This window comes from Amycolatopsis dongchuanensis, assembly GCF_039542405.1.
GTDB lineage: Bacteria > Actinomycetota > Actinomycetes > Mycobacteriales > Pseudonocardiaceae > Amycolatopsis_E > Amycolatopsis_E sacchari.
Map to the genome: position 1 here is coordinate 508,121 of NZ_BAABIB010000075.1, position 44,407 is coordinate 552,527.

The window sequence follows — 44,407 nt, forward strand, 5'->3', positions numbered from 1 at the left end:
AGCCTTTCGGTCCACTCGACACCCACGGTGCTGGCCTGGATCCACACCGGGACGTCGGTCAGCGCGGCCTCGGCCACCTCGTGCACGGCGGGCCCATCGGCGAGCATGGTGAGCGCGAAGTCGGCTCCGGCCACCGCTTCCTGAGGGGTGTCCGCGATCTCGATCCCGTGCTCCGCGAGCGGTTCCGCCTTCTCGCGGCTGCGGTTCCAGGCACGCACGCGCAGGCCGGCGGCGGCGAGGTTCGCCGCCATCGGCGCGCCCATGATCCCGGTTCCCAGCACGGCCACGGTGTCGGTCATCCAGCGCCTCCTCAAGTCCTCGCGTATAGGTCGTTATACGGGGATCACTCCCCGCGAACGGTCCGGCGCAGCCGGGGTACCCGTTCCGCGAGCGTTCGCTCGGCCCCGCGCTGGGTCGGGTGGTAGTAGTCACGGCCGACGAGCTCGTCCGGCGGGTACTGCTGCGGCAGCACGCCCTCCGGCACGTCGTGCGGGTAGCGGTACCCCTGGGCGTTGCCGAGCTTGGCGGCGCCCGCGTAGTGCCCGTCGCGCAGGTGCGGCGGCACGGTCCCGATCCGCCCGGCGCGCACGTCCGCCAGCGCCGCGTCGATCCCCGTCACCACCGCGTTCGACTTCGGCGCGGTGGCCAGGTGGATGGTGGCCTGCGCCAGCGCGAGACGCCCCTCGGGCATGCCGATGAACTGCACCGCGTGCGCGGCGGCGACGGCCGCCTGCAGCGCGGTCGGGTCGGCGAGGCCGATGTCCTCGCTGGCGTGCACGACGAGGCGGCGCGCGAGGAACCGCGGGTCCTCCCCGGCCTCGATCATCCGCGCCAGGTAGTGCAGCGCGGCGTCCACATCGGACCCGCGGATCGACTTGATGAACGCGCTGATCACGTCGTAGTGCTGGTCGCCGTCGCGGTCGTAGCGCACCGCGGCCTTGTCCACGGTCGCCTCGACGGTGGCGAGGTCGATCGTGCGGTGCTCCGTGGCCGCCGCCGCGTCCGCCGCGGCCTCCAGCGCGGTGAGCGCCCGGCGCGCGTCCCCGGAGGCCAGCCGCACCAGGTGTTCCTCGGCCTCCTCGGTCAGCTCCAGCTCACCGCCCAGGCCGCGTTCGTCGGCCAGCGCGCGGCGGATCAGCTCACGCACGTCGTCGTCGGTCAGCGGGCGCAGCTGCAGCACCAGCGAACGCGACAGCAGCGGCGAGACGACCGAGAACGACGGGTTCTCCGTGGTGGCGGCGACGAGCAGCACCGTGCGGTCCTCGACCGCACCCAGCAGCGCGTCCTGCTGGGTCTTGGAAAACCGGTGCACCTCGTCGATGAACAGCACGGTGTTCTCGGCGTTGTACATCCGGCGGCGCCGGGCCTCCTCGATGACCCCGCGCACCTCCTTGACCCCCGCCGACAACGCCGAGAGCGCCACGAACCGGCGGCCCGTGGCGGTGGAGACCAGGTTCGCCAGCGTCGTCTTGCCCGTGCCGGGCGGGCCGTAGAGCAGGACCGACGCCGGTGCGGCACCCTCGACGAGCCGCCGCAGCGGCGCGCCCTCGCGCAGCAGGTGCTGCTGGCCCACCACCTCGTCGAGCGTCCGCGGCCGCATGCGCACCGCGAGCGGGGAACCCGGCGGCACGACCGGCTCCGGTGGCGCCCCGACCGGATCGGGGCGCTCCAGATCCGGGTTCACAGTGAAGAGTTCGTCCTGCACTCCCTGAAGGTTACTGCGGCGCGCAGCGCCCCGATGGGGGGCGGCGGTCGGGCGAGGGGCCGGCCATGGGGAGCTCCGACACTGTTTGCGAACGCCAGGTCAGGTACGACTGCTTCGCCGAGGCGGCCATGATGCCCGCGGCGTACGGCAGCAGGTCCCGGCCTCGCCGCCACAGCCACGGCACCCCCTTCACCACGAGCCAGCCCACGTGGTCGATCGTGCGCGGCCGCACGCCGCCCGAGCACACCAGGCTGACCGGCTCCGGCACGGCGATCCCCGCGGCCGCCAGCAGCTCGGTGAGCCCGCGCGCGAGCAGGCGGTGCCCCAGCTCCGACGGGTGCAGGCGGTCCACGCTCCACGCCGACAGGTCGTAGGCGCCCGGCACGGCCCCCAGGTCGAGGCACGGCACCCCGTGCCGGCGCACGACCCCGTCCACGGCGGCGTTCAGCTCGTCGATGCGGGACTTCAGCGCCCGGTGCAGCGGGCCGGGCAGCCGGAACACGCGGCCGTGGTCGTGGAAGCGCACCGGCACCACCACCGCACCCACGGCGCTCAGCGTCGTCACGACGTGGTCGAGGTCGGCGGCGACCGAGGCGGCGTCGAAGTCCGAGCGCAGGGTGTCGTTCATGCCGGCGATCACCACCGCCACGTCGGGCCGGTGCGCGGCCGCCGCGGGCAGCTGGTCGTAGCGCACGCACCGCAGGCGCGCACCGGTGAAGGAGGTGTTGAGGTAGCCCTCGGGCGCCACGGCCAGCGCCTGCGCGACGAACGGGCCGACACCGCGCCAGCCGCGGCCGGGCACCGGATCGCCGAGCCCCACGGCGGTCGAGTCACCGAGCACGGCCAGGCGCCGCACCCGTCGGGGCATCGCTTCGGTCGGGAGGATCTGCTCGCTCAGCGCGGTCACGCCTACAGAGGCTCGGACACGCAGGCTCACCGCGGGTGAGCGCCGGGTAACGAGGCCGGGATGTTCTACCGAAATGCTGGGTACAGCGGCAGCTCGAGCCCCGGCCCGTGCCGCGCGTCGAGCGCCGCGGCGACGGCGGTGGCGTGCCCGGCGACCTCGTGCCGCCCCAGCCGCTCCGCGTCCACCGCCAGGTTGCGCCACCAGGTGACCAGCGCGGCGGGCTTGTCGCCGCCGCCCGCGAGCACCGTCCAGGTGCTGACCCAGACCAGCAGCAGCTGGTGGTCCAGCAGGTGCGCGAACAACACGTCGTTGTCGGCCAGCCCCGGCCAGACCGCGATGACCTCCGACCGCCACGCGGCGACCATCGCCTCGCTCATGCCCGCGGGCAGCGCGAGCGGCTCGGGGCAGGTCGCGAAGGGCACCCGCAGGTGCGCGGCGTCGATCAGCGCGTTGCGCACGCGTCCGCGTTCGAAGTCGAGGAACCGCACTCCACCGCTGGTCACGAGGTTGTTGTCCGGGCTGAGGTCGACCGGGCTGAACGCGCGGTAGGCCAGCGACCTCGCGCGCTCCAGCGCCGCCGCGGCGAACTCCCGCACCTCCTCCGGCGTGTCCACGCCCAGGTGCTCGGACAGCAGCGCGGAGAGCTGGGCGGACGCCGCGCCGGGGGTGCTGTCCTCGTGCTTGACCGGGCCGCCGAGCCTGCGCAGCAGCGCGTCGAAATCCGCCTCGCGCCCGGCGGTCGTGGCGTGCATCCGGCCGAGGGAGCGCGCCCACGACAGCAGCGCCCGCTCAGCGGCACGGGCGTCGCGCCCCCGCAGCTTGTCCCGCAACGTCGGTGCGGCGCCGAGGTCGTCGATCACCAGGACCCGGCGGGCACCGTCGTGCGCCAGCAGCTCCGGGCACATCCGCTCCTCGGGCGGCAGCGCCGTGAACAGCTGGTAGCTCACCGCCTCCTGGGCGAACGGGTCGGGCGCGGCCTCCGGCTTCGCCTCGGGGTAGTGCTTGATGACCAGGGTGCGCGGCAGGCCGAAGGGCGAGGACGCGATCTTCGCCCTGACCACCGTCGCCGGGCCGCTGCCCGGCAGTGCCTCGGGGTCCACGAGGGCGATGGCACTGCCGAAGCGGTGTTCGAGCACCGCCTCCCCGGCCGCGACCGCCGCCGCGACGGCCGGGTCCACGGGAGTACCTGCTGTGCCTGCGGTGTTGTCTTCGGAAGTCTCCACGGTCATCGTCTTCGACCCTACTAGCGGCCCGAGGGCCAACTCCACCACCATTTCAGCCCGCGGACAGCGGGCGGCCACCCGTGCGCACCCGCTGTCCCCTGCGGCGCAGTGCCAGCACGACGGCGGCGGCCGCCACGATGCCGATGAGGTTCACCACGAGCTGCGCCACCGACTCCAACGAGCGGCGCCAGTCCCCGGTGACGGCCGCGACCGCGGCGTACCCGGCGGCGGGCACCGTGGTCACCGAGATGAACACGCCCACCAGCGCGGCGGACTTGGCGGAGGTCATCGCGAGCATGCCCGCGGCACCGGCGAGCAGCGCGACGATCAGCGAGTACCAGCCGACCTCGTAGACGAAGTCGACCTGCGGGTGCTCCCCCGAACGGAACGCCGACACGTCCAGCAGCCCCACGAGCTCGCTCAGCAGCGTCACCCCCGCGGTGACCGCCATCGCGACCGGGAAGCCGATGCCGAGCGCGGCGCCCGCGCGGCGCATCAGGTCACCGCGCCGCAGCACGAGCCCCACGGCGAGGGCCGCGAGCGGCCCGAACTCCGGCCCCACGACCATCGCCCCGACGATCGTCACCGGCGAGTCGGTGATCACGCCCACCGACGCCAGCAGGCACGCGATGGCCAGGAACGCCAGGAACGTCACGTTGAGGCGGGACTCCTCGCCGGTGCGGCTGAGCAGCTCCTCCCACACCACCGCGTCGGCGCTCTCCCCCGGCGCGGCCTCCTCGGCCCGGTCGGCGGAGTCGGACAGCGCCGTGTCGAGCGACTCCAGCGTGATGCCGCCGTGGTGGTCGAGGTCCAGCCCGCACAGCAGGTCGAGGATCTCGTCCGCCGCCTCACGCGCGACGTCGGCCTCGATGAGGTCGCCCGCCGGCTCGAGCGCGGCGCCCCGGTGCACGACGATGTGTGCCGTGCCCGGGTGCGACCGCAGCCGCGCCAGCGCCTCGTCCGTGCTGCCCGCCGGGCTGATCACCCGCAGGTGCAGCACCGGCTCACGCCTTTTCGGCCGGCTTCACCGGTGGCTTGGCGTCGATGCCCGCCTCCTTGCGCTGCTGCGCGGTGATCGGCGCGGGCGCCCCGGTCAGCGGGTCGTAACCGCCGCCGGTCTTGGGGAACGCGATGACCTCGCGCAGCGACTCGGCCTTGGCCAGCAGCATCGTGATCCGGTCCCAGCCGAACGCGATCCCGCCGTGCGGCGGCGGGCCGAACTGGAAGGCGTCGAGCAGGAAGCCGAACTTCTCCTGCGCCTCCTCCTCGGACAGGCCCATCACCTCGAAGACGCGCTTCTGCACGTCGGCGCGGTGGATACGGATGGAGCCGCCGCCGATCTCGTTGCCGTTGCAGACGATGTCGTAGGCGTAGGCCAGCGCGTTGCCCGGGTCCTGCTCGAACTTGTCGATCCACTCCGGGGTGGGCGAGGTGAACGCGTGGTGCACCGCGGTCCACTTGCCGGAGCCGACCGCGACGTCGTCGCCGATCTCCTCGACCGGTGCGAACAGCGGCGCGTCGACGACCCACACGAACGACCACTCGTCCTCGTCGATCAGGCCGAGGCGGTGGCCGATCTCGACCCGCGCGGCGCCGAGCAGGGCGCGGGCGCCGTTCGGCGTGCCGGCGGCGAAGAACACGCAGTCACCGGGGTTGGCGCCGACCTTCTCGGCCAGGCCCTCGCGCTCGGCCTCGGAGATGTTCTTCGCGACCGGGCCGGACAGCGTGCCGTCCTCGCCGATGAGCACGTACGCGAGGCCCTTCGCGCCGCGCTGCTTGGCCCACTCCTGCCACGCGTCGAGCTGGCGGCGCGGCTGGCTGCCGCCGCCCGGCATCACCACGGCACCCACGTAGGGGGCCTGGAACACGCGGAACGGCGTGTCGGCGAAGTACTCGGTGAGGTCGGTGAGTTCGAGGCCGAAGCGCAGGTCGGGCTTGTCCGTGCCGTAGCGGGCCATGGCGTCGGCGTAGGTCATGCGCGTGATCGGCCGGGGCACGTCGTGCCCGATCAGCTTCCACAGCGCCGCGACGATGTCCTCGCCGACCTTGATCACGTCGTCCTGCTCGACGAAGCTCATCTCGATGTCGAGCTGGGTGAACTCGGGCTGCCGGTCGGCGCGGAAGTCCTCGTCGCGGTAGCAGCGGGCGATCTGGAAGTAGCGCTCCATGCCGCCGACCATCAGCAGCTGCTTGAACAGCTGGGGCGACTGCGGAAGGGCGTACCACGAGCCGGGCCTGAGCCGCGCCGGGACGACGAAGTCCCGCGCGCCCTCGGGCGTGGAGCGGGTCATCGTCGGGGTCTCGATCTCGACGAAGTTCTGCGCGTGCAGCACCTCGCGCGCGACGCGGTTGACCTCGCTGCGCAGGCGCAGGTTGAAGGCGGGGCCGCTGCGGCGCAGGTCCAGGTAGCGGTACTTGAGGCGCACCTCCTCGCCGACGTCCACGCGGTCGTCGATCGGGAAGGGCAGCACCGCCGACTCGGACAGCACGTCCAGCTCGGTGGCGAGCACCTCGATCGCGCCCGTGGCGATCTCGGCGTTCTCGTTGCCTTCGGGGCGGCGGGAGACCTCGCCGGTGACCTTGACGCAGTACTCGGAACGCAGCTGGTGCGCGCGCTCGGCCATCTCGCCCTCGCGGAAGACGACCTGGGCGACCCCGCTGGCGTCCCGCAGATCGATGAAGATCACCCCGCCGTGATCGCGCCGCCGGGCGACCCACCCGGTGAGCGTGACGATCTGGCCGGCGTGCTCGGCACGCAGGGTGCCGGCGTCGTGGGTGCGAAGCACTGCGGTTGCTCTCCTTGAAAAGGCACGGTGGCTAGCAGGGGATTTGCTGCCCGTCAAGGCTAACGAACGCACCCCGGGGTGGCGCGAGCAGGTTTCTCCTACCGGTTGGTGGGTGCGGGGTGGTGGCGCGGTGGGCGGGGGTGGCGCGGGGGTGGCGCGGTGGTCGGGGGGTGGCGTCCGCGGTGAGCGCGGCGGCAAGCGGGGCAGCGCGGGCTGAGCGCGGCAGCGCGGGCTGAGCGCGGCAGCGCGGGCTGAGCGCGGGGAGCCGAACCGGGCGGCGTGAGGACCGCAGGCCGAGGCGAGCCGAGTGCGGGGTGGGGTGAGCGCGGGCAGGGCGGCGCGAGCTGGAGCGGGTACGCAGCGGCAAGCGGGGCAGCGCGGGGAGCCGAATGGCGCCTGGGTGGCACCCGCGGCGCGGCGGTGCGACGGGACGGCGCGAGTGCACGCGGCGGAGCGGCGCGGCGCGAGCGTGCACGCGGCGGGGCGGGGTAGGGGTGAGCTGCGATGTGGGGCGGCTACGCGGCAGCGCGAGGCGGGAGTGCGGGCAGGGCGGCGATCGAGCGGCGGGAGCCGGGGCCGATGCCCGGCGGCAGTCGGGCGGCCCGGGGCTCCGCGCCCTAGTGAACGCACGCTTCCGGCGCCACAGCTGGACGCTTCCCGGCCCCACGTTGCAGGGGATACTCCGGGGCGGGTCTGCCCCGGAGTGCAGACCACCTCGCCGCCTCGCCACCGACCCCGGCCGTCACAGCAGCGTCATCTGCTCTGGGACCACCTCCGCTTCCCGGGGCGCGGGGATGCGGTGGGACGCCTCGCCGCGGTCGCGGGCGAAGCCGTGGCGGCGGAGCAGTGGGCCGACCCTCGCGGCGAGGACCCGGCGGTAGCCCGCCGCCGCGTAGGAGCCTCTGCCGTAGATCTTCCGGTAGCCGTCCACCAGCTCCGGGTGTTCCCGCGCCAGCCACTGCGCGTACCACTCGCGCGCGCCCGGCCGCAGGTGCAGGGCGAGCACGGTCGCGCTCGTGGCTCCCGCTTCCGCGACCTCGGCCAGCAGCGCGTCCAGCTGCTCGGTCGAGTCCGTGAGGCCCGGCAGCACCGGCGCGATCATCACCCCGCACGGCAGCCCCGCGTCCCGCAGGCGGCGGACCAGCTCCAGGCGCGCCTGCGGGCTCGGGGTGCCCGGCTCGACGCGCCGCTGCAGCTCACGGTCCAGCAGCGCGATCGACACCCCGAGCCCCACCTCGACATCGCCCGACACCGAGCGCAGCAACGGGATGTCCCTGCTCATCGTGGTGCCCTTGGTCAGGATCGAGAACGGCGTGCCCGACTCGGCGAACGCTCGGATGATGCCCGGCATCAGCCGGTACCGCCCCTCCGCCCGCTGGTACGGGTCGGTGTTGGTGCCCATCGCGACGTGCTCCCGCCGCCAGCTCGGCCGCTTCAGCTGCCGCGCCAGCACCTCCGGCGCGTTGATCTTGACCACGACCTGCGTGTCGAAATCCCGCCCCGCGTCGAACTCCAGGTACGTGTGCGTGTTGCGCGCGAAGCAGTAGGCACACGCGTGACTGCAGCCGCGGTACGGGTTGACGGTCCAGCTGAACGGCACGGCCGACTGGCCGGGCACGCGGTTGAGCACCGAGCGCGCCCGCACCTCGTGGAACGTCACCCCCGCGAACTCCGGCGACCGCACCGACCGCACGAGCCCGTCGAGCCCCAGCAGGGCCTGCTGCGGATCACTGTCCGCCCGTTGACTGTCCCACCTCATACCCTCAGTCGAACACGTGTTCGATCGACTGTCAACCCTCATCCGGCGCGCTTGACCAGCTCCCGCACCAGCTCGGCGACCTCGGCCGGGCTGAACTCCAGCGCGTTTTCCCCCACCGTGACCTCGAAACCGCACCTCGACAGGTCGGGCGAGGAGCGCACTCGGAGGAACAGCTGGATCCCCCGCTCCTCCACCATTCGCTCCCCCGCGAGCTGCGCCGCCGCGCGGGACACCGGCAGGTGGACGTGGAACAGCGGGGTCTGCGGCGGATCGGGGAACACGCGGGCGACGCCGTCGGCGTTCACGGCCGCCGCGATCGCCACGGCGTGGTCGCGGAACTCCGCCATCCGCGGGACCAGCCGGTCGAGCCCGGCGAGCGCGCCGAGCGCCAGCGGCCACGCGTCGGGGATCGCCCCGCCCAGCCGCCTCCGCCACACCCCGGCTTCGGCGACCACGTCCGCACCGCCCGCCAGCACCGCGCCGCGCGTGCCCTGGATCCCCTTGTACAGCGAGACGTACACCGAATCGAACAGCCCGGCGATCTCGGCGAACGGGCGGCCGTAGAACGGCTGCGCCTCCCACAGCCTGGCGCCGTCGAGGTGGGCCGCCGCCCCACGTGCGCGGGCCAGCCGCACCTGCTCGGTCAGCTCGTCCCACTCCGGCAGCACCCCGCCGAGATCACGCTGCGGCAGCTCCCAGACGACGGCCGCGAGCGGCTCGGCCACCGCCGCGAGGTCGTCCGTGCGCAGCAGCTCGTTGCGGTCACCCGCCGGGTGGAACCGCAGCCCGTGCACGGCGTTGTAGCCCTGCAGCTCCCACGCGTCCAGGTGCGACTGGGGGTGCGCGGCGAACGCGCGCCGCCCGCTGCGCTCGGCGTGCACGCGCAGCGCGGCCTGCTGAGCCATCGTGCCGCTCGGGAAGAACAGCGCGGCCTCGGCGCCCAGCAGCTCCGCGATCCGCTCCTCCAGGCGCGCCACCGGCTCCTCGGGCAGCGTGTCCTCGTCGACGAGTGCCGCCCACTCGCGCAGCAGGGCCGCGGGCCTGCGGCGGATCGGGGCGTGCAGGGCGAGCGAACGGCGGATGCGGGTGGGGTCCATACCGCGATCCTGCCAGTGCCGTCCGACGGCTTTCGGTCTCCCGCTCAGTGGAAGGCCCACTGGGCAGCGCCGCCCGCGGTTTCCCAGACTGTCCGCCGGACCGCACCCCCAGCCAGGAGAGACGACTTGAGCTTCCTCGACGACGAGAAGTGGACCGGCCGGATCTGGACCGGCAGCTGGACGCGCGCGGCCGGGGGTGACGCCCCCGTGGTCGAACCGGCCACCGGCGCCGAGCTGGGCCGCATCGGCGTCGCCACCCCCGAGGACCTGGCCGCGGCGGCCGCGCGGGCGGCGGTGGCGCAGCGAGAGTGGGCCGCGACGCCGTTCCAGGAACGCGCCGCGGTGCTGCGCCGCGCCGGGGACCTGTGGCGCAGGCACGCCGACGAGCTGCGGACCTGGCTGGTCCGCGAGGCCGGGAGCGTGCGCGGCAAGGCGGACTTCGAACTGCACGTCGCCGGGCAGGAGTGCTACGAGGCGGCGGCACTGCCCTCGCACTCGATGGGCGAGCTGCTGCCCAGCGAGGAGCCCCGGCTGAGCATGGTCCGGCGGGTGCCGGCGGGCGTGGTCGGGGTGATCTCGCCGTTCAACGCGCCGCTGATCCTGTCGATCCGCTCGGTGGCCCCCGCGCTCGCGCTGGGCAACGCCGTGATCCTCAAGCCGGACCCCCGTACCGCGGTGTGCGGCGGGGTGGCGCTGGCCCGCGTGTTCGAGGAGGCGGGGCTGCCCGCCGGGGTGCTGCAGGTCCTGCCCGGCGGGGCGGAGACGGGCGCGGCGCTGGTCACCGATCCGCACGTCCGGGTCATCTCGTTCACCGGGTCGACGGCCGCCGGCCGGTCGGTCGGCGAGCTCGCGGGGCGGCACCTGAAGCGGGCGCACCTGGAACTGGGCGGCAACTCGGCGCTGGTCGTGCTGGAGGACGCCGATCTGGAGGAGGCGATGAGCGCCGCCGCGTGGGGCTCGTTCTTCCACCAGGGCCAGATCTGCATGACGACCGGCAGGCACCTGGTGCACGCGTCGCTGTACGACGAGTACGTCGAGCGGCTCGCGGCGAAGGCGGGCTCACTGCGCGTGGGCGACCCGGCCACCGAGGACGTCGCGCTCGGCCCGATCATCGACGCCGGGCAGCGGGACAAGATCCACGCGCTGGTCACCGCCAGCGCCGAGGCGGGCGCGAAGGTCGTGGCCGGGGGCACGTACGAGAACCTGTTCTACCGCGCCACCGTGCTCGCCGACGCGGGCCCTTCGGTGCCCGCGTACGAGCAGGAGGTGTTCGGCCCGGTCGCCCCGGTGACGAAGTTCTCCACTTTGGACGAAGCCGCGAAACTGGCCTCCGACAGCGAGTACGGGCTGTCGCTGGGCATCCTGACCGCGGACGTGCACCGCGGCCTGCGGCTGGCCGAGCGCATCCCGACGGGGATCGCGCACATCAACGACCAGACCGTGAACGACGAGGCGCTGGCCCCGTTCGGCGGCGTGGCCGCCTCGGGCACGGGCTCCCGCTTCGGCGGCCCGGCGGCGAACATCGAGGCGTTCACCGAGGCCCGCTGGATCACCGCACGCGGCGACGTGGCGGCGTACCCGTTCTAACCCACCAGGCGGTCGACGTAGCACCAGCGCCAGTCCTCGCCGGGCTCGTAGCTGCGGATCACCGGGTGGGCGGTTTCGTGGTAGTGCCGGGTGGCGTGGCGCCGCGGTGAGGAGTCGCAGCAGGCGACGTGGCCGCACGTCAGGCACAGCCGCAGGTGCACCCACGTCGTCCCCTCGCGCAGGCAGTCCTCGCAACCCTCCACAGTGGACTCCGCGTCGCCCGGGTCGGCGAGGTGGGCGCACTGGCCCGCGGTGTTCGCGGGGGTCCGCAGGTCGGCCGCGGTGGCACGGGTGGGCTCGTCGTGGGGCTCCAGCATCGACTCCTCGATGTCGAGGGTGTCGAGCACGTGCCGCAGCACCTCGTCGTCGACCGTGCCGCGGTCGCGGGCCGTCAGCAGCACCTCACGCTCGGCCGCGAGCATCTCCGACCGCAGCCGCCGGTACGCCGCGCTCGGCGTCTCCTGCAGGCTGCTCGCGAACCCGAGCCGCTCCCACGCCGAATCCGACCGGTAGGCCTGCTTGTCCTCCAGGCGCGCGATGACGTCGGGCGGGTCGTCGTCGGTGCGGATCTCCTTGAGCCGCTCCAGCCCCGCCTGCGTCATGTCGTGCAGCAGCGCGGCCTGCTGCAGCGCGTCCTCGCCCGGATCGGGGGCGGGCAGGTCGAGGCGCCGCACGAGCCGCGGCAGCGTCGTGCCCTGCAGCGCCAGCGTCCCCGCCACGACGACGAACGCGGAGAGCACGAGCACCCCGCGTTCCGGGGTGTCGGCGGGCAGCACGAACGCGGCGGCCAGCGTGACCACCCCGCGCATCCCGGCCCACGCGATCGCGGCCGAAAACCGCCAGGGGTAGACCCAGGCGGGCAGCAGGTTGCGCGCCAGCGCCGAGGCGAACACCCACACGATGCGGCTGACGATCGTCGCGGCGAGCACCGCCGCGCAGATGCCCACGATCGCCCACGCGGAGAGGCTGCTGTCGGCGACCTCGCCGAGGATGCGGCGCAGCTGCAGGCCGATCAGCAGGAAGACCAGGTTCTCCAGCAGGAACTGCACGGTCCGCCAGTTGATGCGGCTCGCCAGCCGGGACGGGCCCGACAGCAGCCGCGGCGTCTGCTGCCCCAGCACGAGCCCGGAGACCACGACGGCGAGCACCCCGGAACCGTGGATCGCCTCGGCGGGCAGGTAGGCCACGAACGGCACGACGAACGACCAGGCGGTGTCGAGCACCGAGTCCAGCAGCCTCCGCCGCAGCAGGACCGCCGCCCAGCCGATGGCGAGCCCCACCGCGACGCCGCCGACCGCCGCGACGAGGAAGTCCAGCCCGACCTCCCACATCGCGACCGAACCGGCGATCGCCGCGATGGCGGTGCGCAGCGCGACCAGCGCGGCGGCGTCGTTGAGCAGGCTCTCGCCCTCCAGGACGCGCACGATCTGGCGGGGCATGCCCACGCGACGGGCGACCGCGGACGCGGCCACCGCGTCCGGCGGGGCGACGACGGCGCCGAGCGCGAACCCGGCGGCCAGCGGCAGCCCCGGGATGACGAGCCAGGTCACGAGCCCCACGGCGAAGGTGGTGAACACGACCAGGCCCACCGACAGCAGGGCGATCGGGGTGCGGTTGGCCCGGATCTCGACCAGCGACGTGCGCAGCGCGGAGGAGTACAGCAGCGGCGGCAGCAGCCCGACGAGCACGAGTTCGGGGTCGAGCTCGTAGGCGGGCACGCCCGGGACGAACGACGCGGCGACGCCGGCGATGATCAGGCACAGGGGAGGTGACCAGTCGAACCGCCGGGCGATCCCGGTGACCACCAGGACCGCCACGACCAGGCCGATGATCTGGGTGGCTAGCTGCATGAGCCCGTTTCAGGAAGTAGTGCGGAGGAAAAGGCCTCCGTGGTCAGGGGTGCTGCCGGGTCGTACATCCGGGTGGTGACGAGGATATCCGGCGCGGCGGCTGGAGAGCCCGTGGTGCCGCCGGCGCTGTTGCCCTGGGCGGTCCGCGCCATGCCCGCGATGACCGCTGATCTCCGGCTGCTCGTGGAGCTGGAGACACCGAGCGACGACAAGGCCCTGCTCGACACGGGGCTCACGGTGCTCGGCCGGTGGCTCGCCGGGAGGCTCGCGGGGGCGCGCTTCACCCGGCACGACGGCGGGCGGCACGGGGACGTCCTGGAGGTCACCCTTCCCGGAACAGCGCCCGGGCACGTGCTGTTCCTGTGCCACTACGACACGGTGTGGCCGCGCGGCACGCTGGAGACCTGGCCCTTCCGGGTGACGGACGGCCGGGCGAGCGGGCCGGGCACCTTCGACATGAAGCTCGGCATCGTGCAGGCGGTGTGGGCGCTGCGGGCGGTGCGCGCCTTCGGGCTGCGGGTGCCGTCGGTGCGGCTGCTGCTGACCGGGGACGAGGAGATCGGCAGTCCGGCGGGCAGGCCGCACATCGAGCGGTCGAGTGACGGGGCGCTGGCGACGCTGGTGTTCGAGGCCTCGCTCGACGGGGCGCTGAAGACGGGCCGCAAGGGTGTCGGGCTGTTCGACGTGACCGTGCGGGGCGTCGAGGCGCACGCCGGGCTCGACCCGGCGGCCGGGGTGAGTGCGATCCACCAGCTGGCCGAGCTGATCGGCGTGATCTCCGCGTTCGGCGACGCGGGCAAGGGGACGACCGTCAACGTCGGGCTGGTGCGCGGGGGTACCGCGCTCAACGTCGTCGCGGGCGAGGCGAGCTGCGGGGTGGACGTCCGGGTCGCCCAGGCCGCCGAAACGGCCCGGCTCGACGCCGATTTCGCCGCGCTGCGGCCGTCCGACGCGCGGGCGCTGCTGAGCGTGCGCGGGGAGTGGAACCGGCCGCCGATGGTGCCCAACGCGCCCACCCGGCGGTTGTTCACGCTCGCCGCGCGGGTCGGCGAGCAGCTGGGCCTGCGGCTTTCCGACGTGTCCGTCGGCGGCGCCAGCGACGCGAACTTCGTGTCCGCGCTGGGCCGCGGGGTGCTCGACGGCCTCGGCGCGCTCGGCGGGGGTGCCCACGCGCGGCACGAGCACGTGCTGCTCGCCCCCGTCCCCGCCCGCACGGCGCTGGTCGCCGGGCTGCTGGTGGCGCTGGCGCCGGGCCCGGCGGGCGCGCCTACCCTGGGCGCATGACCGCCGAACCGACCACCACCGGGGACCTCGACTACCTGGGCTTCGTCGAGTACGCGGTCGCGAGGACGACCGAGGAGCTGCCCGACGTGGACCCCGTCGCGATGCGGCTGGGGCTCACGTTGCACCGGCTCACGAGCGCACTGGTCTACGACTGGGAGTCGACCGTGCACCGGCCGCGGGGCTGGAGCTGGGGCGGCTTCCGCGTGCTGTTCGTGCTGTGGCTGGCAGGCCCGATGGAGGCCAAGCGCGTCGCGCAGCTGTCCGGGATGAGCCGGGCCGCCGTGTCGGCGCTGGTGAACACGCTCGAGCGGGACGGGCTCGTGTCGCGCACCCAGGCCGAGCACGACCGGCGCGCCGTGCTGCTGTCGCTCACCGAGGACGGGCACCGGGCGATCACCAGCGCCTACACCGCGCACAACGAGCGCGAGCAGGCGTGGGCGAACGCCCTCACCGAGTCCGAGCGCACCGTCCTCATCGGACTGCTCGAGAAGCTGGCCACCAGCTCCGCCGCGAACGAGGCCAAGCGCCGGTTCTGACCCGTTCAGCGGGTGAGCGCGGCCTCGATCGCGGCCACGACCTCCGGCGACTCCGGATCGGTCGTGGGCCGGAAGCGGGCGAGCACCTCGCCGTCGGCGGTGACCAGGAACTTCTCGAAGTTCCACTGCACGTCGCCCGCCTGGCCGTCCGCGTCCGGGGTGCGCACCAGCTCCTCGTACAGCGGGTGCCGCCCCGGCCCGTTCACCTCGATCTTGGCGAACATCGGGAACGTGACCCCGTAGGTGGCCGAGCAGAACTCCGCGATCTCCTCCGCGCTGCCCGGCTCCTGGCCGGCGAACTGGTTGCACGGGAACCCGGCGACCGAGAAACCCTTGTCCCCGTAACGCCGTTGCAACCGCTCCAGCCCTTCGTACTGCGGCGTCAGGCCACAGCGTGAAGCCACGTTGACCACCAGCAACACGTCTGCGCCGAGTTCGCGCAGCGTCGCCGGTTCCCCGGACAGCGTGCGCAGCGGCAGAGTGGCGAACACCCGGTCAGTCCGCGGTGCGCGGGCCGGGGACCGTGGTCAGGCCTTCCGCGGGTTTGAGGCCCAGCGCGTCGAGCAGCAGCGCGCAGTCGTCCGCGTCGGCGGCCGCCGACGCGACCGCCCGTACCGCGCGGCGCCGCTGGTCGAGCACCGCCGCGGAGTCGTCGAGGACGTCGTGCGGCTGGGCGATCACCGAAAAACCGTTCTCTCGCATGCGTTCCCCTCCACCTGGTCGCGAAACCGTGTAACGGCCGGGCACCCGGGGTAGCCGGTCACCGGAGAAAGGAGCGGTAAATGAGCTACTCCCCCGATCCGGTGCGGGCCGACGGCCCCGCCGTCGTCACCGAAGGTACCCCTGACGGGCCGATCGTGCTGGTGCTCGACCCCGCGGGTGAGGCCAAGCACGACGGGCTGCCCGCGACGTGGCGCGACCAGCTCGGCAGCTGGCGCGTGGTGTGGTGCCGGGTGCCCGCCGACGGCGCGCTGACCGGGGCGGACGAACTCCTCAGCGACCCGCCCGGCACCGGGAAGGTGCACGTGGTGACCAGTGGTCCCTGCACGGACGAAGCGCTGCGGCTGGCGGAGGCGCACTCCGGGACGGTGCGCTCGGTGCTGCTCGTCGACCCGGGCGCCTCCGGGTACGTGGAGGCCGGGGACGGCGAGGCCGCCGACGAGCACTGGGAGGAGCAGACCGAACAGCGGCGCTGGGCGCTCACCCGGTCGGGGGTGGACGTCCGGGTCGTCGCGCACAGCACGGGCGGTCCGCGGGACCGGATCCCCGCCCCGCTGCCGCTCGGGCACCCCGACGTGGTCGCCGCCGTCCAGCAGTCCATCGCCGACCTGGGCTGAACGCCCCGGAAAGGAGTTCCCGTGAGCGATCCCCTCGGCACCGAGCAGCCGGTGGAGGACGTGCTGGAGCAGCGCCAGGAGGTCAGCGACCCGGCGGTGGACGTCGACCCCGCGCTGCCCGCCGAAGCCGATCCCGCGGACTACGCCGAGCAGCAGCGCCCGGTCGCGGACCCCGACATGCTCGACGAGGAGGACCGGGAGTACGGCTGAGCCGACGGCCGGCGGGCGCCCTCAGCCGTGGCAATGATCTCCGGCGGCATCCGGTGGCAGGTCGAGCATCGGGTTGCCGTCGAAGAAGCCTGACGGCTTGAGGTGCATGCTCACGCGCGTCACGGGCATCACCGGCCAGTCCTCCGGGCGGACGACGTGGTGCGCGCCGAGCGTGTACCACAGCACGAGGTCCGCGTCGCGCAGCGAGCGGTTTCCCGCCGTGTAGCGGACGAGGCCGTCTCCGCCCGGGTTCTGCGCCACGTAGTCCCCGCACGCGAAGCGCTCCTCGGCCGCGTACGCCGTGGCCCACAGGTGCTTGGTCGCGAACTGCCCGCGCGCGAACTGCTGTGAGCCCTCCTGGAAGAAGGGCAACACATTCGCGCCCGGTTCCAGTTTGTAGGCCACCTCCTGCCCCAGCGCGTTCCGCTTGTCGGCACTGGTGATCAGCCACGCGCGGCCCGCCAGCGGGTCGATCACGCGCTGCGCCTCCGCCTCGCTCGTCAGCTGCCGCTTCACCTGCCGCCACGCGTTGCCGTACGGGTTCCCCTCCCCCGCCGGCACCGCGGCGGACTCCACCTCGTAGAGGTTGTTGCGGTCGCCGTCCACGCGCATGTCCAGCCGCACGCTGAAGAAGTGCTGGTGGTGCGGCCCGTACAGGCCGGGCGCGACGAGCGTGCCGTGCTCCGGCGCGGTGCCGGGCGGCAGCGCGCCGGTGGAGATGACGCCGGTCAGCTTGACCTCGAACTCGATCGAGCCGTCCAGGTACAGGTTCCAGTAGAACCCGTAGTCGTAGTTGCCGACGGTCGCGAAGAACGACACCACCAGCCGCCGGTTGCGCCGCACCTCGCCCTTGCCGGTGCGGAAGTCCGTGTGCTTCCAGCCGATCGAGAAGTCCTCCTCGTGCAGGCAGATCGCGTTCGGCAGGTGCAGCGCGCCGCCGTCCTGGTCGTTGACCCACGCGTCGAAGTAGTGGATCTCGCCGAGGCAGTCGCAGCCCAGCCGCAGCGAGTTGGCGAGCACGCCGAGCCCGTACTCGCCCATGTCGAACACGTTCTTGTTCCAGTGCGTCGCACCGGGATCGCCGTAGGGCACGTACATCTCCGACAGCGACGCGCGGTGGATCACCGGCCGCAGCGTCCCGCGGTCGACGTAGCCGATCTCGTGCAGCACCAGCCCTTCGCGCGGGGTGAAGCCGACGCGCAGCCGCCACGGGCCCCACGACACGGCGTGCCCGTCGACGGTGAAGCCGCGCCCTTCCGGTTGCGTGATGCTGACCGGCTTCGGCGCCTCCCGTGCGTGCGCGAACGCCGGCACGTTGCCGTCCTCGAACGCGAGCTCCGGGTCGTAGTTCCCCGGCTGCGGCGGCAGGGGGACGACGCCGTGGTCCTCGACGTCGAGCACCTCCATCGCGTCGAGGTCGACGGTGACGATCACGTTCTCGACCGGCCGCGCGTAGCCGTTGTCGTCCGGTTTCGCCCGCACGAAGGTCAGCGGGCGCGCGAGCCGCCGCCGCGCCGGATCGTCCTCAGTGCCACGGTAACCCGAGGCCCACGGATCAATCATCGTCAGCGAGAAGTCGGTGATCCCGCGCCGCGCCATCGCCTCCCGCCAGCGCGGGTCCGCCCGCACCAGCTCCTCGCACGCGAGGAACTCCTCCAGCGTGATCGGCGGCTGCACGCCGGGGACCTCGCGCCAGGACACGACCTCCGCGCGGCTGAGCGAAACCACCGCCTCGTAGGTGCGCCGCTCGGCGCGTTCACGCAACACGACCGCCGCGCACCGGTCCCATTCCCGTCCGGGCGCGAACCCGGTGACGAACTCCTTGTCCGGTTCCCGCGCCTCGATGTAGACGAAGCGCGCGCTGGGCGCGAGGCCCTTGTCCCGTCGCAGGATCGCGCTCGCTCCGGCGATCTCCTCCGGCGACAGCGGGTCGAGCGGGTGCGTCGCGGTCTCTGCCATCTTCCGACGATCCCACGCCCGCATTACCACCGTGTTAGCGTCGATCGAGTGGATCTGATCAACCTCCGGCGCGACGTGCACGCCCACCCCGAGCCCGCGTTCTGCGAACTGCGCACGGCCGCGCTCGTGCTCTCCCACCTGCGTGAACTCCCGGTGACCGTCCGCACCGGCGCGATGCGCCTGGAGGGCATCCCCGCCTACCCGGACCGCGCCACGTTGGAGCACTTCGCCGGGCTCGCGGTCGGCAGCGGCGCGGACGAGGGGGACGTCGCGAAACTGGCCACCGAGGGCACGGCGATCGCCGCCGAGCTGAGCGGTGACCGGCCGGGGCCGACGTGGGCACTGCGGTTCGACATGGACGCGCTGCCCGTCACGGAGGCGTCCGACGGCACGCACTTCCCGGCGGCACAAGGGTTCCGCTCCTCCTACGAGGGGTTCATGCACGCGTGCGGGCACGACGGGCACGTGGCGATCGGCGTCGCGCTCGCGCGGCGGCTCGCGGACCGGGACTTCCCCGGCACCGTCCGGTTCCTGTTCCAGCCCGCCGAGGAGGGCGGCCGCGGCGCGCGGGCGATGCTCGGCGCGGACGTCGCCGAGGGCGTGGACCGCTTCGCCGCCGTGCACCTGGGCCTCGACCTGCCCACCGGGGTGGTCGCGGCGGGCATCACGGGGATCTTCGCCACCACCAAGATGCGCGCCCGCTTCACCGGTACCGCCTCGCACGCGGCGGCCGCGCCCCAGGACGGCCGCAACGCGCTGCTCGCCGCGGCGACCGCGGTGCTCGGGATCCACGGCCTGCCGAGGTTTTCCACCGCCGACACGCGTGTCAACGTCGGGACGCTGCGCGCGGAGGGGAACGTGAACATCGTGCCCGCGCTCGCGGAGCTGACGTGCGAGGCGCGGTCGAAGGACGGCGCGGTAAACGCCGACCTCACCGAGCGGGTCAAGCAGGTGCTGCGCGGGGCGGCGCTGGCGCAGGGCGTCGAGGTGCACATCGAGGAGACCGGCGGCTCGACGTCGCTGGACTGCGACGGCGAACTGCTCGACGCGGTGCTCGCCGCGGCCGGGGCGACCGGGCACGAAGCGGTGCGGCTGCACGAGATGGGTGGCAGCGACGACGCGAGCCTGTTCGCCGAGGCGGTCCAGCGCGCGGGCGGGCAGGCCACCTACATGGTGGTCGGCGGCGGCAACCCGGCGCCGCACCACAACCCGCACTTCGACGTGGACGAGGCCGCGCTGCCGGTGGCCGTGGACGTCCTCGAAGCGCTGGTCAGGCGCGGGGCGGCAGCGACGGATCGGTGACGATCGCGCCGGGGTGCGCGATCACCTTCGCGGCGACCGCGTGCCCGGCGCCCGCGGCCTCGACCGGGTCCTGCCCGGAGAGCCTCGCGGCGAGGTACCCCGCGTTGAAGGCGTCCCCGGCCGCCGTCGTGTCCATTGTGGACTCGACGGGCAGCGCGGGGACGAGCCGTGCCGCGGTGCCGTCCCACACCACGCACCCGTTGCCGCCGTCCTTGACGACCACGTCGGGCACGCCGACGTCCCGCAGGCGCGCGAGCGCCGCCTCCGGGGAGGTGTCGCCGAACAGCGCGTGCTCGTCGGAGAACGTCGGCGCCGCGATCGTGGTCAGCTCCCACGTGCGGCGCACCGCGTCCCTGGCCACGTCCTCCGAGGGCCAGCCCGCCGGCCGGTAGTTGCTGTCGAACACGACGTGGGCCCCGCGCGCCCGCGCGGCGGACAGCGTGTCCCAGAGGCGTTCCCGCGCGGCGGGCGTGAGCAGCTGCAGGGTGATGGCCGACAGGTAGAGCACGTCGTAGCCGGTCACGTCCGGCGCGTGCTCGCCGTCGAACAGGCGGCGGGCGGGCGATTCCGAGCGGTAGTAGGTGAAACTGCGCTCGCCGCGCTCGTCGGTCCGGACGAGGTAGAGGCCGGGGTGCGCGCCCGGCACCTGGTCGATCAACGCGGTGCCGATGCCCTCCGCCCGCATCGCCGCGAGGATCCCGGCGCTGTACTCGTCGTCGCCGAGGCGCGTCAGGTAGTCCACCTCGACGTCCTCGGGGCGCGTGAGCCTGGCCAGGTAGACCGCGGTGTTGAAGGTGTCCCCCGCGTACCCGAGCGAAAGCGTCCGGCTGCCGGTGTGCGTGAGTTCGATCATGCACTCGCCGACGGCGAGCACGCGGGTCGTCACCTTGCCTGCCCCTGTTCCTCGTCGTTCCGGAGAACGGAATACTATTTCGCTGAAGCGAATGGCCAGCCTAGGACCCGGACGGAAGGGGCGTCAATGCCGGTCAGTGCGGAGGGCAGCGCACTCCGGGCGCTTCGCGTGCTCGAAGCCGTCGGTGCGCCGGGCGGGCCGCACCGGCTGGGCCGGATCGCGCGGGAGGCGGGCGTGACGAAGCCCAGCACACACCGCATCCTGCAAGGGCTCGCGGAAGCGGGTTACGTGGTCAGCGACGGCGACGGCACGTACGGTCCCGGTCCGCGCGCGTACGCCCTGTCGGCCCAGTTCTCCCCCGCGCAGCACGGCGAACCGGTGTTGCGGCGGCTCCGCGACGAGACGGGTCAGACCGTGCACGTAGCGCTGCGCAGCGGCACGCGGGCGGTCTACGTGCGGAAGCTGGACAGCGACCGGCCGTACCGCATGGCCTCCCGCGTCGGCGGCCAGATCCCGTTGCACTCCACCGCGATCGGCAAGGCGGTGCTCGCGCACCTGGCGCCTGCCGAGCGCGCCGCGGTGCTCGCGGAGACGGGCCTGCCGCCACGGACCGCCCGCACCCGCACCGATCCGGCCGTGCTGGAGGCGGAACTGGCGGAGATCCGGTCGCTCGGCTACGCGGTGGACGACGAGGAGAACGAGGAGACGGTCCGGTGCGTGGCCGCGCCGCTGCTGGACCCCGGCGGACGGCCGGTCGGCGGGGTGAGCGTCTCGGCGCTGACCTTCCAGCTGCCGGAGGACGAGCTGCTCGCGCACGTCCCGCGGCTGCTCGAAGCGGCGCGGCTGCTCGCGCCGGCCTACACCTGACCTACAGGTGCAGCGGCTTGACCGGGGAGCCGATCGCTTCCGGCGTCTCCCAGTCGACGCCGGGCACGTCCACGTACAGCTCGATCTCGTTCCCGTCGGGGTCCGCGATGTACAGGCTGTGCGTGGCGGTGTGGTCGCTCATGCCGAGCACGGGAGTGCCGGTTTCACGCAGCTTCGCCAGCGCCTCGCGCAGCTCCTCGTCGCTCGTGCCGATCTTGAGGCCGAAGTGGTAGAGGCCGACGCGCCGCCCCTCGGGCAGCGCCGCCGCGTCCTCGCCGACCTCGATCAGGAGCAGTTCGTGGTGCGTGCGGCCGGACGGGGCGTTGAACACGGCGAAGGCCTTGCTGCCGGCTCCCGGCGCGGGCAGGATCTGCCGCCAGCCGAGCACGTCGCGGTAGAAGCGGGCGGACCGCTCGACGTCCCGGACGTAGAGCACGAGGTGCCCCAGCTCCTTGACCTCCACCAGGACCTCCGGCTGGAATTTGAATCTTCAACCGGAGAGCATACGCGACGTCAGGCGTCGTGGTCGGCTTCGATGACGGAGGCGAGCTCACTCAGCGCGGCCTCGGCCTCGGGTCCCTCCGCGCGCAGCACGACCTCGTCGCCGCCCTTGGCGCCCAGGCCCATCACGGACAGCAGGCTGCGGGCGTCGACCGGCGCCCCGTCCCCGACCCCGATCGTCACCGGCACCGGCTGCGCGGCGGCGGCCTTGACGAACAGGGCGGCCGGGCGGGCGTGCAGCCCCACCGACGAACCGACGATCACCCGGCGTTCGAGCATGACGACACTCCTTGAGGAAGAACGGCGATGCGAGCACGATACCCGGGAGCGCCGCAAAGGTCTAGACCATGACCGTCCGCGGCGGCGGACCGGTACTGTCGCCGCATGATCGGTGTGGTGCACCCCGGCGAGATGGGCGCGGCCGTCGCGCGGCTGCTCGACGACGCGGCATGGGCCTCCGAAGGCCGCAGCGAGGCGACGCGGCGGCGAGCGGGGGGACTGGTGGACCTGGGCTCGGTGGCGCGGCTCAAGGAGGAGTGCGTCGTGGTGCTGTCGGTGTGCCCGCCGCACGCCGCGGTGGAGACGGCGCGGGCGTTCGGGGACTACGAGGGGCTGTACGCCGACCTGAACGCGGTGAGCCCGGCGACGGCAGCCGAGATCGCGCGGATCGTGCCACGGTTCGTCGACGGCGGGATCGTCGGCCCTCCCCCACGTGAGCCGGGAACGACGCGGCTGTACCTGTCGGGCGCGGAAGCCCCGGCGGTGGCGGCGTTGTTCGAGGGTTCCGCATTGGGCACGCGCGTGGTCGACGACGCGTCGGCGGTGAAGATGACGTATGCGGCCTGGACGAAGGGCACGACCGCGTTGCTGCTGGCCGTCCGGGCGGCGGCGCGCTCGCTGGGAGTGGAGGACGAGCTGGTCGAGGAGTGGCGGCTGAGCCAGCCCGAGCTGCCGTCCCGCTCCGAGGCGGCGGCGCGTGTGGGACTCGACCGTGGCTGGCGCTGGGCGTTCGAGCTGGAGGAGATCGGCCGGGCGTTCGCCGCCGCCGGCCTGCCGGACGGCTTCGGCGCGGCAGCGGCGGAGGTCTACCGGCGGCTCCCCCGCGTCACCGACGGCGGACTCGCGGAGGCGCTGGCCCACCTCATCGAGGAGTGAGCCCGCGCGCACGCCCAAGGAAGCGCTGACCCACCTCATCGAGAAGTGAGCCCGCGCGCACGCCCAAGGAGGCGCTGGCCTGCCTCATCGAGGACCCGCCCCGCTGCGTGCCACCACATCCGCGTAGCTGACCGCGCCGCCGGGGACCGGACGGCCCGCCGCGACCGCCTCCACCGTGGCCACCGCCGCGCCCAGCGCCACCCGGAACGGCAGCGAACCGCAGCTCACCCTCGCCACGCCCAGCTCCCCCAAGCGCCGGTAGCCGGGACCGTCCGGCGAGTACAGCACGTTCACCGGCGCGTCCACCGCCGCGACGAGCGCGGAGATCGAGCGCTCGTCCACCATCCCCGGCACGAACACCCCGTGCGCCCCGGCGTCCACATAGGACTGACAACGGGCGATCGCCTCGCGGTCGTCGCCGGGGCGCAGCCAGTGCGTATCGGTGCGGGCGTTGACGAACAGACCGCTCGACCGCGCGGCGGCGATCAGCTCCCGCTGCCGGTCCACGTCTCCGACCACGTCTTCGAGGTTCACGCCCGCCACGCCCAGCGCGGCGAGCTCCGCGGTCAGCGCGGCGACCTCCCGCGGGTCGGTGCTGAACCCCGTTTCGATGTCGACGCTGAGCAGGCACGGCAGCCCTGCCAGCCGTCGTGCCAGGTCGAGGGTCTCGTGGCGGGTCGCGCCCGTGCCGTCCGGCAGGCCCGCCGAGGCGGCGACGCCGAGACTTGTCGTGCCGACGGCCGGGAAGCCCATCGCGACGAAGGCCGCCGCCGAGGCGTGGTCCCACGCGTTCGGCAGCAGCAGCGGCCGTTCACCCCGGTGCAGCGCCCCGAACTCCGCGCGGCGCAGGGCGATTGCCGCGCCCTGCGCCATGGCGAGCGCGTGCTCCCGGCCGGGGCAGGCGTGCGGTCCGGCGCCGAACGGGTGCTCGGCCAGGTCAACCGTGATCACCCTCCCGTCCACGACACGGCGGGTCGTGGGTACCGGTGGGTCATCGCCGCGGATCAACGCAGTCGTCGCGTCACACGCCTGGACCAGCAGGCTGATCCGGTTGGCCGCCGCCTCGTCCGTGCCCCACTGGCGTGCCAGCAGCGCGACCGCGTCGTCCGCGCCGGGTGACGCCTCGCCGGTCCGGTAGCCGTCCGCGACCGTGAGCACCGCGTCGACCACGTCGTCGCGGGCGCCGAGCGCCTCCGCGAGCGCCGCCACCGGGGCCCGCCGCGCGAAGTCCGGGCCGACGTCGGCGGTGGCCACGCGCGTGCGCAGCCCGGCGGGATCGACGGCGGCCAGCTGCTCGTCGACCAGCTTCCGGCGGCGGGCGTGCTCGGCGCCGCTGCTGAACCGGGCGGCCGAGGCGCGCAACCACGCGAGCGTGCCCACCTCGCCGGCCGGCGGGGCCGGCGGCGGATCCAGGAAAAGACTCATACCCGAACGGTAGGAGCGGGACGTGTCGGCGGCGGCCGACATACCATCGCGGCGTGCGCAATCCCCACCTCGCCCAGCAGCCCGTCACCGCCGGCCCCGCGCTCGCCGGGGCGAGCCGCGCGGCGCTCGTCGTGCACGGGCGCGGCCAGACCCCGGACTACATGAAGGCCGTCCTCGACCGCGTCGCGGTGCCGGACCTGGCGTGCCTGCTGCCCGCGGCCGACGGGAACACCTGGTACCCGCTCGGTTTCCTGCAGCCCGTCGAGGCGAACCAGCCGCGGCTGGACCAGGCGCTGGAGACCGTGGGCGTCATGCTGGGCCGGATCGCCGAAGCCGGGGTGCCGCCGGAGCGCACTTATCTGATCGGCTTTTCGCAGGGCGCGTGCCTGCTGTCGGAGTACCTCGTCCGCAACCCTCACCGGTACGGGGGCGCGGCACTGCTCACGGGCGGGTACATCGGCCCCGATCGCCGCTCCCCCAACGGTTCCCTCGACGGCACGCCGGTGTTCCTGGGCACCAGCCGGTACGACGAGTGGGTGCCGCTGTCGCGGGCGGAGGAGACGGCGGACCTGCTGCGCGCGATGGGCGCCGACGTGACCTTCGAGGTCTACGACGACCGCGAGCACCTCGTCAACGACGACGAGATCGCCCACGTCCGCCGCCTCGTCACGGCTTAGAGGTCCAGCACCAGCCGGGGCGTGCGGGAGCGCGAAACGCAGATCATCATCGTCTCGTTCTCGGCCTGTTCCTCCTCGGTGAGGATCGAATCGCGGTGGTCGGGGACGCCCTCCAGCACCACCGTCTCGCACGTGCCGCACGTGCCCTCCTGGCAGGACGACGCCACCGCGATCCCGGCGGCCTCGACGGCGTGCAGGATCGACGTGTCCGCAGGCACCGTGACCGTCACACCCGACTGGGCCAGCTCGACCTCGAACTCCGCGTGCGGCCCGGCGTCCGGGTCCGCCTTGGGCGCGAACCGTTCCACGTGCAGCGCGCCGGACGGCCACGCGGCGCACCGCTCCTCCACGGCCTTCAGCAGCGGCTCCGGACCGCAGCAGTAGACCGCGGTGTCGTCGCGGGGTTCGCCGAGCAGCGCGTTCAGGTCGAGCAGCCCGGTCTCGTCCTGCGGGCACACGCTCACCCGGTCGCCGTACCGCTCGACGAGCTCCTCGCGAAACGCCATCGACGCGCGGGTCCGGCCGCCGTAGACCAGCCGCCACGGCACGCCCCGCGCCTGGACCTCGGCGAGCATCGGCACGATAGGGGTGATCCCGATGCCACCCGCGATGAACAGGTACCGCGGCGCCTCGACGAGCGGGAAGTGGTTGCGGGGACCGCGGACGAGCACGCAGTCCCCTTCGGACAGTGCATCGTGGACGTGCCGCGAGCCGCCCCGGCCCTCGGGTTCGCGCAGCACGGCGACCCGCAGCACGGACCGGTCGGCGGGATCGCCGCACAACGAGTACTGCCGCACGAGGCCGGGACCCAGCACCAGGTCGAGGTGCGCGCCGGGCTGCCATTCGGGCATCGGCCCGCCGCCGGGGTGGCGCAGGGTCAGCCGCACCACCCCGTCCGCCAGGACCTCCTTGGCGGCCAGCACGGCGTCGATCTCGACCTCGGTGTGCGGCAACGTCTTCAGTGCGTTCATGCACTGCAACGTGACATCCCGCGCCCGGCCCGCGCACGGCCGCCCGGCCGAAGTTTTCGTCAGCCGGAAGTGCCCTTCAGCACCCGCCGGAGGATCTTGCCGGTGGGCGACTTCGGGATCTCCGAGACGAACTCCACCGACCTGACCTTCTTGTACGGCGCTACCTGACCCGCCACGAACGCCATCAGGTCCTCCGCCGCGACCGGCCGGGACGCGACCACGTACGCCTTGGGCGCCTCGCCGCCCTCCGCGTGGGGCACCCCCACCACGGCCGCGTCGGTCACGTCCGGGTGGGTCAGCAGCACGGCTTCCAGTTCGGCGGGCGCGACCTGGTAGCCCTTGTACTTGATGAGCTCCTTGAGCCGGTCGACGATCCAGAAGTTCCCGTCCTCGTCGACCCGCACCAGGTCACCGGTGTGCAGCCACCCGTCGGTGATCGCCGACGCGGTGGCCTCCGCGTTGCCCAGGTAGCCGAGCATCACCTGGGGGCCGCGGACGAGCAGCTCCCCCGGCTCACCGGGCGGCACGTCCTCGTCCGTGCCGGGCCGCACCAGCCGCGCTTCGGTGTTCGGGGACAGCTTGCCCACGCACCCCGGCGGGGTGGTGGTGAACGCGTCGTCGAACACCTGGTGCGTGCCGGGGCTCGCCTCCGTCATCCCGTAGCCCTGCCGGATCAGGCAGCCCAGCCGCCGCTCCGCGCGCTCGGTCACGTCGATGTCCAGCGGCGCGGCGCCGCAGAGCGCGTACCGCAGCGACGACAGGTCGTGGTCCTCGACGCCCTCGGCGGTGGCCAGCGCGAGCACCATCGGCGGGGCGAAGTAGGCCCTGGTGACGCGGTGCCGTTCCAGCGTCCGCAGGTACTCCCGCAGTTCGAACCGCGGCAGCGTGACGACCGTGGCACCGCCCAGCAGGCCCGAGTTGAGGATGATCGTGAACCCGTAGATGTGGAAGAACGGCAGCACGGCCGCCTGCACGTCGTCCGGGCCGATGCGCCACCCCGCCCGCTGCTGGGCGAGGTTCGCGACGAGGTTGCGGTGGGTCAGCTGCACCCCCTTCGCCGTGCCCGTCGTCCCGCTGGAGAACGGCAGCACGGCGACGGTGGTCGCAGGGTCGAGTCGCGGCCGGGGCGGGGTGTCCCCGGCGGGCAGCTCGCTCAGCGGCAGGACGTGCTGGATCCCGGTCGCCGTGGCGGCTTCGCGGGCCTTGTCCACGACCTCGTCGGCCGTGATCAGGGCCTTCGCCCCCGAGGCCAGCAGCTGCTTGGTGATCTCCGGCAGGGTCAGCACCGGGTTGACCGGGGTGATCGCGGCGCCCGTCGAAAGCACGGCGTGCACCGCGACGGCGTAGCGGGGCTGGTTGCCCGCCAGCAGCGCCACCACGTCGCCGGGCCCGACCCCCAGGGAGGCGAGCCCGGCGGCGTGGGCGTCGACGGCCGCGCGCAGCCCGGCGTAGGTGAGGCTTTCGCCGGTGCGCCCGTCGACCAGTGCGGTCTTGTCCCCGTACCGCTCCGCGCCGCCGAGCACGTACTCGGTCAGCGTGGCGTCCGGGACCTCGATGTCCGGCAAGGGACTGGAGTAGATCATGGCCGTTACCGGTAGAAGCGGGCGACCTGCTGCGCGACGCAGGCCGGCTTGGTCCCGCCCTCGATCTCCACGACGAGGTCCGCCGTGACCTGCAGCCCGTCCCCGGCGACCTCCTCGACCCCGGCGAGCGTGCCGCGGGCGCGGATCCGCGCGCCGGAGGGCACCGGCGCGGGGAAGCGCACCTTGTTGAGGCCGTAGTTCACCTTCGTCGTCACGTCGTCGACGTCGAGCAGCTCCGTCCACAGTGGAATGAGCAGCGACAGCGTGAGGTAGCCGTGGGCGATCGGGCCACCGAACGGCCCGGTCTTGGCGCGCTCCACGTCGACGTGGATCCACTGGTGGTCGTCGGTCGCGTCGGCGAAGGTGTTGATCCGGTCCTGCGTCACCGTCTTCCACTCGCTGACGCCGAGGTCGGTCCCCGCCAAGCCCTTCAGATCGTCGAAACGCACCTTCATGCCTTGTCCTCCAGCTTCAGCACGCGCACCGCGTTGTCCTTGAGGATCTTCGGGCGCACTTGGGGTTTCATGTCGAGCTTCTCGAAGTCCGCCAGCCACCGGCCCGGGGTGATCAGCGGGTAGTCCGAGCCGAACAGCACCTTGTCCTGCAGCAACGAGTTCGCGTAGCGCACCAGCTGCGGCGGGAAGTACTTGGGCGACCAGCCGGACAGGTCGATGTAGACGTTCGGCTTGTGCGTCGCCACGGCGAGCGCCTCGTCCTGCCACGGGAAGGACGGGTGCGCCATGATGATCGTCAGGTCGGGGAACTTCACGGCCACGTCGTCGAGCAGGATCGGGTTCGACAGGCCGAGGCGGATTCCCCCGCCCCCGCGCATGTTCGCGCCGATCCCCGTCTGTCCCGTGTGGAACAACGCGGGAATGCCGTACTCCTGCGCGACCTCCAGCAGCGCGTCGGCCGTGCCGTCGTTGGGCGCGAAGTCCTGGATGCTGGGGTGGAACTTCAGGCCGCGCACGCCGTGGTCCTCGACGAGCCGCCGCAGCCGCCGCGCGCCGACCCGGCCCTTGTGCGGGTCGATGCTGGCGAACGGGATCAGCACGTCGGGGTGCTTCGCCGCACCTTCCGCGATCTCCTCGTTGGACAGCGCGGGGTGCCCGCTGAAGTACTCGATGTCGACGGAGAACACCACGGCGGCGAGCCGCCGCTGCCGGTAGTACTCGGCGATCTCGTCCAGCGTGGGCCGTTTCGCGTCGGCCCCGAAGTGCTCCGACGCGGCTTCCACGAACTCGTCGGGCAGCGACAGGTGCCCGTGCGTGTCGATCTCGACGTGGACGTGCACGTCGATCGCTTCGAGCTGTTCGATGTCCACGGTTTTCCCCTTATTCCGTCGGCAGGTTCTCGCCGACGGACTGCGGCTCGGCACCGACGGTGGTGGCCCAGGCCTCGGCGATCGCGTCGGCGCTCCAGCCCCCGTCGGCGTAGGCGGCGGCGACCTGCTGCGGGTGCGACCACAGCGAAAGCCGGTCCCCGCCGATGCCGATGGCCTGCCCGGTGATGCCGGCGGCGGCGTCGGAGGCGAGGAACGCGACGAGCCCGGCGGCGTCCTCCGGCGCGCCGAAAGCCAGCGCCCGCCGGGCGAACGGCGGCATCGGCTCGCCGGCGCGCAACGCGTCCACGTACTTCTTCAGCGCGGGCATGGTTTCGGTCATCGCGGTCGCGGCGACCGGGATGACGGCGTTGACGGTGATGTTCGCCCGCGCCAGCTCCATCGACCAGGTGCGCGCGAAGCCCACGATGCCGGCCTTCGCGGCGGAGTAGTTGGTCTGGCCGAAGCTGCCGCGCTGCCCCGCCGGGGAGCCGATCAGGATCAGGCGGCCGCCCTCGCCCTGTTCCCGCATGTGCTGCACGGCGGCGCGGGCACACGTGAAGGTGCCCCGCAGGTGCACGTTGATCACCGTGTCGAAGTCGTCGTCCGACATCTTCCACAGCACCCGGTCCCGCAGCACGCCCGCGTTCGTGACGAGCACGTCGAGCCTGCCGAACTCGCTCACCGCCCGCCGCACGAGCGCCTCGGCCACCTCGGTGCTGCCGACGGCGCCGACCTCGGCGACCGCGGTGCCGCCCGCGTCGGTGATCTCCTTGACGGCCGCTTCCGCCGTCCCCGCGTCGACGTCGTTGACCACGACCTTCGCGCCGCCCGCGGCGAGCGCCTTGGCGTAGGCGAGGCCGAGGCCCCGCCCGCTGCCCGTCACGATCGCGACCTTCCCGGTCAAGTCCATGTCGCCGGTCCTCCTCCTCGAGTGCCTGTGCGGAATAGATGTAGTCCTCAATGGTTGGAGTTGTCAATGATTGGTGCTGTCATGGGGTGGGCTGGCACAATGGGCGCGAGCTGAGGAGGAGCCATTCCCGACCACGAGCCCACGCTGGACAGCGACACCGGTTTCCTGCTGGCCCGCGCCGGCGGCCGCGCGATCCGCGCGCTGAACCGGGCGCTGGAGCCGTTCGGCCTGCGCAGCAGGCACTACACGGTGCTGATGGCGGCGGCCGAGCGCGGCGGGCTGTCCCAGCGTGAGCTGGGCGAGTTGCTCGGCATCGACCCGAGCGCGGTGGTCTCCCTCGTCGACGACCTGCAGCGCGCGGACCTCGTCCGGCGCGACCCCCACCCCGAGGACCGGCGCACGAGGCTGGTCGTGCTCACCGAAACGGGCGTGAAAGCGTTCCGCCAGGCCTCGGACCTGGGCGCGAAGGTCGAGGACGAGGTGCTGGCCCCGCTGGACGCCGGGGAACGGGACACCCTCCGGGACCTGCTCCGCCGCGTCGCCCGCTGATCGGGCAAACACCCCAGAACACCCATTTCCCCTGCTCAGCCCTGACGCTGCGTACGGGGTGCGATACGGATCACGCGGTCCCAGTGCGTGAGCCGGATCGCCTTTTCGGGCGAAAATCAGTTAGCATAGGTCAACTAATTTTCCCCTCGCAGTCAACGGCGACGTGACCTTCCCCTGGTTGGAGTGATGGAAGTGCAGTCTGCCCGGCAGACGGTGGACGCACCGGTGGAACCGCACCGGCACAAGCGCACCTGGTCGGTCGACGAACTCGGCCCGCGGTACAAGTGGATCGCGCTGTCCAACACCACGCTCGGCATGCTCATGGCGACGATCAACTCGTCGATCGTGCTGATCGCGCTGCCGGACATCTTCCGCGGGATCCACATCAACCCGCTCGAATCGAGCAACACCAGCTACCTGCTGTGGATGATGATGGGCTTCCTCGTCGTCACCGCCGTGCTGGTCGTCGGCTTCGGGCGGCTGGGCGACATGTACGGCCGCGTCCGCATGTACAACCTCGGCTTCGCCGTCTTCGCCGTTTCCTCGGTCCTGCTCGCGGTCACCTGGATGGACGGCAGCGCGGCCGCGATCTGGCTCATCGGCTGGCGCGTGATCCAGGGCATCGGCGGCGCGTTCCTGATGGCCAACTCCAGCGCGATCCTCACCGACGCGTTCCCGGTGCGCCAGCGCGGTCTCGCGCTGGGCATCAACGGTGTCGCCGCGATCGCCGGGTCCTTCCTCGGCCTGGTCATCGGCGGTCTGCTCGGCCCGGTCGAGTGGCGGCTGGTGTTCCTCGTGTCCGTGCCGTTCGGCGTCTTCGGCACCATCTGGGCCTACCTCAAGCTGCACGACACCAGCGAGCGCCACCGCGCCAAGATGGACTGGTGGGGCAACATCACGTTCGCCATCGGGCTGATCGCCCTGCTCGTCGGCATCACCTACGGCATCCAGCCCTACGGCGGCCACACGATGGGCTGGACGAGCCCGTTCGTGCTCAGCTGCCTCATCGGCGGCGCGGTCGTGCTGATCGTCTTCGGGATCATCGAGACCAAGGTCGCCAACCCGCTGTTCAACCTGTCGCTGTTCAAGATCCGCGCGTACAGCTTCGGCAACGCGGCGAACCTGCTCGCCTCGCTCGGCCGCGGTGGCCTGCAGTTCGTGCTGATCATCTGGCTGCAGGGCATCTGGCTGCCGCAGCACGGCTACAGCTTCGAGCAGACCCCGCTGTGGGCCGGCATCTACATGCTGCCCATGACGATCGGCTTCCTGGTCGCGGCACCGATCTCCGGCGTGATCACCGACCGCATCGGCGGCCGGGCACTGGCGACCACCGGCATGGTCGCGACCGCGGTCAGCTTCCTGCTGCTGGAGGTGCTGCCGGTCAACTTCAACTACTGGGCCTTCGCGGCGATCCTGCTGCTCAACGGTCTCGGCATGGGCCTGTTCGCCTCGCCGAACCGGGCCGACGTGATGAACAGCCTGCCGCCCAACGCCCGCGGCGCCGGCGCCGGCATGACCGCGACCTTCCAGAACTCGGCGATGGTGCTGTCGATCGGCTTCTTCTTCAGCCTGATGATCGCGGGCCTGTCCGACCACCTGCCCACCGCGATGGCGCAGGGCCTGACCGCGCACGGCGTGCCGGCGGACTCCGCGAACGGCATCGCGCAGCTGCCGCCGGTCGGCGTGCTGTTCGCCGCGTTCCTCGGCTACAACCCGATCCAGCAGCTGCTGGGCCCGGTGCTCAACCAGCTGCCCGCCGACCAGGCCTCGTTCCTGACCGGCCGCAGCTTCTTCCCCAACCTGATCTCCCAGCCGTTCTCCGACGGTCTGACCGCGGCCTTCTGGTTCGCGATCGTCGTGTGCGTCGTCGCCGCCGTCGCGTCGTGGCTCGTCGGGAAGCCGAAGCCCGCCACCGCGGGCGCGCCGCGCGAGTCGGTGGGCTCGGAGCTGGCGGCCGAAGGCGGTGAGCTGGTCGACATCGCCGGTGAGACCCCGGCGGCACAGCGGCCGCGCCGGGCCGTGGGCAGGCCGGGCGAGATCAGCGGGCGGCTGCGCACCCCCGGTGGCGCCGGGGTGGCCGGCGCGGTCGTCACGGTGACCGGGATCGACGGCACGCAGGTGGGCCGTGCCCGCTCCGACGAAAGCGGCGCGTACGCGCTCGACGGCGTCTCCTCCGGTACCTACACGCTGATCGTGACCGCACCCGGGTTCCAGCCCGCGGCAGCTTCGGTGACGGTCAACGGCCTCGGTGTGGTGCACGACTTCGTGGTGCTCGGCGGCGGTGTCGTCGCCGGGACCGTGCTGCGCTCCGGCGGCGCGCCGGTCGCGGACACCGCGGTGCTCGCGACCGACGGCACCGGCCAGGTCGTCGGCCAGACGACCACGGCGCACGACGGCAAGTTCCTGCTCACCGGCCTGCCCGCGGGCGAGGTCACGATCACCGCGAACGTCGACAACCACCGGCCGCACGCGGTCACCGTGCTGGCGGGCGCGGCCGAACCCGCCGAGGTCGAGCTGGTCGTCGAGGCCGTCGGCGTGCTGCACGGCACGGTCACCGGCCCGGACGGGCGGGGACTGGCCAACGCGACGGTGACGATCAGCGACTCGCAGGGACAGCCCGCCGGGACCACGCTCACCGACGACGAGGGCCACTACGAGCTGCACGACCTGGAGCCCGGCGAGTACACCGTCGTCACGAGCCTGTACGAGCCCGCGGTCCGGCAGGTGGACCTGAACCCGGGCGAGACCACCACGGTGGACGTGGACCTCGCCTCCGGCGCACGGGCGGACGCGGCGTCGTGACCGGAGCCGTCATGGAGATTTCGGGACGGATCTCGGGCGAGGACGGCGCGCCGGTGCCGGGCGCCGCCCTCACGCTCGTGGACACGGCGGGGCGGCAGACCGGGCGCACCACCGCAGGCCAGGACGGGCGGTTCCGGCTGCCCGCGCCCGGCCCCGGCACGTACGTGCTCATCACCTCCGCACCGACGCACCAGCCCGAGGCCGCGACGGTCACCGTCGCCGCCTCCCCCGTGCACCTGGAGATCACGTTGCGCGGCTCCGGCGGGCTGCGCGGCGTGGTGCGGGCGGCCGTGACCGGCGTGCCGATTCTGGGTGCCGCGGTCACGCTCACGGATTCCCGTGGCGAGGTGGTGGATTCCCGGCTGTCCGGGCAGAGCGGCGAGTACGCGTTCACCGCGCTGCCGCCCGGGTCCTACGTCCTCGCGGTCAACGCGCCCGGGTACCGGCCCGCGGCGTTCGCCGTGACCACCGCGGAAGGCGGCACGGCGCAGCAGGACGTGGAACTGGACGACGGCGCGGTCATCCAGGGCTCGGTGCGCCTGCCGGAGGGCCCGCGCCCGGCCGTGACCGTGACGCTGCTCGACGAGGGCGGCCACGTCGTGCGCACGACCTTCGCCGACGAGGCCGGCCGGTACGCCTTCCACGACCTCGATCCCGGCACGTACACCGTCGTCGCGACCAGTTACTCCCCGGTCCGGTCGACGGTGCGGATCGGCGACGGTGGCCGGACGCGGCACGACGTGCAGTTGGTGTAAGCGCTTGCTCCGTGTGCCGTAAGTAATTTCGGCACACACGCTGCGTCGAGATCCGGTCACTGGGTGGACACGACGGCCACTCTCTGATTGCATGATGCAGCCCGGAGCGGACGGGGGCCGTGGCCCGGGTGTCAGAGACCCGTATGCGACAGAAAGCAGTGGGAGTACATGGCTACGCGGGCTCGGGAACTGCTCAACCGGTCGAGGGCGCTGCTGGAACGCTCACGGGAGGCCGCCGCGCAGTTCCTCAACACCCCCCACCCACCTCCGTCCCACCCGCCCCGCGCGCTCGAGGCCGCGCCGGCGCCCGAACCGCCGGTGCGGCCCGATCCCGGCGCGAGCAGTGAAACGCTCGCCGCGATCTGCGCCAACGTGGCGCTGCGCGACCTCAACCTCGTCGACTCGCTGCTGTCGCAGCTGGAGGAGATGGAGGCCAAGGAGGAGGACACCGACCGCCTCGCCGAGCTGTACAGCCTCGACCACCTGGCCACGCGGCTGCGGCGCAACGCCGAGAACCTGCGGGTGCTCGCCGGGCGCGACGCGAGCGATTCGACGTCGGACACCTCGTCGCTCGTCGACGTCGTCCGCGCCGGTATGTCCTCGATCGACCACTACTCGCGCGTCACCATCGGCAGGGTCGTCTCGCTCGGCGTCGTCGGGTTCGCGGCCGAAGACCTCAGCCGCCTGCTGGCCGAGCTCCTCGACAACGCCACGAAGTCCTCGCCGCCCGACGCTCCCGTCCGCGTGAGCGCGCACCTGACCGAGCAGGGCAGCGTGCTGCTGCGCATCGAGGACGAGGGCATCGGCCTGCCGCCGGAACGGCTGCGCGAGCTCAACGACCGGCTGTCGGCCGCGCCGGTGCTCGACGACTCCGCGGTGCGCCACATGGGGCTGGCCGTCGTGCGGCGCCTGGCCGCGCGGCACGAGCTGCGCGTGTGGCTGGACCGCCGCGTCCCGCACGGCACCACCGCGTCCGTGCTGCTGCCCGCCGCGCTCGTCAGCGAACTGCCCGAGGCCAGCTGGTCCGGCGCGCAGACGGTGATCTTCCCGTCGGCGGGCTCCGACGGTGCGTCGTCGTTCGCGCCGGGGGCGCCCGCCAGGGCGGCGACCTCCGTGCTGCCGCAGCGTTCCAGCGCCCCGGAGGTGCCCGCGCCGCCGTCGCCCCGCCCCCGCCCGCCCGCGGAGCCCACCGTCGGCGGGACCACGGCGAGCGGCCTGCCGCGCCGGGTCTCGCACAGCATCAAGGCACCCAACGGGCACGAGGCCAAACCGCCCGCGCCGTCGGCCGATCCCGGCGCCGACCGCCAGGCGGGGCACGACAAGCTGCTCGCCGACCTCGGCGCGTTCTCCGACGGGGAACGCGCCGCGCGGGAGGAGCGGCGGGACAGCGACGGCACAGGCGAAACGGACGCAGGCGAGGGAAAGCAGCAGTGACGGAAGCCAACCACCGGCAGCGCGGCCAGGACTTCACCTGGCTGATCAACGACTTCGTCCGCAAGGTGCACGGCGTCAGCCACGCGCTGATCATGTCCTCCGACGGGTTCCCGCTCACGGCTTCGGACGCGATGAGCACCACCGAGGCCGAGCAGCTCGCCGCGATCGCCAGCGGCCTGCTCAGCCTGGCGGGCAACAGCGCCGCCCTGTTCGACAAGGGCACGTGCGAGCAGATCATCATCCGGCTCTCGCACGGCTACTTCCTGTTCATGGGCATCGACACCGGTGCCGGGCTGGCCGTGCTCACCGGTCCCGACTGCGACATGAAGGTCGTCGCCTACGAGATGACCCAGTTCGTGACCAGCGCGGGGCACGCGCTGACGCCCGAGACGCGCGCCGACCTGCGGCGCGTGCTCACCGCCCGCCGCCCGATCGGCTGACCCGGCAAGGAAGTGATCACGATGTCCCAAGATCCGGGGCGGGGCCAGGCGGTGAAGAAGCCGCGCAGCAAGCGGATCCGCCCGTACACGCTGACCGGCGGCCGCACGCGGGGGCGCCACCAGCTCCTGGTCGAGACGCTGATCTCGGTGCCGCGGTACGACCCCGCGCTCGCCGACCGGCTGATGCCCGAGTCGAAGGCGCTGTACGAGCGGGCCCGCTCGCAGGTCTCGATCGCGGAGCTGTCGTCGCTGCTGACCATCCCGCTGGGCGTGGTGCGGGTGCTCGTCAGCGACCTCGCGGCCCAGGGCGCGGTCTTCATCCACCCCACCGCCCACGCCTACCACCACGACCGGAACGTGCTCGAGAGGATCCTCAATGGACTCAAGCAGCTCCCCGTCTGACCCCGGCCTGCTCACGATCTCGGCGAAGATCGTGGTGGCCGGTGGTTTCGGCGTCGGGAAGACGACCTTCGTCGGGTCGGTGTCCGAGGTTCCCCCGCTCAACACCGAGGCCTGGATGACCGAAGCCGGTGAGGGCGTCGACGACCTGCCGCCGGACGGCAGCAAGACCACCACGACGGTCGCGATGGACTTCGGCCGGATCTCGCTGTACCCGGACCTGATGCTGTACCTGTTCGGCACGCCGGGCCAGGCGCGGTTCTGGTTCCTGTGGGACGACCTCTCGCGCGGCGCGCTCGGCGCGATCGTGCTGGTGGACACGCGGCGCCTCGACCAGTCCTTCGCCGCCATCAACTACTTCGAGAACGACTCCGAGCTGCCGTTCATCGTCGCGGTCAACCTCTTCGACGGCGAGCTCACCCACGACCTCGAGGAGGTCAGGGAGGCGCTCGCGTTGCGCCCGGAGATCCCGCTGATCACGTGCGACGCGCGCAAGCCCGCCTCCGCGGTGGCCACCCTGCAGGAGCTGGTTTCGCACACGCTGGCGCTGGCGGAGGTTTCGGAGTCCGGGAGGGTACGCGCGAATGCCTAAGATCCTGATCGTCGGTGCCGGGCAGTCCGGTCTCCAGCTGGCGCTGACGCTGCGGGACCACGACTACGACGTGACGCTGATGTCGGCGAAGACCCCGGACGAGATCCGGGCCGGGTGGGTCACCTCGACGCAGTGCATGTTCGCGGACTCGCTGAGCATCGAGCGCAAGCACGGGCTGAACCTGTGGGACGACGTGGCGCCGCGCGCCGCCGGCCAGGGTTTCAGCCTCGGCGAGCCGGACGGCACCCGGGTGCTGAACTGGATGGGCAAGTGGGAGGCGGGGCCCGCGCAGTCGATCGACCAGCGGGTGAAGATGGCCACGTGGCTGGAGCTGCTGGAGGAGCGCGGCGGCAACGTCATCATCCACGGCGTGACCACCGCCGACCTGAACTCGCTGGCGCACATGTACGACCTCGTGATCGTCGCCGCCGGCAAGGGCGAGCTGGTGCAGCTGTTCGACCGCGACCCGTCGCGCTCCCCGTTCACCAAGCCGCAGCGGGCGCTGTCGGTGTCCTATGTGCACGGTGTGGAGTCGCGGCCGGAGACGCCCGGCGCCGTGGACGTGTGGGTCAACTTCGTGCCGGGGATCGCCGAGCACATCAGCATTCCCGGGTACACCCTGTCCGGGCCGTGCCAGATCCTGTACGTGTCGGGCATCCCCGGCGGGCCGTTCGACGTGTTCGGCGACCGGCCCCCGGCCGACGAGCAGCTGCGGCGGCACCTGGAGCTGTTCAAGCAGTACATGCCGTGGGAGTACGAGCGCTACCGCGACGCGGAGATCACCGACCCCAAGGGCGTGCTCGTCGGCGGCTACCCGCCCGTGGTGCGGCACCCGGTGGGCGAGCTGCCTTCGGGCGGGCTCGTGCTCGGCATGGCCGACGTGGTGGTGGCGAACGACCCGATCACCGGGCAGGGCGCCAACAACGCCGCGAAGTGCGCCGAGTCCTACCTCGGCAGCATCCTGGAGCACGGCGACCGGCCGTTCGACCGGGCGTGGATGCAGGCGACGTTCGACCGGTACTGGGAGTACGCCCAGCACGTGGTGCGGCTGACCAACACCATGCTGATGCCGCCGGCCCCGCACGTCCAGAAGATCCTCGGCGTGGCGCAGGAGAACGAGCGGGTCGCCAACCGGTTCGCCAACGGCTTCAACGACCCGCCGGACATGGCGGACTGGTTCTTCGAGCCGGAGAAGGCCGAGGCGTACCTGGCGAGCGTGTCCTGACGGCTCAGCGCGGCGCGTACATGATCACGGCGACCCCGGCGAGGCACAGCAGCGCGCCGAGGACGTCGAAGCGGTCCGGCCGGTAGCCGTCGGCGACCACGCCCCAGGCGAGCGAGCCCGCGACGAACACCCCGCCGTACGCGGCGAGGATGCGGCCGAAGTGCGCGTCGGGCTGGAGCGTCGCGACGAACCCGTACACGCCGAGCGCGAGCACCCCGGCGCCGATCCACGCCCAGCCGCGGTGCTCGCGCACGCCCTGCCACACCAGCCACGCCCCGCCGATCTCCAGCACCGCCGCGAGCACGAACAACACCACCGAGCGCACCACCGTCACGCGTCGCATGTTCTCAGGGTTTTCACGGACGCGGCGAAGCCGGTTCTCAGCCCGCGGGCGTTCCCTGGGGGCATGAGCTTCTCCCCGCAGCCGCGGCGGCCGTCACCCGGGCCGCTGGCCACGCTCGGTCTCGTGCTGGGTGCCGTCGTCCTCACCGTGCTCGTCGGCACCGGCTTCCTCGTGGGCACCCTCCACCACGACGTCACGGCCCGTTCGCTGGGTCTCGCCCCGGAGACGGGGACGAACCAGGAGCAGGACACCGGCGGGAACCCGCAGTCGCTCGACGCCGACGCCGTCGCCCAGAAGGTCGACCCGGGGCTCGTGGACGTCAACACGACGCTGGGGTACCAGAACGCGCAGGCGGCGGGCACCGGGATGGTGCTGACATCCGACGGGCTCGTGCTCACCAACAACCACGTCGTCGAGGGCGCCACCAGTATCTCGGTGACCGACATCGGCAACGGGAAGACCTACCGGGCCTCCGTCGTGGGCTACGACCGCAGCGACGACGTGGCGGTGCTGAAGCTGAAGAACGCCTCGGGCCTGGCCACCGTCACCGTCGGCGACTCGTCGAAGGTCGCGGTCGGCGACGCGGTCGTGGGCATCGGCAACGCGGGCGGCACCGGCGGCACGCCGAGCGTCGCGCCCGGCACCGTGACGGCGCTGGACCGGTCGATCACCGCGAGCGACGAGTCGAGCGGCAGCTCGGAGCAGCTGCGAGGGCTCATCGAGGTCAACGCGAACATCCAGTCCGGCGACTCGGGCGGCGCGCTGGTGAACAGCAGCGGGCAGGTCATCGGCATGAACACCGCCGCGTCGACCGGGTACCGGTTCGGCGGGCCGGAAGGCCAGGCGCAGACGGGCGGCGGGACCGGCTACGCCATCCCGGTCAACCAGGCGCTCAGCATCGCCAGGCAGATCCAGGCGGGCACCGCGTCCGGCACGGTGCACATCGGTGCCTCGGCGTTCCTCGGCGTCTCCGTCGCGGACTCGCAGTCCGGCGCCCTCGTGCGGCAGGTGGTCTCCGGCGCCCCGGCCGACGACGCGGGGATCGCCGCCGGTGACACGCTGACCGGCGTCAACGGCAAGACCGTCGACTCGGCGACCACCCTCACCACGCTGATGGACGGCCTGCACCCCGGCGACAAGGTGAGCCTGACCTGGACCGGCCCGACCGGCGAGGAGCACAACGCCACCGTGACCCTCGTCGAGGGACCGGTCGGATAGGCGGCCTGGTCCCGGGGTATGCGGGAGCCATGACGCACACCGCACCACTTCCCCAGGACCAGGCAGGCAGGCCCCGCACGGCGATCGTCACCGGGTCGGACTCCGGCATCGGGCGGGCGATCGCCGTCGCGCTGGGCGGGGGCGGCGTCGACGTGGGCATCACGTACCACTCGGACGCCGAGGGCGCGAACGAGACCGCCGAGGAGGTCCGGCGGCTCGGTGCCCGCGCCGAGGTCGCCCACCTCGACCTGACCGACCTGCCCACCTCCACCGCCGCGATCGACGAGCTGGCGGCCGCGCTCGGCGGTGTCGACGTGCTCGTCAACTGCGCGGGCACCGGCACCGGCACGCCCGCGGTGGAGATGGACTTCGACACGTGGCGGCAGGTGATCGACGTGGACCTGCACGGCGCTTTCCTGTGCACGCAACGCGCGGCGCGCCGGATGATCGAGGCGGGCACCGGCGGCCGGATCGTCAACATCACCAGCGTGCACGAGCACGCGCCGAAGGTCGGCGCGGCGCCCTACTGCGCGGCGAAGGCCGGGCTCGGCATGCTCACCAAGGTGCTCGCGCTCGAACTCGCCGAACACGGCATCACCGTCAACTCCGTGGCGCCGGGCGAGATCTCGACGCCGATGACCGGGCAGACCGACGCCGACCCGCGTGAGCAGAAGCGGCCGGGCGTGCCGCTGGGCCGCACCGGCGACGCCCGCGAGGTCGCGGCCGTGGTCGCGTTCCTGACCACGCCGGCCGCGAGTTACGTGACCGGCGCGTCCTACGTCGTCGACGGCGGGATGCTGCTGATGGGGCCGCAGGGCGCCAGCGGGCTGCCCGACGACTCGTGGCGCCGGGTCTGAGCAAGATTGGAGAAGACCCCGGCCGGACCAGCCGCCTACGGTGAACGCACCAGTGGCGGAAGGAGCACCCATGACCGGCGTACGGGTTCTGGTCGGCACGCGCAAAGGCGCCTTCGTGCTGACCTCGGACGGCACGCGGCGGCAGTGGCAGGTCGAGGGACCGCACTTCGGCGGCTGGGAGATCTACCACTTCACCGGTTCCCCCGCGGAGCCGGACCGGTTGTTCGCCTCGCAGTCCACCGGGTGGTTCGGCCAGCTGATCCAGCGTTCCGACGACGGCGGCCGCACGTGGACGGCGATGGGCAACGAGTTCACCTACGAGGGCACCCCCGGTACCCACCAGTGGTACGACGGCACTCCCCATCCCTGGGAGTTCGCCCGCGTGTGGCACCTCGAACCGTCGCCCACCGATCCGGACCTGGTCTACGCCGGCGTGGAGGACGCCGCGCTGTTCCGGTCCGTCGACGGTGCGCGGTCCTGGCAGGAGCTGCCGGGACTGCGCACCCACGGTTCCGGCCCGGGCTGGCAGCCGGGTGCGGGCGGGATGTGCCTGCACACGATCAAACTCGATCCGGGCAACCCGGAGCGGATCTACGCCGCGATCTCCGCGGCGGGCGCGTTCCGCAGTGACGACACGGGCAAGACGTGGCAGCCGATCAACCACGGCCTGCACTCGGAGGGCATCCCGGACCCGGACGCCGAGGTCGGGCACTGCGTGCACCGGCTGGCCCAGCACCCGGCGCGGCCGGAGACGCTGTACATGCAGAAGCACTGGGACGTGATGCGCACCGACGACGCCGGGGAGAACTGGCGCGAGATCAGCGGGAACCTGCCCACGGACTTCGGGTTCGCGATCGACGTGCACGCCCACGACCCCGACACGGTGTACGTCGTGCCGATCAAGAGCGACTCGGAGCACTTCCCGCCGGACGGGAAGCTGCGCGTGTACCGCAGCCGCAGCGGCGGGGACGAGTGGGAGCCTCTGTCGGCGGGCCTGCCGCAGGAGCACTGCTACGTCAACGTGCTGCGGGACGCGATGGCGGTGGACCGGCTGGAGGAGTGCGGGATCTACTTCGGCACTACGGGCGGCCAGGTGTACGCGTCGGCGGACGCCGGGGACACGTGGGCGCCGATCGTGCGGGACCTGCCCGCCGTCCTGTCGGTCGAAGTCCAGACACTGCCGTGATCCGCGTCCGGCTCCCCGCGCACCTGCGCACCCTCGCGCGGATCGACGGCGAGGTGGTGCTGGACCTCGACGGCGCGGTCACGCAGGGCGCGGTGCTCGACGCGCTGGAGTCGCGGTACCCCGTGCTGTGCGGCACGATCCGCGACCAGCGCACCCACCGGCGGCGCGCGTTCGTGCGGTTCTTCGCGTGCGAGGAGGACCTGTCGCACGAGCCACCGGACACTCCCCTGCCCGAGCGCGTACTGCGGGGTGAAGAGCCGTTCCTCGTGGTGGGCGCGATGGCCGGCGGTTAATAAACTGGCGGGGTGGCAAGACCCAACAGCACTGTGGTGGTCCTCGCGGGCGCCGACGCGGAAGGCATCCTGTCGCGCCTCGACGGGCTGGCGAACGTGCGCGCCGCGGCCGTGAAGGACGGCGACGCCGCGCGGGAGCTCATCGCCCAGTCGCACGGCGCGTATGTCGTGCACGACGCCGATCCCCTGGCGGACGTCGCCGACTCGTGGACGGGGTTCTTCGACCGGCAGGACACGCCGGGCACGCTGGAGGTCGCCGTCGAGTCGGCGCTCGCCGGCCTGCGGCGCGGTCTGGTGCAGCTGCCGGACTACTACGTGGTGCTCGAACCGGAATCCCTGCCGGAGACCCGGAAACACTGGTGGCTCGGGGTGCTGGCGGGCGTCTCGCCGAGCCGTGTCATCCCGGCGAAGGCCAGCGCGGGCGCGGTGGCCGAGGTGCTGTCGCGGCTGCCTTCGGGGCGGTGGTGGCCGGACCCGCCGGACGAGTGGCTGCGCGGGCTGGGGCGTGCGGTGCCGGACCGGGTCGGCGTACCGGGTTCGGTCTGAGGTTTGTCCGGCTTTTGTGCGGACCCTGCCGACGACGGGGCCGCCCGGGCTTGTCCGCGGAAGGGATCCGCCATGAAACTCCGGACCGGCGCCGGCGCGTGCCTCGCGCTGCTGGCCGCCCTCTCCGTCCCGGCCGTGCCCGCGCAGGCGGCGGTGGCGAACACCGTGGTGTTCCAGGAAAAGACCGACGGGCACGACTGCTACCGCATCCCGGCGATCGTCAAGGCGAACAACGGGGACCTGCTCGCCTTCGCCGAGGCGCGCAACGAGGGCGCTAGTTTCTGCAACGACCTCGGCAAGATCGATCTCGTCCTGAAGCGTTCCACGGACGGCGGCAGGACGTGGGGCGCGCAGCATACGGTGATCAAGGCCAACGGGGACACCAAGGGCAACCCGGTGCCGATCGTGGTCCCGTCGACGGGCCGGATCGTGCTGTTGTCGACGATGCAGTGCTACACGAACCCGTCTTGCGGCCGCGTGCCGCGCGTGCAGTACAGCGACGACAACGGTGCCACGTGGACCACTCCGAAGGTGCTGACGACGGAGCTGGGTTTCCCGTCGGCGCCGGGCTGGCTCGCGACGGGCCCGTCGCACGGGATCGTGCTGACGCGGGGTGCGCACGCCGGGCGCCTGGTCGCCGGCCTGAACTACACGACGGACGGCCAGCACACCGGGGCGCTCATCTACAGCGATGACCAGGGTGTGACCTGGCACCGCGGGGCGACGGACACCCCGGCCACCACGGCGCTGGACCCGCAGGAGATCAGCGTGACGGAGCTGGCCGACGGCCGGATCTACGCCGCGGCCCGCAACCAGGCCAACGACGGCAACAAGTGCCTCGACGACGGTACGAAGAACCGTGTGTACGCCATCAGTTCCGACGGCGGGGCCACGTTCTCCGCGAAGTTCACGTACGAGCCGGACCTGATCACGCCGACCGTGCAGGCCCCGACGGTCCGGATGAGCGCGACCGACCAGGGCGGGGCGTACGACCGGATCCTGTTCGCCGCACCGTCCACTTGCGACCGTCGCAAGGAGCTCGTCGTGAGTTCGTCATTCGACGAGGGCGGGAACTGGACGAGCAAGGGCAGCGGTGTCATGGTGTGGGACCAGGACGCGGCGTACTCGGACATGGTGCGGTTGAGCCAGAGTTCGGTGGGCGTGCTGTACGAGGCGGGCCCGGAGGGCAACGCGAACGCCACGATCCGGTACTCGACGGTGAGCGAGCCGGCGCTGGGTGCGCCGGTCTGCGGTGCCGGTTACAGCGTGGTCGACCAGCAGGCACTCGGCAACGCGGCGACGGTCTACCTGTCGTACAACGCGTCCACGGGCAAGAACTGCGTCTCGACGACGAAGAAGGCGAACGTCGGCACGGCCAGCGCCACGTCAGCGTTCCTCCAGGTCCAGGGCTCGGCCCGGACGACGGACTCGGGGAACTACTCGTACTTCGCGGGCCCGGTGCTGGCCTCTGCGGCGGGTAAGTGCGTGCAGTGGGGCGGCAGCGCGGGCGATGTGAGCTACGAAAGCCCCTACGAGCACTGCGGCTAAAGGCTCCGGTCCTCCACTCGGGGACGACGGGCGCGTGGTCGGCCGGGATAACGTGTCCTCAGGGCTGGTCTGTTCGTGTTCCCCGGCAACGCGAACGCGAGCGGCCCCACCGCCCACACCCACCCCCGCCCCGATCCCCAGCCTCATTAGCGTTTGGCTCACCGTGTCAAGGGTGGGCGAAGCCCATCGCGAAGCGACGCCGAAGGCGCCCTTGACGCGGTGAGCCAACCGTTAAACGATCAAGGATCGGGGCGGGGGTGGGGCCGCTCGAGCAGGGCGCTCCGCGCCCGGTGAACCCCGGTGCCCGGGCACTTAGGCGAGCAAAGACAAAAGAGAAAAGAATGCCTCGCCGGCGGGCAATACCGCTAAGTTAGGCGGGGGTTGGGGTCTGACACGCGTGGCGGGGCTCCTG

The 44,407-nt window shown here is 72.6% G+C and carries 45 protein-coding genes (1 of these 45 only partly in view); 23 read left to right on the top strand and 22 right to left on the bottom strand.

Annotated elements, in window-relative coordinates; genetic code table 11:
• The 8 genes from ABFX51_RS20005 to ABFX51_RS20040 all read right to left on the bottom strand — a co-directional run.
• Positions 1 to 299 carry the start of an NAD(P)-dependent oxidoreductase gene (locus ABFX51_RS20005; protein WP_346054521.1) on the bottom strand. The gene continues 550 nt to the left of window position 1, outside the view, so the window shows 299 of its 849 coding nt (coding positions 1-299); its start codon is at positions 297 to 299; its stop codon lies off the left edge, out of view.
• 44 nt (positions 300 to 343) lie between these two features.
• Positions 344 to 1,705: a replication-associated recombination protein A gene (locus tag ABFX51_RS20010; RefSeq protein ID WP_091507648.1), complete on the bottom strand. Its 1,362-nt coding sequence runs from the start codon at positions 1,703 to 1,705 to the stop codon at positions 344 to 346.
• A gap of 10 nt (positions 1,706 to 1,715) precedes the next feature.
• Entirely contained in the window at positions 1,716 to 2,546 is an 831-nt protein-coding gene (locus tag ABFX51_RS20015) for an SGNH/GDSL hydrolase family protein (protein ID WP_428832486.1), read from the bottom strand.
• A gap of 131 nt (positions 2,547 to 2,677) precedes the next feature.
• A complete protein-coding gene (locus ABFX51_RS20020; RefSeq protein WP_346054522.1) occupies positions 2,678 to 3,841 on the bottom strand; it encodes a phosphotransferase in 1,164 nt (387 codons plus the stop codon).
• Positions 3,842 to 3,887: 46 nt separating this feature from the next.
• Positions 3,888 to 4,835, bottom strand: a complete 948-nt coding sequence (locus ABFX51_RS20025; RefSeq protein WP_346054523.1) for a DUF389 domain-containing protein — start codon at positions 4,833 to 4,835, stop codon at positions 3,888 to 3,890.
• A 4-nt stretch (positions 4,836 to 4,839) separates the two neighbouring features.
• Positions 4,840 to 6,621: an aspartate--tRNA ligase gene (gene aspS, locus ABFX51_RS20030; protein ID WP_091507656.1), complete on the bottom strand. Its 1,782-nt coding sequence runs from the start codon at positions 6,619 to 6,621 to the stop codon at positions 4,840 to 4,842.
• A gap of 742 nt (positions 6,622 to 7,363) precedes the next feature.
• Positions 7,364 to 8,380 (bottom strand): Rv2578c family radical SAM protein, encoded by a 1,017-nt coding sequence (locus tag ABFX51_RS20035; RefSeq protein WP_346054524.1) that lies wholly within the window; start codon positions 8,378 to 8,380, stop codon positions 7,364 to 7,366.
• 38 nt (positions 8,381 to 8,418) lie between these two features.
• Positions 8,419 to 9,477 carry a threonine aldolase family protein gene (locus tag ABFX51_RS20040; protein ID WP_091507662.1) on the bottom strand — a complete coding sequence of 353 codons (1,059 nt, stop codon included), beginning with the start codon at positions 9,475 to 9,477 and terminating at the stop codon, positions 8,419 to 8,421.
• Between the two features lie 126 nt (positions 9,478 to 9,603).
• Between ABFX51_RS20040 and ABFX51_RS20045 the strand changes: the two genes are divergently transcribed.
• Positions 9,604 to 11,064, top strand: coding sequence for a benzaldehyde dehydrogenase (locus ABFX51_RS20045; RefSeq protein WP_346054525.1), 1,461 nt, complete (start codon positions 9,604 to 9,606; stop codon positions 11,062 to 11,064).
• On the opposite strand, the gene ABFX51_RS20050 is transcribed toward ABFX51_RS20045, so the two are convergent.
• On the bottom strand, positions 11,061 to 12,914 hold the full coding sequence (locus tag ABFX51_RS20050; RefSeq protein WP_346054526.1) for a Na+/H+ antiporter: 1,854 nt from the start codon (positions 12,912 to 12,914) through the stop codon (positions 11,061 to 11,063). The genes ABFX51_RS20045 and ABFX51_RS20050 overlap by 4 nt on opposite strands.
• Positions 12,915 to 13,073: 159 nt before the next feature.
• Here ABFX51_RS20050 and ABFX51_RS20055 point away from each other — a divergent pair, with 159 nt between their 5' ends.
• Together ABFX51_RS20055 and ABFX51_RS20060 are read left to right on the top strand one after the other, a co-directional pair.
• Entirely contained in the window at positions 13,074 to 14,198 is a 1,125-nt protein-coding gene (locus ABFX51_RS20055) for a M20/M25/M40 family metallo-hydrolase (protein WP_346054527.1), read from the top strand.
• Positions 14,195 to 14,734, top strand: coding sequence for a MarR family winged helix-turn-helix transcriptional regulator (locus ABFX51_RS20060; RefSeq protein WP_091507668.1), 540 nt, complete (start codon positions 14,195 to 14,197; stop codon positions 14,732 to 14,734). Before ABFX51_RS20055 ends, ABFX51_RS20060 begins: the two co-directional genes overlap by 4 nt.
• A 5-nt stretch (positions 14,735 to 14,739) precedes the next feature.
• Here ABFX51_RS20060 and ABFX51_RS20065 read toward each other — a convergent pair whose 3' ends face one another.
• Complete coding sequence (locus ABFX51_RS20065; protein WP_346054529.1) at positions 14,740 to 15,225, bottom strand: glutathione peroxidase; 486 nt, start codon at positions 15,223 to 15,225, stop codon at positions 14,740 to 14,742.
• Between the two features lie 4 nt (positions 15,226 to 15,229).
• On the bottom strand, positions 15,230 to 15,436 hold the full coding sequence (locus ABFX51_RS20070) for a hypothetical protein (protein ID WP_091507673.1): 207 nt from the start codon (positions 15,434 to 15,436) through the stop codon (positions 15,230 to 15,232).
• A gap of 80 nt (positions 15,437 to 15,516) precedes the next feature.
• Here ABFX51_RS20070 and ABFX51_RS20075 point away from each other — a divergent pair, with 80 nt between their 5' ends.
• Positions 15,517 to 16,071: a hypothetical protein gene (locus ABFX51_RS20075; protein ID WP_091507676.1), complete on the top strand. Its 555-nt coding sequence runs from the start codon at positions 15,517 to 15,519 to the stop codon at positions 16,069 to 16,071.
• Between the two features lie 21 nt (positions 16,072 to 16,092).
• On the top strand, positions 16,093 to 16,281 hold the full coding sequence (locus ABFX51_RS20080) for a hypothetical protein (RefSeq protein ID WP_346054530.1): 189 nt from the start codon (positions 16,093 to 16,095) through the stop codon (positions 16,279 to 16,281).
• Positions 16,282 to 16,302: 21 nt separating this feature from the next.
• Here the strand turns inward: ABFX51_RS20080 and ABFX51_RS20085 are convergent, their stop codons facing one another.
• On the bottom strand, positions 16,303 to 18,240 hold the full coding sequence (locus tag ABFX51_RS20085) for a primary-amine oxidase (RefSeq protein WP_346054532.1): 1,938 nt from the start codon (positions 18,238 to 18,240) through the stop codon (positions 16,303 to 16,305).
• Positions 18,241 to 18,288: 48 nt separating this feature from the next.
• On the opposite strand from ABFX51_RS20085, the gene ABFX51_RS20090 reads away from it, so the two are divergent.
• Positions 18,289 to 19,542: an amidohydrolase gene (locus tag ABFX51_RS20090; protein WP_346054533.1), complete on the top strand. Its 1,254-nt coding sequence runs from the start codon at positions 18,289 to 18,291 to the stop codon at positions 19,540 to 19,542.
• On the opposite strand, the gene ABFX51_RS20095 is transcribed toward ABFX51_RS20090, so the two are convergent.
• The gene (locus ABFX51_RS20095) at positions 19,511 to 20,428 is read right to left on the bottom strand and encodes a sugar kinase (protein WP_346054534.1); all 918 of its coding nucleotides are present in this window, start codon (positions 20,426 to 20,428) and stop codon (positions 19,511 to 19,513) included. The two genes, ABFX51_RS20090 and ABFX51_RS20095, sit on opposite strands and share 32 nt — an antisense overlap.
• Before the next feature lie 93 nt (positions 20,429 to 20,521).
• Between ABFX51_RS20095 and ABFX51_RS20100 the strand changes: the two genes are divergently transcribed.
• Complete coding sequence (locus ABFX51_RS20100; protein ID WP_346054535.1) at positions 20,522 to 21,262, top strand: IclR family transcriptional regulator; 741 nt, start codon at positions 20,522 to 20,524, stop codon at positions 21,260 to 21,262.
• 1 nt (position 21,263) lies between these two features.
• Here the strand turns inward: ABFX51_RS20100 and ABFX51_RS20105 are convergent, their stop codons facing one another.
• Both ABFX51_RS20105 and ABFX51_RS20110 read right to left on the bottom strand, forming a co-directional pair.
• Positions 21,264 to 21,725, bottom strand: a complete 462-nt coding sequence (locus tag ABFX51_RS20105; RefSeq protein ID WP_346054536.1) for a VOC family protein — start codon at positions 21,723 to 21,725, stop codon at positions 21,264 to 21,266.
• Positions 21,726 to 21,775: 50 nt separating this feature from the next.
• On the bottom strand, positions 21,776 to 22,042 hold the full coding sequence (locus ABFX51_RS20110; protein ID WP_346054537.1) for an HPr family phosphocarrier protein: 267 nt from the start codon (positions 22,040 to 22,042) through the stop codon (positions 21,776 to 21,778).
• Between the two features lie 105 nt (positions 22,043 to 22,147).
• On the opposite strand from ABFX51_RS20110, the gene ABFX51_RS20115 reads away from it, so the two are divergent.
• The gene (locus tag ABFX51_RS20115) at positions 22,148 to 22,918 is read left to right on the top strand and encodes a DUF1932 domain-containing protein (protein ID WP_346054538.1); all 771 of its coding nucleotides are present in this window, start codon (positions 22,148 to 22,150) and stop codon (positions 22,916 to 22,918) included.
• An 84-nt stretch (positions 22,919 to 23,002) separates the two neighbouring features.
• Here ABFX51_RS20115 and ABFX51_RS20120 read toward each other — a convergent pair whose 3' ends face one another.
• Complete coding sequence (locus tag ABFX51_RS20120; RefSeq protein ID WP_346054539.1) at positions 23,003 to 24,343, bottom strand: isocitrate lyase/phosphoenolpyruvate mutase family protein; 1,341 nt, start codon at positions 24,341 to 24,343, stop codon at positions 23,003 to 23,005.
• A gap of 53 nt (positions 24,344 to 24,396) precedes the next feature.
• On the opposite strand from ABFX51_RS20120, the gene ABFX51_RS20125 reads away from it, so the two are divergent.
• Positions 24,397 to 25,020, top strand: coding sequence for an alpha/beta hydrolase (locus tag ABFX51_RS20125; RefSeq protein WP_346054540.1), 624 nt, complete (start codon positions 24,397 to 24,399; stop codon positions 25,018 to 25,020).
• Here ABFX51_RS20125 and ABFX51_RS20130 read toward each other — a convergent pair.
• Genes ABFX51_RS20130 through ABFX51_RS20150 form a run of 5 tightly spaced genes read right to left on the bottom strand, consistent with a single transcriptional unit; the run spans position 25,017 to position 29,808 of the window.
• Positions 25,017 to 25,991, bottom strand: coding sequence for a PDR/VanB family oxidoreductase (locus ABFX51_RS20130; RefSeq protein WP_091507699.1), 975 nt, complete (start codon positions 25,989 to 25,991; stop codon positions 25,017 to 25,019). The two genes, ABFX51_RS20125 and ABFX51_RS20130, sit on opposite strands and share 4 nt — an antisense overlap.
• A gap of 59 nt (positions 25,992 to 26,050) precedes the next feature.
• A complete protein-coding gene (locus ABFX51_RS20135; RefSeq protein ID WP_091507702.1) occupies positions 26,051 to 27,574 on the bottom strand; it encodes an AMP-binding protein in 1,524 nt (507 codons plus the stop codon).
• Between the two features lie 5 nt (positions 27,575 to 27,579).
• Positions 27,580 to 28,029 carry a MaoC family dehydratase gene (locus ABFX51_RS20140; RefSeq protein ID WP_091507703.1) on the bottom strand — a complete coding sequence of 150 codons (450 nt, stop codon included), beginning with the start codon at positions 28,027 to 28,029 and terminating at the stop codon, positions 27,580 to 27,582.
• A complete protein-coding gene (locus tag ABFX51_RS20145) occupies positions 28,026 to 28,898 on the bottom strand; it encodes an amidohydrolase family protein (protein ID WP_091507706.1) in 873 nt (290 codons plus the stop codon). Before ABFX51_RS20145 ends, ABFX51_RS20140 begins: the two co-directional genes overlap by 4 nt.
• Before the next feature lie 10 nt (positions 28,899 to 28,908).
• Entirely contained in the window at positions 28,909 to 29,808 is a 900-nt protein-coding gene (locus ABFX51_RS20150) for an SDR family NAD(P)-dependent oxidoreductase (RefSeq protein WP_091507709.1), read from the bottom strand.
• A 228-nt stretch (positions 29,809 to 30,036) separates the two neighbouring features.
• Here ABFX51_RS20150 and ABFX51_RS20155 point away from each other — a divergent pair, with 228 nt between their 5' ends.
• The 8 genes from ABFX51_RS20155 (at position 30,037) to ABFX51_RS20190 (ending at position 38,004) form a co-directional block, all read left to right on the top strand.
• Positions 30,037 to 30,357: a MarR family winged helix-turn-helix transcriptional regulator gene (locus ABFX51_RS20155; RefSeq protein WP_281245174.1), complete on the top strand. Its 321-nt coding sequence runs from the start codon at positions 30,037 to 30,039 to the stop codon at positions 30,355 to 30,357.
• Positions 30,358 to 30,543: 186 nt separating this feature from the next.
• Complete coding sequence (locus ABFX51_RS20160; RefSeq protein WP_177228708.1) at positions 30,544 to 33,159, top strand: MFS transporter; 2,616 nt, start codon at positions 30,544 to 30,546, stop codon at positions 33,157 to 33,159.
• A gap of 11 nt (positions 33,160 to 33,170) precedes the next feature.
• Positions 33,171 to 33,914 (top strand): MSCRAMM family protein, encoded by a 744-nt coding sequence (locus tag ABFX51_RS20165; protein ID WP_346054541.1) that lies wholly within the window; start codon positions 33,171 to 33,173, stop codon positions 33,912 to 33,914.
• Positions 33,915 to 34,082: 168 nt separating this feature from the next.
• Positions 34,083 to 35,348, top strand: a complete 1,266-nt coding sequence (locus ABFX51_RS20170; protein WP_346054542.1) for a sensor histidine kinase — start codon at positions 34,083 to 34,085, stop codon at positions 35,346 to 35,348.
• Entirely contained in the window at positions 35,345 to 35,788 is a 444-nt protein-coding gene (locus ABFX51_RS20175; protein ID WP_091507718.1) for a roadblock/LC7 domain-containing protein, read from the top strand. The genes ABFX51_RS20170 and ABFX51_RS20175 overlap by 4 nt, the downstream gene beginning before the upstream one ends.
• Positions 35,789 to 35,809: 21 nt before the next feature.
• Entirely contained in the window at positions 35,810 to 36,190 is a 381-nt protein-coding gene (locus ABFX51_RS20180) for a DUF742 domain-containing protein (protein ID WP_091507720.1), read from the top strand.
• A complete protein-coding gene (locus tag ABFX51_RS20185) occupies positions 36,165 to 36,779 on the top strand; it encodes a GTP-binding protein (RefSeq protein ID WP_091507722.1) in 615 nt (204 codons plus the stop codon). The genes ABFX51_RS20180 and ABFX51_RS20185 overlap by 26 nt, the downstream gene beginning before the upstream one ends.
• Positions 36,772 to 38,004 carry a styrene monooxygenase/indole monooxygenase family protein gene (locus tag ABFX51_RS20190; RefSeq protein WP_346054543.1) on the top strand — a complete coding sequence of 411 codons (1,233 nt, stop codon included), beginning with the start codon at positions 36,772 to 36,774 and terminating at the stop codon, positions 38,002 to 38,004. The genes ABFX51_RS20185 and ABFX51_RS20190 overlap by 8 nt, the downstream gene beginning before the upstream one ends.
• A gap of 4 nt (positions 38,005 to 38,008) precedes the next feature.
• Here ABFX51_RS20190 and ABFX51_RS20195 read toward each other — a convergent pair whose 3' ends face one another.
• On the bottom strand, positions 38,009 to 38,338 hold the full coding sequence (locus ABFX51_RS20195) for a YnfA family protein (RefSeq protein ID WP_177228715.1): 330 nt from the start codon (positions 38,336 to 38,338) through the stop codon (positions 38,009 to 38,011).
• Between the two features lie 72 nt (positions 38,339 to 38,410).
• On the opposite strand from ABFX51_RS20195, the gene ABFX51_RS20200 reads away from it, so the two are divergent.
• The 6 genes from ABFX51_RS20200 (at position 38,411) to ABFX51_RS20225 (ending at position 43,995) form a co-directional block, all read left to right on the top strand.
• Positions 38,411 to 39,565, top strand: a complete 1,155-nt coding sequence (locus ABFX51_RS20200) for a S1C family serine protease (RefSeq protein WP_346054544.1) — start codon at positions 38,411 to 38,413, stop codon at positions 39,563 to 39,565.
• 29 nt (positions 39,566 to 39,594) lie between these two features.
• Positions 39,595 to 40,422 carry an SDR family oxidoreductase gene (locus ABFX51_RS20205; RefSeq protein WP_091507731.1) on the top strand — a complete coding sequence of 276 codons (828 nt, stop codon included), beginning with the start codon at positions 39,595 to 39,597 and terminating at the stop codon, positions 40,420 to 40,422.
• Between the two features lie 70 nt (positions 40,423 to 40,492).
• On the top strand, positions 40,493 to 41,608 hold the full coding sequence (locus tag ABFX51_RS20210; protein WP_346054545.1) for a WD40/YVTN/BNR-like repeat-containing protein: 1,116 nt from the start codon (positions 40,493 to 40,495) through the stop codon (positions 41,606 to 41,608).
• Positions 41,605 to 41,901 (top strand): MoaD/ThiS family protein, encoded by a 297-nt coding sequence (locus tag ABFX51_RS20215; RefSeq protein WP_091507736.1) that lies wholly within the window; start codon positions 41,605 to 41,607, stop codon positions 41,899 to 41,901. Before ABFX51_RS20210 ends, ABFX51_RS20215 begins: the two co-directional genes overlap by 4 nt.
• A gap of 12 nt (positions 41,902 to 41,913) precedes the next feature.
• Positions 41,914 to 42,447 (top strand): hypothetical protein, encoded by a 534-nt coding sequence (locus tag ABFX51_RS20220; RefSeq protein ID WP_346054546.1) that lies wholly within the window; start codon positions 41,914 to 41,916, stop codon positions 42,445 to 42,447.
• A 72-nt stretch (positions 42,448 to 42,519) separates the two neighbouring features.
• Positions 42,520 to 43,995 (top strand): sialidase family protein, encoded by a 1,476-nt coding sequence (locus tag ABFX51_RS20225; RefSeq protein ID WP_346054547.1) that lies wholly within the window; start codon positions 42,520 to 42,522, stop codon positions 43,993 to 43,995.
• The last annotated feature ends 412 nt before the right edge of the window (positions 43,996 to 44,407 follow it).

What these genes read in the sequence shown, in the direction of transcription:
- ABFX51_RS20020 (WP_346054522.1), bottom strand. Translation starts at nt 3,841, where the DNA reads ATGACCGTGGAGACTTCCGAAGACAACACCGCAGGCACAGCAGGTACT.
- ABFX51_RS20035 (WP_346054524.1), bottom strand. Translation starts at nt 8,380, where the DNA reads ATGAGGTGGGACAGTCAACGGGCGGACAGTGATCCGCAGCAGGCCCTG.
- ABFX51_RS20040 (WP_091507662.1), bottom strand. Translation starts at nt 9,477, where the DNA reads ATGGACCCCACCCGCATCCGCCGTTCGCTCGCCCTGCACGCCCCGATC.
- ABFX51_RS20050 (WP_346054526.1), bottom strand. Translation starts at nt 12,914, where the DNA reads ATGCAGCTAGCCACCCAGATCATCGGCCTGGTCGTGGCGGTCCTGGTG.
- ABFX51_RS20055 (WP_346054527.1), top strand. Translation starts at nt 13,074, where the DNA reads ATGACCGCTGATCTCCGGCTGCTCGTGGAGCTGGAGACACCGAGCGAC.
- ABFX51_RS20060 (WP_091507668.1), top strand. Translation starts at nt 14,195, where the DNA reads ATGACCGCCGAACCGACCACCACCGGGGACCTCGACTACCTGGGCTTC.
- ABFX51_RS20070 (WP_091507673.1), bottom strand. Translation starts at nt 15,436, where the DNA reads ATGCGAGAGAACGGTTTTTCGGTGATCGCCCAGCCGCACGACGTCCTC.
- ABFX51_RS20075 (WP_091507676.1), top strand. Translation starts at nt 15,517, where the DNA reads ATGAGCTACTCCCCCGATCCGGTGCGGGCCGACGGCCCCGCCGTCGTC.
- ABFX51_RS20085 (WP_346054532.1), bottom strand. Translation starts at nt 18,240, where the DNA reads ATGGCAGAGACCGCGACGCACCCGCTCGACCCGCTGTCGCCGGAGGAG.
- ABFX51_RS20100 (WP_346054535.1), top strand. Translation starts at nt 20,522, where the DNA reads ATGCCGGTCAGTGCGGAGGGCAGCGCACTCCGGGCGCTTCGCGTGCTC.
- ABFX51_RS20110 (WP_346054537.1), bottom strand. Translation starts at nt 22,042, where the DNA reads ATGCTCGAACGCCGGGTGATCGTCGGTTCGTCGGTGGGGCTGCACGCC.
- ABFX51_RS20115 (WP_346054538.1), top strand. Translation starts at nt 22,148, where the DNA reads ATGATCGGTGTGGTGCACCCCGGCGAGATGGGCGCGGCCGTCGCGCGG.
- ABFX51_RS20120 (WP_346054539.1), bottom strand. Translation starts at nt 24,343, where the DNA reads ATGAGTCTTTTCCTGGATCCGCCGCCGGCCCCGCCGGCCGGCGAGGTG.
- ABFX51_RS20130 (WP_091507699.1), bottom strand. Translation starts at nt 25,991, where the DNA reads ATGAACGCACTGAAGACGTTGCCGCACACCGAGGTCGAGATCGACGCC.
- ABFX51_RS20135 (WP_091507702.1), bottom strand. Translation starts at nt 27,574, where the DNA reads ATGATCTACTCCAGTCCCTTGCCGGACATCGAGGTCCCGGACGCCACG.
- ABFX51_RS20140 (WP_091507703.1), bottom strand. Translation starts at nt 28,029, where the DNA reads ATGAAGGTGCGTTTCGACGATCTGAAGGGCTTGGCGGGGACCGACCTC.
- ABFX51_RS20150 (WP_091507709.1), bottom strand. Translation starts at nt 29,808, where the DNA reads ATGGACTTGACCGGGAAGGTCGCGATCGTGACGGGCAGCGGGCGGGGC.
- ABFX51_RS20160 (WP_177228708.1), top strand. Translation starts at nt 30,544, where the DNA reads ATGGAAGTGCAGTCTGCCCGGCAGACGGTGGACGCACCGGTGGAACCG.
- ABFX51_RS20165 (WP_346054541.1), top strand. Translation starts at nt 33,171, where the DNA reads ATGGAGATTTCGGGACGGATCTCGGGCGAGGACGGCGCGCCGGTGCCG.
- ABFX51_RS20170 (WP_346054542.1), top strand. Translation starts at nt 34,083, where the DNA reads ATGGCTACGCGGGCTCGGGAACTGCTCAACCGGTCGAGGGCGCTGCTG.
- ABFX51_RS20180 (WP_091507720.1), top strand. Translation starts at nt 35,810, where the DNA reads ATGTCCCAAGATCCGGGGCGGGGCCAGGCGGTGAAGAAGCCGCGCAGC.
- ABFX51_RS20185 (WP_091507722.1), top strand. Translation starts at nt 36,165, where the DNA reads ATGGACTCAAGCAGCTCCCCGTCTGACCCCGGCCTGCTCACGATCTCG.
- ABFX51_RS20190 (WP_346054543.1), top strand. Translation starts at nt 36,772, where the DNA reads ATGCCTAAGATCCTGATCGTCGGTGCCGGGCAGTCCGGTCTCCAGCTG.
- ABFX51_RS20200 (WP_346054544.1), top strand. Translation starts at nt 38,411, where the DNA reads ATGAGCTTCTCCCCGCAGCCGCGGCGGCCGTCACCCGGGCCGCTGGCC.
- ABFX51_RS20205 (WP_091507731.1), top strand. Translation starts at nt 39,595, where the DNA reads ATGACGCACACCGCACCACTTCCCCAGGACCAGGCAGGCAGGCCCCGC.
- ABFX51_RS20210 (WP_346054545.1), top strand. Translation starts at nt 40,493, where the DNA reads ATGACCGGCGTACGGGTTCTGGTCGGCACGCGCAAAGGCGCCTTCGTG.
- ABFX51_RS20225 (WP_346054547.1), top strand. Translation starts at nt 42,520, where the DNA reads ATGAAACTCCGGACCGGCGCCGGCGCGTGCCTCGCGCTGCTGGCCGCC.